We start from the raw sequence: 57671 nt of genomic DNA on the forward strand, positions 1-57671 counted from the left end.
AAGCATAGCGGGCTATGTGACGAATAAAAAGAGGAAAACAGACCGGAAAGAAACTTGGGAAGAAGCTGGAGAAAAACTTTTTTGAAGAAAATTTAAACAGGCTATAAATCGTAGCGTTTCCTTTTTTGAATCAGATAGAGGGGGATTTTGTTCGGATGGGCAAAAAAAGTGTGCCAATACTAAAATCGGTTATGGTTTTAGTATTGACACATGCTTCTTATTGTTAGTCCGGACTCTCCGCTTAGAGCGCAGCCAACTCTATCACTTTTTCCACTGCCGCATTCAGCCCGTCGGGGTTCTTACCGCCCGCTGTGGCAAAGTGGGGCTGACCGCCGCCGCCGCCTTGTATCAGGTTGGCAGCTTCTTTCACGAGGTTGCCGGCTTTCAGACCATCGGCTACCAGATTGTCGCTCAGCATCACTGTCAGCATCGGTTTCCCTTCGAATACAGTTCCTGCAACGAAGAAGAGGTTCTCTGTGATTTCCCCGCGCAGTTGGAAAGCGATATTCTTAACCGCTTCGGCAGGTATCATGGCTGCACACAGTTTGATGACTTTCACGCCGTTCACATCCTGAACGCTCTGCAAAAGTTTCTCTTTCAACCGTGCTTCCTTCTCTTTCATGAAGTCTTCCACTTGTTTCTTCAAACCGGCGTTTTCTTCGATATACTTACGGATGGCACCGAGCAAATCGGGAGCGTTGTTGAAGAGCGCCTTCAAATCGCGCATTGTATCTTGGAACGCATCGAGCATTGCTTCTACGCGTGCTCCGGTATAGGCTTCGATACGGCGGACACCGGCAGCAACGGAACTTTCGGATACAATCTTTATCATTCCGATGTTTCCGGTAGCGGCTACATGCGTACCACCACAGAACTCAATGGACGAACCGAACTGGATAACACGTACGTGGTCGCCGTACTTTTCGCCGAACAAGGCGATGGCACCCAGTTCCTTGGCTTCTTCGATAGGAATGTTACGGTATTCCTGCAGAGGAATATTGGCACGTATCTTAGCGTTTACGATGTGTTCTACCTGGCGGATTTGCTCGTCCGTCACTTTCTGGAAGTGAGAGAAGTCGAAACGTAAGGAATCCGGACCGACCAAAGAACCTTTCTGTTCCACATGGTCGCCCAATACTTCGCGCAAGGCTGCATCCAGCAAGTGAGTGGCGGAGTGGTTGGCGGCACAAGCGGCACGTTTATCTGTGTCTACACAAGCCATGAGTGGAGCTTCCGGATGTGCGGGAAGCTTTTTGGTGATATGGATAGGAAGGTTGTTTTCTTTCTTTGTATCAACAACTTCAATCGTTTCAAATTCATTCACCAGTACACCGGTGTCACCTACTTGGCCGCCGCTTTCGGCATAGAACGGGGTTTTGTCCAGTACAATCTGATACAATGTCTGGTTCTTCTGCTTTATCTGGCGATAGCGCAGGATGGAGGTTTCGTATTCTGTGTAGTCGTAACCTACAAATTCGGTAGTACCTTCTTGCAGCACAACCCAGTCTCCGGTTTCAACGGCGGCAGCGTTGCGTGCACGTTGTTTCTGTTGTTGCATTTCGGCATCAAACTCCTTGATGTCGGCTGTCATGCCGTTTTCGCGGAGGATAAGTTCCGTGAGGTCGAGCGGGAAGCCGAAGGTATCGTAAAGCGTAAAGGCATCTTTGCCGCTGATTTCGGTCTTGCCGGCTGCTTTGGCATCTGCCATTGTCTTGTCCAATAAGCGTATACCTGTTTCCAGCGTACGAAGGAAAGAATCTTCTTCTTCTTTGATTACTTTGGCTATCAGCTCTTTCTGTGCGTTCAGTTCGGGATATGCACCGCCCATGTTTTCAATCAGTACGGGCAACAACTTGTACATGAATGCCTGCTTCTGTCCGAGGAACGTGTAACCGTAGCGCACTGCACGGCGGAGGATACGGCGGATTACGTAACCGGCTTTGGCATTGCTCGGCAGCTGGCCGTCGGTGATGGAAAAGGCAATCGTGCGGATGTGGTCGGCAATGACGCGCATGGCGATATCCTGTTGCTCGTTTTGTCCGTACGTAGCCCCTGTCATGTCGCCGATGGCTTTCAGTATCGGTTGGAATACATCGGTGTCATAGTTGGAAGTCTTGCCTTGCAGTGTGCGTACCAGACGCTCAAATCCCATGCCTGTATCAATTACTTTGGCAGGAAGCCCTTCAAGGCTGCCGTCTGCCTTGCGGTTGAATTGCATGAATACGAGGTTCCAGATTTCAATCACCTGCGGGTGGTCTTTGTTCACCAACTGCGAACCGGGCACTTTGGCTTTTTCTTCTTCCGAACGCGAATCCACGTGTATTTCGGAGCACGGTCCACACGGTCCCGTATCACCCATTTCCCAGAAGTTGTCGTGTTTGTTTCCGTTCAGGATATGGTCTTTCGGCAGGAACTGTTCCCAGTAGGAAGCGGCTTCGTTGTCACGTTCCAAACCCTCTTCGGAGCTGCCTTCGAATACGGTTGCATAGAGGTCTTTCGGGTCCAGTTTCAGTACATCTACCAGATATTCCCATGCCCAGGAGATGGCTTCTTTCTTGAAGTAGTCGCCAAACGACCAGTTGCCCAACATCTCGAACATCGTGTGGTGATAGGTGTCGTGGCCCACTTCTTCCAGGTCATTGTGCTTTCCGCTGACGCGAAGGCATTTCTGCGAGTCTGCCACTCTTTTATATTTTGCTGGGTGATTACCCAAAATGATATCTTTAAACTGGTTCATACCCGCGTTGGTAAACATCAGCGTGGGGTCGTCCTTAATCACCATAGGAGCCGAAGGCACAATCTGGTGACCTTTACTTTCGAAGAAACTCTTGAATGAATCTCTGATTTCGTTTGCAGTCAACATATATTTCTATTTTTGATTTCAGATTTCAAATCCCGGATTCATGATTTCAGGTTTATGATTGCTTGGGGAATAAAGTTCTCTGTACGACAGATGTATTGTCCGTCATTCTCCGTTCTTATAAATCATAAATCTGACATCATAACTCCTGTAAATCTTATAATTCTTGAAAAAACTGTGCAAAGATAGCTTGTTTTTCGTATTTTTGCCGCATTGATAATGAAATATTTACTTCCGATGCGCAAAGTTTACTACATTTATAATCAGCGGACACAGACTTATGACCGAATTTATCCTACCATGCGGCAACGGGCGTTGGGCATATTGCGCCGCTTGTTTTTTGGCATGGGGCTGGGGGCAGGCAGCTTTATCATATTGTTGCTGGTTTTCGGTTCGCCGTCCGAAAAAGAGTTGCGGAAAGAAAACAGCCGGCTCCAAGCGCAGTATAACGTCCTTTCGCGCAGGATGGATGAGGCTTTGGGAGTATTGCAGGATGTGCAGCAGCGCGATGACAACCTGTATCGCGTAATTTTCCAGGCAGACCCCGTTCCGTCCGCCATTCGCAAGGCGGGCTATGGCGGCACCAACCGTTACGAACACCTGATGGATATGGCAAATTCCGATTTGGTGGTGAACACCACGCAAAAGATGGACATGCTTACGAAGCAGCTTTATATCCAGTCCCGCTCGTTCGATGATGTGGTGGAGATGTGTAAGAGTCATGATGAAATGTTACGTTGTATACCTGCCATCCAACCGATTTCCAATAAAGACTTACGCCAGACCGCTTCCGGCTACGGAACACGTATAGACCCTATTTACGGAACTCCCAAGTTTCATGCCGGCATGGACTTCTCGGCGCATCCCGGAACGGATGTGTATGCCACCGGCGACGGCACAGTGGTTAAAATGGGGTGGGAAACAGGCTATGGCAATATCATTATTGTCGATCACGGCTTCGGCTATCAGACGTGGTATGCCCACTTACGCGATTTCCGTACGAAGCCGGGCAAGAAGGTGGTGCGTGGCGAAGTGATTGGCGGCGTAGGGAGTACGGGAAAAAGTACAGGTCCGCACTTGCATTATGAAGTACACGTAAAGGGGCAGGTAGTGAATCCCGTCAATTATTACTTTATGGACCTCAGTGCCGAGGACTACGACCGCATGATACAGTTGGCGGCTAATCATGGGAAGGTGCTGGATTGATATACAATAACAGCACCTGTTATCTTCCCTTCCACTATTATTTGTATTTCAAAAGAGTATTCTATGCTGAACACCGATAAAGAACTGAAACTGTATTACTCCATTAGCGAGGTTGCCGGGATGTTTGACGTCAACGAATCGCTGCTTCGCTTTTGGGAGAAGGAATTTCCGCAACTTAACCCCAAGAAAGGGGGGAGGGGGATACGCCAATACCGTAAGGAAGACATTGAGACGGTGAAGTTGATTTATCACCTCGTCAAGGAGCGCGGAATGACACTGCCCGGCGCACGCCAGCGCATGAAAGACAATAAGGAAAATACGCTCCGGAATTTTGAAATCGTAGAGCGGCTGAAAAGTATCCGTGAAGAACTTGTCGGCATGAAAGAGGCGCTCGACGCTTTTACGTACAAGGATGTAGAGGCGTTGAAAGAGAACCTTGTCAAAGAGAGGTCCTGACGGAATCACTCCTCGACTCTCGTCACCCGCTTGATGTTCTGTATCTGTTTTAAATTGTTGCAGATGCAGCGTACATCGTCCACATCGTGTACGTAGAGCTGTATCTTCCCTTCAAAAATACCATCGGTTGTTTCAATTGTCAACTTACGGATATTCACGTTCAGCTGGCGGGAAATGACCTGTGTCACTTCGTTCAGCAGTCCCATGCAGTCGATACCTTTCAGGTAGATTGTCACAAGGAACGACAACTCCTTGTGGGTGTCCCATTCCGTTGCGATGATGCGGTTGCCGTAGCTGCTCTTGAGACGTGCGGCTACCGGACATTGGCGCTTGTGGATGATTATCCGGTTCTGCTCGTCTATATATCCCAGCACGTCATCGCCGGGGATGGGGTGGCAGCAATCCGCCATGATGTAGTTCTTCTGGATAGCCTCTTCCGTAAGTTTCAATATCTGTTTGGTATTGATTTTCTCTTGCGGGGCTTTCTCTTCGGGCTGTTGTTCTTTGTTGTCTTTGTTGCCGAAGGAGAAGGTAAGGAATTTCTTCCAGTTCGTAGCCTGTTTCTCTTTGAAGGCATTTCTGTCTGCATCGCCCAATACAAGTTTCTTGCTACCCACGGCAACGAACAACTCGTCGCGGGTGTGGAAGTTGTGCAGGCGGGTAAGCTTGTCCAGCGCTCCGTCATCCATGCGGATGTCTTCATTCTTGAAGAAGTCGGCAAGGATTATTTCACCTTCTTTTTGGTTCGCCTTTGCTTCCTTGCGCAAGATGGACGCAATCTTGGCGCGGGCGCGGGCGGTGGTGGCGTATGTTCCCCATTCCGGTTGCACGCGCTGCGACTTGGATGTCAGGATTTCCACCTGGTCGCCGCTCTGCAGCTTATGGCTGAGAGGGACGAGTTTGTGATTGACCTTGGCGCCGATGCAGTGGCTGCCGATGTCTGTGTGCAGTGAAAAGGCGAAGTCCAGTGCCGTAGCGTTTTGCGGCATGGTTTTGATTTCGCCTTTCGGGGTAAACACAAAGATTTCCGAAGCAAACAGGTTCAGTTTGATAGTATCCAGAAAATCAATGGCATCCGGCTGGGGGTCGTCGAGTATTTCCTTGATGGTACGCAGCCATTTGTCCAGCTCGCCTTCATCTTCGCTGCCGCCGCCTTCTTTGTATTTCCAATGGGCGGCAAATCCTTGTTCGGCAACGTCGTTCATGCGCTCGCTGCGGATTTGGACTTCAATCCATTGCCCGTTGTTGCCCATGAGGGTGACGTGCAGTGCCTGATAACCGTTGGCTTTCGGATGGCTCACCCAGTCGCGCAGGCGGTCGGGATGCGGTTTGTATATCTTGGATACGGATACGTATATGTCGAAGCAGTCGTTCAGCTCTTCCTCCATATTGCGGGGCTCGAAGATGATACGTACGGCCAGCAGGTCGTAGATTTCCTCGAACGGCACATGCTTGGTCTGCATCTTGTTCCAGATGGAATAGATGGATTTGATGCGGGCGAGAATGCGGTATTTCAATCCCATCTTATCCAGTTGGGCGCGTATCGGAGCGGTGAACTCTTTGAAAAGCCTGTCGCGTTCTGTTGCCGTTGCCGCAAGTTTTCCCTCTATTTCACGGTATTCTTCCGGATGCTCGTACCGGAAACTCAGGTTTTCCAGTTCCGTCTTTATCTTGTACAGCCCTAAGCGGTTGGCAAGCGGTGCATAGATATACAGTGTCTCGCCGGCTATCTTGTACTGCTTGTTGGGCAGCATGGAGCCAAGTGTGCGCATATTGTGCAGCCGGTCCGCTATCTTTATGAGGATAACGCGGATGTCGTCGGACATGGTAAGCAGCAGTTTCTTGAAATTCTCCGCCTGTGCCGAGGCGCGGTCGCCGAAGATGCCGCCCGAGATTTTAGTCAGCCCGTCGACGATTTGGGCGATTTTAGGACCGAAGATGTTTTCAATATCCTCGACAGTGTAGTCGGTATCTTCCACCACGTCGTGCAACAGGGCGGAACAGATGGAAGTGGAGCCTAAGCCGATTTCATTGCACACAATCTTCGCAACGGCGATAGGGTGCATGATGTATGGTTCGCCCGAACGGCGTTTGATGCCTTTATGTGCCTGATTGGCAAAATTGAAGGCTTTGGTGATTATTTCGACACGCTTGCGGTGCTTGGTTGCCAAATAGTCGTTCAACAGTTCCTGGAATGCCTGTTCGATCATTTCTTCTTCGGCTTTTTCTTTCTCCTTCTGGCTTACATTGTCTTCCATATGCACTGTTCTCCTTTTTTCTTCACTTTTTGCAAAAATAAGCAATTTTCAACACCGTACAAGTATTTGTGTTCTTATTTGTAAATCTTCAGGCTCTTTCCCGCATTGATTTTTGTATTTCTCATCCCGTTCCAACTTTGTATCTGGCTGACGGTGACGCCATATTTGCGGGCGATGATCGATAAGGTCTCGCCGTTGCGTATTTTATGGTAGGTGACGTTGCCTTGCGGAGCGCTTTTCCCTTTGCCGGTGCGCGCCACGCTGCGGGTATCCGCCACAGATACGGTTTTGCGGTTTTTAAACAGCTCTGCACTGCGATGGGCATAAATCGTGTCCTGGTTGTCGATAAAAGCGCTGATGTGTTTTATCGGCAGACGGAGAGTCTGGGGTTTGCTGTCTCCCGGAATGATACTCTTCTTGTATTGGGGGTTCAGGCTCTTGATTTCGTCCATGCCGATGCCGCAAACATCTGCGATTTGCTCGAAGTGCAGGTTGCGGTTCACCTGTATGGTGTCCGTGGCATCCGGGATGTTGGTCTCCATCGGGCAGATGTTGTGCTTGCAGTAATAGGTCATTACGTAGTTGGCGGCTATAAAGGCAGGAACGTATCCCCGCGTCTCTTTGGGCAGATAGTTGTATATTTCCCAATAGTCCGTTTTGCCGCCTGCGCGGCGGATTGCCTTGTTGACTGTTCCGGGACCGCAATTGTAGGCGGCAATCACCAGGTTCCAGTCCTGGTAGATGGCATACATGTCTTTCAGGTAACGTGCGGCGGCCCAGGTCGCTTTGATGGGATCGCGGCGCTCGTCCACAAGGCTGTTGCTCTCCAACCCGTATATCTTGCCTGTCTTCAGCATGAACTGCCATAATCCGGATGCCCCTGCGCGCGACACTGCCGAAGGATTGAGCGCCGACTCGATAATGGGCAGGTACTTCAACTCCAGCGGCAGCCCGTATGTGTCGAGGGCTTCTTCAAATATGGGCATGTAGAAGTTGCAGGCGCTCAGCATGAAAGCCACCTGGTTGCGAAGACGTCCGGCATACATGTCGATGAATTTGCGCACAATTTCGTTGTAGGGCATCTCCATGACGGCGGGTATGCGTGAAAGCCGGTCGATATACACCGAGTCGCTGAATTCCGGATTGACGGTAGAGGTGCTGCAATCCTTGCCTAAGTCTATATAGTTCCTGGCTTTCCAGTCGTTGAGCAGGCTGTCTACAGGGTAGGTCATGCTCTTGGGCAGGTCGATGACTTCTCGGCGTTCTGTCCCGTTATTGCGGATGATGACATCTACGCTCTCCTGGGCATGCGCTTGCGGAGCTGCAAGCAATATGCCGGACAACAGTGAGGTACCTATGATTATCTTTTTCATATACGTAAGTTTTTTTGTCATGGGTAAAATCGGTTTAATCGGTTCTTAAAATCGGAAACTGCATTGCACCCCTACCGAACGGCGTGACGAGTTGCTTGTCCGGCTGTCGATAACGGTCGGCTCCACTCTCATGCTGAGGTCGGGGGTGATGTCGAAATTAGACAACTCGGCATCCACATACGCGTCGACAACAGACAGCAGATATACCCCGATGAAAGCAAAGATGCTCAAATCCCTGTACCTGCGATAGGTGTCTTTCCGCTTGCGTAGCAGTTCTTTCAGTTGGGTCTCGGAAATCGTGTATCCGGGCGGTAGCAGGTCGGTGATGCTGCTGGATTGCATATTGCCGTTCATGGCGTCCTTGTATGCGGTGGAGTAGTCCTTATACATCTTGCCGTTCCAGGTCAAGGCGTATGCGCATCCGGCAAAGCCGCCGTAGAATATGGGCAGTTTCCAATACTTCCGGTTGTAGATTTGCCCGCCGCCGGGAATGACGAGCGCCAGCCAGGTTGCCTTCGTGGGGTTAGGAATCCATACATTGGGGGAAATCTCTCTTTTGAGGGTGTCTGCCGGCACTTCCGCCCCGTCCAAGTCAGGCGCGGAGGTCATTTCCAATAACTTTCTCTTGTTCTCCGCCGCAATGCTGTCCGCAATGGCGGCACTGTCTGCCGCGGCAACGGCTTGCGGCAATATAAGCGCTTCCGTAGCCTTCCGTCCCGTGCTGTCGGGCTGTGTACGGACAGCCTGGCGTATGGCGCCGAGTGAGTCCGCCTGCAGCCTGTGTGTTCTTTTGGTGGCGGCACGCGGGCGGTTCTGCCCATACATAGCAATCCCTGCCGCCTGCATAAAGCAAAACAGCAGGGCGATACTGATTGGATATATTCTTCTGTTCTTTGCCATTTATTTTTTCAGCGTATCAAGGATACCGATGATACGTTCCAACTCTTCTTCGTTACTGAACGGTATACTGATTTTTCCTTTTCCTTTTTCGGAACACGTCAACTGCACTTTGGTGTTGAAGAAACCGGAAAGCTGTTGCTTCAGCATATTGAACTCCTCGGGCAGTTTGGCGCGTTTGGGGGCAATCTTGCGACCGCCGCTTTTCACGGTTTCCCCTTCGCTCAGGGATTTCACGATTTCCTCCACTTTGCGTACGGAATATCCCTGCTCCAGTATCTCCTCGAAAACCTTCACTTGCAGTTTGGGGTCGCCCAGCGTAACCAATGCGCGGGCATGCCCCATGTCTATCTGCTTGTTTTGCAACCCCATCTGGATGGGGGCGGGCAGCTTGAGCAGGCGCAGGTAGTTGGCAATGGTGGTACGTTTCTTCCCGATGCGTTCGCTGAGACGTTCCTGAGTCAGTCCGTATTGTTCCAGCAGGTGCTGGTAGGCAAGGGCTATTTCCACGGAATTCAGGTCTTCGCGTTGTATGTTTTCGATGAGAGCCATTTCCATCACATTCTCGTCATCGGCAGTGCGGATGTAGGCGGGGATGCTTGTCAGTCCCGCCATCTGCGAGGCGCGGAAGCGGCGTTCGCCGGCAATAATCTGGTATTCGTCGTCGGACAGCTTACGCAGGGTGACAGGCTGGATGATACCAATCTCTGCAATAGAATCGGCAAGCTCCTGCAGCGCTGTCCGGTCGAACTCGCGGCGGGGCTGATTGGGGTTGACGGCAATCTTCGACAATTCTATTTCATTGATAGAGGAAGAGCCTTCGGTCTGCACCTCGTCCATAGAGAGCAGGGCGTCCAGCCCACGTCCTAATGCATTTCTTTTCTGTACCATCTGTTTGTTGACTATTTTACGGTTTACTATGTTGTAGGTTTATGATTTTGCCATGCGGGGCAATCCTTATCCTCTCTTTTCGTTGCGCCCGATTACCTCTTTGGCAAGCGCGATGTGGTTCTTGGCACCGGTGGAGTCGGCATCATACAGGATGGTGGGAAGCCCGTAGCTGGGTGCCTCGCTCAGTTTCACGTTGCGCTGGATAACGGTGCTGAACACCAGTTCCTGGAAGTGGCGTTTCACCTCGTCGTATATCTGGTTCGCCTGCCGCAGGCGCGAATCATACATCGTCAGCAGGAAACCCTCGATTTCGAGTGCGGGGTTCAGCTTGGACTTGATGATTTTGATGGTGTTCAGCAGTTTGCTGATACCCTCCAGCGCGAAATATTCCGCCTGTACGGGGATGATGACCGAGTCGGCCGCCGTCAGCGCGTTGATTGTAATCAGTCCCAATGACGGCGAGCAGTCTATCAAGATATAGTCAAACTCCTCCTTGAGCGGAGCAAGCACTTCTTTCAGTATTTTTTCCCTGTTTTTCAGGTTGAGCATCTCTATCTCGGCGCCTACCAGGTTGATATGGGAAGAGATTACTTTCAGCGTGTCAATCTCGGTGTCATGAATGGCATCGCGTACGTCAGTGCGGTCTATAATACATTCATAGATAGTACAATCCGCCTGCTTGATGTCCACGCCCAGCCCCGACGAGGCATTTGCCTGCGGGTCTGCGTCTACAACGAGCACTCTCTTTTCGAGTGTGGCAAGAGAAGCCGCGAGGTTTATGGTTGTTGTCGTTTTTCCTACACCACCTTTTTGATTGGCCAAAGCAATTATTTTTCCCATAATTTCAGTGTTTATTGGCAGCGAAATAAGTGATAATTCCGAATAGCACCTACTAAAAAAGAGAAAGATTGCAAAAACGGTTGAAAAGTCGCCTGTTTTGTTAATAACTCCCGGGCGTTTATTCCGGCTTTTGCCATGAAGATACGCCAAGGTATCCTTTCTCCGTATCGGCTGGCAAATATACGTATTTATCTTGAAATGAAGCGGTTTTTTTATGTCACCTTGCGTAAGATTAAGATTTATAAAGTGATTGTGGCGGATTTGTAAAACGGTTGTGTTCCCGTCACAACAGCGCCGATACGAACTTCCATATGAAGTATCCGCACAGGCTGCATTTCAGCACCGTGCCGAACAGGAAACCCAGCAGCGAGCCCAATCCGGACTTCAGTGCCCGGCGGGTCTCTCCGCCGCCCATGAGTTCGCCGATGAATGCGCCGAGGAAAGGACCGAGGATGATGCCCCACGGCATGAAGAACAGCCCGATGACGGTTCCTACGAAGCATCCGCGCGTTCCCCAGCGGGTGCCGCCGATGTACTTGCTGCCCAGCATGGGGACGAAATAGTCGAGCACTTGCACGATGACGACAACCAGCAGCCACAGCAACAATTCGGTGCCGGAATATTGCACCTTGTCGGTAAGATGCAGCAGCAATAAGCCTGCATAGGCTACGGGCGGTCCGGGCATCACGGGCAGGAAACAGCCTATCAGTCCGGCTATCAGGCAAAGGATGCCCATTATAATAAGAATGAAGTCTGGCATATCTTTGGGGAATATGGTTTCAAAACGATTTTCTTCGTGGCGTTTCACTTCCGGTGAAAGCCCTATCCGGGTGCAATATAATGCTTTTTCTGCAAATGGCAAAACCCAGTGTCCTGAAGCGGGGGTACAGCTTTTTCATTTGCAGGAGTTAAAGGGGGGATTAGGAGTTATCTCCCTTCGGGAGAGGAGTTAAAAGCCGGCAGTTGCCCCAGGGAACACGACCGGAGAGACCGCGCAAACAGACAGGTGCAAACAGACAGGCGGAAGCGGACTAACGGAAACGGATCAACGGAAACGGAGCGATGAAGAACAAACGGATAAGAACAGCCCGGCGAAATATTCCCGCCGGATGCTTATTATCAGCGATATACGAGTGCCAACCGTTTTCTGCATGGTGGAACTCTATTCCCAGTTAACTGGAAACGCATTCCCACCGAATTGGAACTACGTTCCCAATTAACTGGGAACATCTGGGGAAAAAGAAGCTGGCAGTTACGGGGTTTTCATTTACGGGATTTATCAGGAGTCAGAGGAAGAAGGGGGTAACTCCTCCGGCTCCTGTAAATGAAAGAGCCGTGACCTCTGCCAAATATTATCCATGCCCCGCACTGATATATGGTTCTCTTTTGCTAAATTTGTAGCAAATTTAAGAAGCATGGAATATCAGAGACCTTTAATATTGATTTCCAACGACGACGGTGTCGTTGCGAAAGGAATCGGCGAGTTAATCAAGTTTCTCCGTCCGCTGGGCGAGATAGTGGTCATGGCGCCCGATGCGCCACGCTCGGGCAGTGCATGCGCGCTGACCGTGACAGAGCCTATCCGCTATCAGCTGGTGCGCAAGGATGTGGGGCTGACGGTCTACAAATGTTCGGGCACGCCTGCCGACTGCATCAAACTGGCTTTTCATACGGTGCTCGACCGCAAGCCCGACCTCGTGGTGGGCGGCATCAATCATGGCGACAACTCTTCTGTCAATGTGCACTATTCCGGCACGATGGGTGTCGTCATCGAGGGTTGCCTGAAGGGTGTCCCCGCTATCGGCTTTTCGTTGTGCAGCCACGAGCCGGATGCGGACTTCGAACCGGCAGGCGGCTATATCCGCGAGATAGCCCGCCGGGTGTTGGAGAAAGGGTTGCCGCCACTCACTTGCCTGAATGTCAACTTCCCCGATACGAAAGAGCTGAAAGGGGTGAAAATCTGCGAACAGGCAAAAGGGCAGTGGGTCAACGAGTGGGAGAACTTTGCCCACAGAGGTGGTGCGCATTATTACTGGCTGACCGGAGAGTTTGAAGCATCGGAGGAAGGGAATGAAAAGAGCGACCGCCGGGCGCTTGACGATGGCTATGTGGCAATTACCCCGACCACGGTAGATGTCACCGCGTATGGCCTGATAGATGAATTAAAGACTTGGTTCCCAATTCCTAATTCCTAATTCTCAATTCCCAATTCCCAATAAATATGAAGTATTATCTGATTGTCGGCGAGGCATCCGGCGACCTGCACGCATCGCACCTGATGAGCGCCTTGAAGGCGGAAGACCCGCAAGCGGAGTTCCGCTTCTTCGGCGGCGACCTGATGGCGGCTGTAGGCGGGACGTTGGTGAAGCATTATAAAGAACTGGCATACATGGGTTTTGTGCCTGTGTTGTTGCATCTGCGCACTATTTTTGCTAATATGAAGCGGTGCAAGGAAGACATTGCAGGCTGGAAACCCGATGTGCTTATCCTGGTGGACTATCCGGGATTCAATCTGAATATAGCCCGGTTTGTCCATGCCCGTACGCAAATCCCGGTGTATTATTATATCTCTCCCAAGATATGGGCGTGGAAGGAGTATCGCATCAAGAATATCAAGCGGGATGTGGACGAGTTGTTTTCCATCCTTCCGTTTGAAGTGGAGTTCTTTGAGGGCAAGCACCGTTATCCCATACATTATGTGGGTAATCCTACGATGGACGAGGTTAGCGCATTTCAGGCTGCCTGTTCGGAAACGTGGGATGAGTTCCGGCAGGCTAACGGGCTTTCCGCAAAGCCTGTCATCGCCCTGTTGGCGGGCAGCCGCAAGCAGGAAATCAAGGACAATTTGCCGGACATGATTCGGGCGGCTGCTGCATTCCCCGATTACCAGCTGGTGCTCGCGGGGGCGCCGGGCATTGCTCCGGAGTATTACGAGGGGTATCTGGGCGGTTCGGATGTGAAGATAATCTTCAACCGTACTTTCTCCTTGCTCAGGCATGCGGATGCGGCGCTGGTTACTTCGGGCACTGCAACGCTGGAGACGGCACTCTTCCGGGTGCCGCAGGCGGTGTGCTATCATACGCCGATAGGAAAGGTCATCGCTTTCCTGAAGCGGCATGTGCTGAAGGTGAAGTACATCTCGTTGGTCAACCTGATTGCCGATCGCGAAGTCGTGAAGGAGCTGGTTGCCGACACCATGACGGTGGAGCGGATACGGGCGGAGCTTCAACGCATCCTGCATGATGAGGCATACCGCCGGCAGATGCTCGACGGCTACGAATACATGGCATCCCGCCTGGGCGAGCCGGGAGCGCCTGCGTGTGCGGCACGCAAGATGGTAGCTTTGCTTAAAGAGCGTTTTAAAAAGTAGGATGATATTTAATTTCTTGTTAAAAGCGATAAGGCCGGTGCAGTAAATGCCCGGCTTTTGTATTTTCTATACAGAAACAAACGAAAGAACTTTAAGTATGAAAAAGCTACATTGGTTATTTATGGCGGTATGTTTGGCAGTGGTGCCTTTGCTGCAATCTTGTGATGATAAAGACGGGTATTCGGTGGGTGATTTCACTCCGCCGCTGTGGGCTACGGTGCGCGTCACCGGAAACGCCTTTTATCTGGACTGTGATGTTTGGGGGACGCTTTGGCCTGTGAATACGGATTTGGGGTGGTACGAACCGGTCGACGGGCAGCGTGTGATTACTGTGTTCAATCCTTTGTCCGATGGCTTTCAGGGTTACGACCATGCCGTGAAACTGCTGCGCCTGCAAGAGGTGCTGACCAAAGAGGTGGAGACACTGACCCCCGAGACCGAGGAGGAGTTTGGCGACGACCCTGTTTCGATTTTTAAAGGGGACATCGGCATCAGCGGCGGATATATGAATGTCATTTTCCTGCAGGACCTGCCTGCCAAGACGAAGCATCGCATCAGCCTTGTGCGCCCGCAGGATGATGCGGAACTGTACGGGGAAGACGGTTACATACATCTGGAACTCCGTTACAATGCCTATGATGATTTGACGGGGCGGCACAGCTTCGGCGCGGTGTCCTACAATCTGAACAGCCTTGACGTGACGGACGAAACGAAAGGCATCAAGCTGAAGATTAATTCGGAAGTGAACGGTGAGGTGGAATTGACGTTCGACCTTGTGGTGTCCGATGATAGTGACAAGAATATGCAGGAACTTGACCTGTCGAAGATGCAGTTGAAGTAAAGGGTCGCTATGCCGTATGCATAAAAGAGGCTGTATCAAGATGGAATAGCCCCGTCGGAATATCCCGGTTTATGAGAAAGAGGAACATTTACGGAATGCCCCTCTTTATACGCGACTGACGCGGACAACACGGATTGGATGAAGAAAAATCTGCGTTGTCCGCGTCATTCGCGTTTAAACAATGTTCTGATATATGGGTTTGTTCAATGTTTCCTTGTCAAATCATCGTCACGGCATACAGATAGACCACTGCTGCGGGAATTGCCATTAGCGCACTGTCGAAACGGTCCAGCATCCCGCCATGTCCCGGAAGGATATTGCCGGAGTCTTTAATGCCCAGTTGGCGCTTCATCAGCGATTCGGTCAGGTCGCCCCAAGTGCCGAAGATGACTACGACGACTGCCAGTCCCGCCCATTGCCACGTCGTTATGAACGGGAAGAAACGGGCGAATGCAAAGGACGATGCAATGGAGAATACCGCTCCGCCTATGCTGCCTTCCCAGGATTTCTTGGGGGAAATCCGCTCGAACAGGCGGTGCTTGCCTATCAAAGAGCCTACGCAATAGGCACCCGTATCGCTCAGCCAGATAAATACGAAGATGGAAAGCGGCAGGATGGGGTTGTAGGACACACTGCTTGTCTCCGGCGAGTTCTGGAAGGCAAGCACATTCAGCAGCGCGAAAGGCAGTGCCACGTACAACTGGCTCAGCATGGTGTATGCCCAGTTGCCGATGGGGTTTGCCTTTTTCAGATACAGCTCCGTAATCATCAGATAGAGTAACAGCCCCAAGTAGGGGAGAAACACGCGCGCATCGATGGCGGATGTGCAAAAGCCCATGAGTGCAAGGAACAGGTAGGCTCCGCCCAAAGCGGTAATGGTTTTGTTGATGCCGACCTCGCCGCCCTTGTTTACCAGGTGGGCGAATTCATGCACGCTCAATGCGCCGATGATGGTGAACAGGATGCCGAATGAGAGGGGGCTGTAAAGAATACAGCCCACCAGTACGGCTACAAATAGTGCACCTGTGATAGCACGTTGTATGAAATTATTCTTCAAGGTCTTTTCGTTTTAATGATTGGATTCGGTTGTATCGGAAGCTTCCGCGTTATTGGTCGATACAGTGTCTTTGGCAACTTCCGTGTTATGCTCCCCTTCTTCTTTCACCTCTTTTTCCGCCTCCTGTGCCTTGACGGCTTCTTTTTCTTCGGCCTCTTTCAGCTCATTGGAGATTTTGCCGGCGCTGATGATTTCTTCGGAACGGGAAGCCCACGGGCGTTTGCCGAAAATCTCTTCCACATCTTCCGCAAAAATCACTTCCTTGTCTATCAGCAGTTGTGCCAGTTTGTTGTGGTTGTCCTTGTTGTCGGAGAGTATCTGCTTGGCACGTTCGTACTGCTCGTTTATCATGCGCTTCACTTCCTCGTCAATCAGTTCGGCGGTTTTCTCGCTGTACGGACGGTTGAAGGAGTATTCGTCGTTGTTGTAATAGCAGAGGTTCGGCAGTTTGTCGCTCATGCCCAAGTAGGCAATCATGCCGTATGCCTGCTTGGTGACACGTTCAAGGTCATTCATCGCGCCGGTCGAGATTTTTCCGATAAACAAATCCTCTGCGGCGCGTCCGCCCAAGGTGGCGCACATTTCGTCCAGCATCTGCTCTTTGGTGGTAATCTGGCGCTCTTCGGGCAGATACCAGGCGGCACCCAGCGCACGTCCGCGCGGAACGATTGTTACCTTAATCAGCGGGTTGGCATGCTCCAGCAGCCATGAGATACTGGCATGTCCCGCTTCGTGTATGGCGATGGAGCGGCGCTCCTCTTCCGTCGTGATTTTGGTTTTCTTCTCCAGACCGCCTACGATACGGTCCACCGCATCCAGGAAGTCTTGTTTTTCTACGAACTTCTTCCCGTGGCGGGCGGCAATCAGGGCGGCTTCGTTGCAGACATTGGCGATGTCGGCTCCGGAGAAGCCCGGGGTCTGGCGTGCCAATAATTCCACGTCTACCGTATTGTCTATCTTGATGGGGCGCAGGTGCACGCCGAAGACTTCTTTGCGTTCGTTCAGGTCCGGCAAGTCCACGTGTATCTGGCGGTCGAAGCGTCCGGCGCGCAGCAATGCTTTATCCAGAACGTCTACACGGTTGGTTGCGGCAAGGATAATGACACCGCTGTTGGAGCCGAAACCGTCCATTTCGGTCAGTAGCTGGTTCAGGGTGTTTTCGCGTTCGTCGTTGCCACCCATAGCGGCGGCTTTGGCACGTGCGCGTCCCACTGCGTCGATTTCGTCGATGAATACAATGCAAGGCGCTTTCTCTTTCGCCTGGCGGAACAGGTCGCGGACGCGGGAAGCGCCTACGCCGACAAACATTTCCACAAAGTCGGAACCTGCCAGCGAGAAGAAGGGTACGTTGGCTTCTCCCGCCACCGCCTTTGCCAGCAACGTCTTACCGGTTCCCGGAGGACCTACGAGCAATGCTCCCTTGGGTATCTTGCCGCCCAGGTCTGTATATTTTTGCGGCTCTTTCAGGAACTCTACGATTTCCTCTACCTCCTGTTTGGCTCCTGCAAGCCCTGCCACATCCTTGAAGGTTATTTTCACCGGAGAGTTCTTTTCGAACAGCTGTGCCTTGGATTTGCCTACGTTGAAGATGCCGCTGCCGCCACCCATGCCGCCGCCACCGCTCCAGCGGCGGGACAGGAATATCCAAAAGCCTATAAGGAATGCGAACGGCAATATCTGCCAGAGGATTGCGCCGAAGTAGTTGCGCTTCTTTTCGTAGTTGATGGAGCCGTCAAAGCGTGTCTCGTCCTTCTCTTTCTGCAGGAAGTCGCCCAGGCTCTCGCGCGAGGGGGCTTCCGTTGTAATCAAGGGGTTCTTGCCTACGCGGCCGGAGTCCGCTTTGAATACATCGGGCACGTATTGCGGCTTGACGTATGCCTCTACGGAGTTGTCGTCATAACCGGTCACCTTGCTTATGTAGCCGTTGCGCACATACTCCTGAAATTCATCGTAAGGGATGCTTTTGTTGGCGGCGCCGTCTTCGTTGGCGAGGTACAGTCCCAACAGCATCATGGCTATAATCATATACAACCAGTTCAGGTTGAACTTGGGCATATTGGTTTTAGCAGGTTTTTTATTGGTATTATTGTCCATAAGTCTAAATTAATCGAGGTCGGGGATTTGAGTTAGTTTGGCGTCTGCCCATAGGTGCTCCAGGTTATAGAACTCACGGGCCTCCGGCAGGAAAACGTGAACCAGTACGTCAGAGTAGTCCATGGCTACCCATTCGGCGCTACGCAAACCGTCTACGGCAACGGGCTTGCAGTTCGCTCCTTTGCGGGTGAAGTCTTTTACGGAGTCCACAATGGCGTTTACTTGGCTTGGAGAGTTTCCCTGGCAGATAACGAAATAGTTACATATTGTATCGTCTATTTGGGTAAGGTCTGCTATGACGATTTTTTTCCCTTTTTTATCTTGAATACCTTCTGTTATTTGTTGGATTAGTTTCTTTGCTTCGTTCATTACACATTATTATTAAACAGGTGACAAATATACGTTGATTTATCATATCAAACACGCAAAAGGGGAAAAGTCTTTGGTTTTTTGTTTTTTTTTAGGTATATAATTCTTTCTGTAGAGGTGTCTTATCAGATTTTTAGGAAAAAAATAGCCGAAATTGTTTTGAATTATGGAAAACTTTGTATCTTTGCAGCGCAAAACAGAAATGCAATGCTCTATTGGGCTATGGTGTAATGGTAACACTACAGATTCTGGTCCTGTCATTCCTGGTTCGAATCCAGGTAGCCCAACTAAGAACAGCCGATTTAAGTCAAAAACCTTCTAAAACCGCGAGTTTTGGGAGGTTTTTTGTTGCTTTCCGGCCATGTCCGAAAATTTCGGTGCAGGCATTCCGTGGTCAAAGCGGTGGTAATTGTCATGATTGCTTCAGTTGCACTTATTGTCATTGTCGGCGTAGTCTATTTCCATTGCGAGAATAAGAAAACACATCAGGCATGAGTCTGGCATTGAAGCGAGCACCTTGCGGGAACATTACGCTTGGCGGAAAGAAAAAAATAAAAAAAGAACCCGAAGCAGCGGTGCGGTGACCGGGCTTCGGGTTCTTTTTTACTCTTTCTTGTCAATCGTTATTCCTGGCTTTTGATGTTCTCGTCCACCACCTTTATCTTTTCTTTCACGAGTTCGATATCAGCTTTCAGCTTTTCCACTTTGCGGTTGATTTCCGTCAGCAGGCTGTTGCCTTTTTTGGAAGCCGCTGTCAGGAAGCCGAGGTTGTTTTCGTATGTCTGCAACTCGTTCTTCATATTGTCGTAGGCGCGTGCCAGCTTTTCACGTTCCCGGTAAAGCGCTTGCGGGCTACCTTCCTGGATGGAGCTGATAGACGATTTGAAGTTGCTCAATTTCTTGTTGGAAGCGCTGATGTTGAAGCGTTCAAACAGTTTGTCTATCCGGCTGTGGTATTGTTTGTATACCTTGTCTTTCTCTTTGAACGGCACATGCCCTATGCCGTTCCACTCTTTCATGAGTTCGCGAACCGACTGGGTGGCTTCCTCCACTTCCATCGCTTCGTCAATCGCAGCCAGCTTTTCGATGATGGCTTTCTTCTTTTCCAGGTTCTCCTGTTCGACTGAGCGTTGTGAAGAGGTCGCCTTGTTCTTCTGTTCGAAGAAGTAGTCGCATGCCGAAATGAATCGTTTCCATACGGCGTCCGAATGTTTCTTGGCAACCGGACCCACCGTTTTCCACTCTTTCTGGAGTTTGCTCAGCGCTTCTGCTGTTGCCTTCCAGTCGGTGCTGTCTTTCAGCGCTTCCGCTTTCTCGCACAAGGCGCGTTTCTTTTCCAGGTTTTCGTTCATGCCCTCTTTCAGCGCCTTGAAGAACTCGCCTTTCTTCTGGAAGAAATCATCGCAGGCTTTGCGGAAGCGTTCGAATATTTTCACGTTCATCTTTTGCGGGGCAAAGCCGATGGTTTTCCATTTGTTTTGCAGGGCGATGATTTCCTGTGTCTTGTTCTCCCAGGCGGTGAAGTTGGCGAGTTCGCCGTAGTCGATGGCTTCGATGATTTCGCAAATCACCGTTTTCTGGTCGAGATTGTGTTGCTCGCTCTCTTTCAGTGCTTCGAAGTGTTGCTGGTGGCGGCGGTTCACGGCAGTGGAGGCTGTCTTGAAGCGCGTCCATATCTCTTCGCGCAGCTCTTTGGCAACCGGACCCGTATCGCGGAACTCCTGGTGCAGCTTCTGCAATTGGTGGAAGGCGGAAACCACATCCGGTTCGGTTGCCAGTTTTTCGGCGGCTTCGCACAGGTGGTTCTTTATCTCAAGGTTCTTCTTGAAGTCATATTCGCGGAACTCGCTGTTCAGCTTCAGGAGGTCGTAGAATTTTTCAACGTACAACTGGTAGTTCTTCCACAGCTCGTTGACCTTGGCTTGCGGCACAAATGTCACCTCGTTCCATTGCTGCTGCAATTTCTTGAACTCCGTATAGTTCTTGTTGGCATCTTCCGGCGACTCTACCAGTTCTTTCAGCTCCTCGATGATGGAGAGCTTGATTTGCAGGTTGAGTTCCTTCTGCTTCTCTTGCTCTGCATTGAGTGCGCTTCTTTTCTCTTTGATGACGGACATGGTATTTTTGAATTCATCTTCCAAAGCATCGGCTTGTGGAACAAACTCTTCAATAGTTCCTCCATTTTCAACAAATTGCTTCCTTGCGGCTTCTTGTTCCGAGTTGTGTAGCTTGTAGAAAGCCTGTTTCAAACCGTCTATCTCCGATTTTGCCACATTCTCCACGTCTGCCATAATCTCTTTGAGTTTATGCAGGATTTCCTCTTTGGTAAGCTTTTGGACCGGTTCCGCCGGCTTTTCAGTCAAGTTTCCCTCAGCAGGAGTCTCTGTTGCTGCCGGTTCGGAAACCTCTGCTGTTCTCTTGTCTTCTTCTAATTCCACCGGTTTGTCGGGGAGATTAGTGTCATGAGTGTCCGTCATTTGTATTTACTTTTTATAAACGGGATACCCCGTTCGGGTTACATTAGGCTACAAATTAATGAAATAAAATGATTACTTCATACTTTTTTTGTCTCTTTTTTGTTTTCGGCATGCTCTTTCCTTCTCCTTTCGTGAAAGGCTAAGCCAGCAGCACCGTAATCCCCATATACATCATCATGCCGATAATGTCGTTGGTGATGGATATGAACGGGCCTGTGGCGATGGCGGGGTCCACTTTCAGCTTTTCGAGGGTCATGGGAACCAGCGTGCCGAATATGGAGGCGAACATGACGACGGCAAACAGGCTGATGGATACCGAATAAGTGACCGTTGCCGTGCCGCCGAACCGCACGAAGTTGTATATGTATACCAGCAGGGATATGATAGTGGCATTGATTGCCGCCACTACGGCTTCTTTGGCAACCTGCTTGAACGTGTCTTTGGCGTCCAGCGAGCTGTTGGCAAGTCCCTGCACGATGATTGCCGATGATTGGGTTCCTACGTTTCCGCCCGTACCGCCGATCAGCGGGATGTACAGCGCCATTTCGGGATGGGCGGCGAAGGTCGCGTCAAAATTGCCCAGTATCATGGAGTTGCCGATGCCGCCCAGCATGCCGATAAGCAGCCAGGGCAGGCGTGCTGACGTCTGGCGCATGACGTTATCGTCCGTTTCCACGTCTTGCGACAGACCGGATGCCAGCTGGTAATCGCGTTCCGACTGCTCGCGCACCTCGTCCATGACGTCGTCTACCGTAATCTGCCCTACCAGGCGCCCTATGCTGTCTACGACGGGAACCGCCACCAAGTCATATTTCTCGATAATCTGCACCACCTCGTCCGTGGGCGTGTCCACATGGACCGAAATGGGATCCTTCCTCATCACGTGCTTCACTTTGGAGACGGAAGGCGAGGTAATCATCTTCTTCAGCGGGAACACGCCCTGCAGGCGCTCGTCGTCGTCGATGACGTACACGTAATAGATTTCGTCCAGCTGCTCCGCCTGCAGGCGCATTTCCTTCAGGCATTCCGGCATACTCCAGTTCTCGTTGACGGTCACCATTTCCGTGCCCATCAAGCCGCCGGCGGTGTCTTCGTCATACTTCAACAGGTCCACGATGTCTCCCGCCTGCTCTATGTCCTCGATGTGCGAGAGCACTTCCTCCTTTTTCTCCTCGTCGAGGTCGCGCATCAGGTCCACGGCGTCGTCCGTGTCCATGTAGTCCACAAACCGTTTGGCGATGGTTTCCGAGGGCAGGAGCTCCAGAAATTCCTTCCGGACATCCTCGTCCATTTCCACCAGCACGTCGGCGGCTGTCTCGTTGTCGAGGAGACGGTACACGAAGCGCGCCTCTTCCGGCGCCAGGTCATTGCACAACTCGGCGATATCCGCCGGATGCAGGTCGATAAGAAGCGCCTTGACGTTTTCCGCATCTTTTTGGTCTATAAAGCTTTTGACTCTATCTATGTATTCTTCGTCCATTTCCATGACTCATCGTATGTTGGTTTGTTTGCTCCTTCCCTTCCTTGTCCGTCCGTTTCCCGGTCTCTCTGTGCCTTCGTTCACTCCTCCTTCTTTGCCATCCCCTTCAACGCCGCTTCCACCCGGTTGGTCAGCGCTATGAACTGCTGCACGGACAGTTGTTCGGGTCGTTTGTCGAAGAGGGCGTCTTCCGTCAGCGGGCACTCTTTGCCCAATATCGGCTTTATGGAGTTGCGCAGGGTCTTCCGGCGCTGGTTGAAGGTGGTTTTCACCACCTGCCTGAACAGTTTTTCATCGCATCCCAGCTGCTGCGTGTCGTTGCGAGTCATGCGGATGACGGCGCTTTTCACCTTGGGGGGCGGGTTGAATACATGCTCGCTCACGGTGAAGAGGTATTCCACGCGATACCACGCCTGTATCAGCACACTCAGGATGCCGTACGTCTTGCTGCCCGGACCGGCGGCGATGCGCTCGGCAACTTCCTTCTGAATCATGCCCGTGCAGCAGGGGATAAGCTCCTTGTTGTCCAGCATCTTGAAGAATATCTGGCTGGATATGTTGTACGGGTAGTTGCCCGTCAGCACGAAAGGCTGCCCGCCGAAAAGGCGCTGCAGGTTCATCTTCAGGAAATCGTCCTCTATGATGTTCTCCTCCAATTGCGGGTAGGCTTCCCGCAGGTATGCCACCGATTCGTAGTCCACCTCCACGACTTTTACCGTGCGCTCTTTGGGCAGGAGGAACTGCGTCAGCACACCCATGCCCGGTCCCACTTCCAGTACCGGAAGCCCGGGGCAGGCGTCTACGGTGTCGGCAATGTCCTGCGCCACTTTCAGGTCCTTCAGGAAGTGCTGGCCGAGAAACTTTTTAGGTTTAACTAATCTCATGTATCAACTAAATCGTTACTTTTGCGGTTCAAAGGTAATCCTTTTCGGCGAATTATTGAAAGTACAAACCGCAAATTACGATGTATGCCGGACGAATTTTAAGGGAAAACGATGGATAAGATACTGAAAAAGACATTGAAAATCGTATTGCCCATCCTTCTGGGTGGTTTTATCTTGTATTGGGTATACCGTGATTTCGACTTTGGGCGTGCCGCGCAAGTGCTTCTGCACGGCACCGACTGGGGGTGGATGCTGGCATCGCTGTTCGTTGGCGTGATGAGCCATGTGTTTCGCGGATGGCGCTGGCGGCAGACGCTGGAGCCGTTGGGGGCTTATCCGAAGCGGAGCGACTGCGTGGACGCCATCTTCATCTCGTACGCCGCCAACCTGGTGCTGCCCCGCGTGGGCGAGGTGTCGCGTTGCGGCGTGCTGGCAAAGTACGATGACGTCTCGTTCTCCAAATCCCTGGGCACGGTGGTCACCGAGCGGCTGCTCGACACCTTTTGCATCCTCTTGCTTGCGGGGCTGGCTTTCGGGTGGCAGATGCCCGTGTTTCTCCGTTTTTTTCAGGAGACCGGAACGAAAATACCTTCGCTGGCGCACCTGCTGGGCTCTCCCTGGTTCTATGTCTCCCTGTTCTGCGTCGTCGGCATATCGGTGCTGGCGTACTACCTGATGCGGATGCTCTCTTTCTTCGAGAAGGTGAAAGGCGTCGTGCTGAATATATGCGAGGGGGTGATGTCGCTTCGCGATGTGAGGAACATCCCTTTGTTCGTCCTTTATACCTTACTTATATGGGCATGCTATTTCTATCATTTCTACCTCACTTTCCACTGCTTCTCCTTTGCGGAACACCTCGATGCCCGGGCTGCGCTGGTGATGTTTGTAGGCGGCACGTTTGCCGTGATAGTTCCCACGCCCAACGGGGCGGGACCGTGGCATTTTGCCGTTATCACCATGATGATGCTTTATGGCGTGAACGCCACGGACGCGGGTGTCTTCGCGCTGATTGTGCACGGCATCCAGACGCTGCTGGTCGTGATGCTCGGCATTTATGGCGGGCTGCACGTCTCGCTGGCAAACCGCACGTCTCGTTGATGGACCGCATCCTCTCGTCGGAGAACCGCATCTTCTCGTCGGAGAACCGCATGAAATGAGTTGGCTGCCGCCCTTCCTCGCTGCGGAAGCGGCGCGTTGCTGCCGCCTGTCCCGACATTTTGACAATCTGTATTTTCCAACGCCTTAGAATCGTTTGTTTCCGTCCCAAGGTGCGGTTGGCGGGAAAAAACGAAACGGGAAACGGTTATCTTGCACACATACAGCCCGATAGCGAAATGCTTACAAACCAACCGGTCGGGAAAAGCGGCGGAAAACGCCGCCATCGGGCTTCTCTGCCGGTAGGCATTGACACCTGTCGCGATAGGCAATAGTGTTTCTCGTGATAGACGGTAGCGTCCCTCGCGATAGACAGTAGTGTTCCTCGCGATAAACAGTAGTGTCTGACGCGATAGACATTGGCATCTGTCGGCAGAAACGCCTGCATCCGACTGCCGTAACGCCTGCATCCCGCCACCGCAACACCCCGGACCTGCATAAACAGTGCATATCCATCGGAAAAAGGAGCATATTCATGCACGCCCTATGCAATGCTTTTCTATTTCGGAAGAGAGCGGGAAGGACACAAGACAGGAAAAAGGCGGATTTCCTGTCTTTTTGATACCACGGCTTTGGGGTTACGGCTCTTTTATTTACGGAGGTTACGGTTCTTTCATTTACCGGGGGTACGCTTCTTTTATTTACAGGGTCGTGGCTCTTTCATTTGCAGGAGTGGAAGGGGTGTCGGGAGTTATAGGGGCTAAAAGGAGTTATCAGCCGCCCGGTCGGCTTGGTAGTCAAAGCCGATACTTCTATAACAATGCCATACACAAGCGTATCGGCTCTAATTCCTCTAATTCCTTTAACTCCTCTAACTCCCTTGACTCCTTTAATTTCTTTAACTCCTCTAACTCCTTTAACTTCTCCTGGCGAAGCGACACGAAAGGATACTCCTCTAACTCCTTTTTTCCCCCTCTAACTCCCCCGAATGCAAAAGCCGTGTGCCTGTAAACGAAAAAAGCCGTGGACTTTTATGCGTTATTCGGAATAAATGATTATTTTTGTGTGAAAGTGAACCATGTATGAGAAACACGATTAAATCCTCGATAGCCGCCGCTGCATTGCTGGCGTTGTCGGTTTGCGCAGATGCACAGTCTTTCCGCCAGGTGTTGAAGTCCCCTGCCGGCACAATCAGGTCGGAATGGGCAACAGGTGCCGACGGCAACCGGGTGCTGAACTACTACAACGAAGATTATTGCGACTATTACCTGCACAGGATAAGCGACGACGCTTATCGGCTGAAACCCGGCAAGACAGCCATTGTCAAGAAGGGGGCGGAGTACATCAATGCTTTCAACGGGCCCGCTACGTATAGTTATTACCGCGGATACTTCCCGAGAGACTTCAACATCCATACGCCCTACGCGCTTCCGGTGAAGAACGGCACGCGCACCGCGTGGAGGGCAGACAGGCGCGAGTCCGTCAGGACCTTGCAGTTCCGCATGGAGCCGGGCGATACCGTCTACGCCACCCGTGGCGGAACGGCGTGCAGCACGGTGCATCCCAACCTGTTGCTGGTGTGCCATGCCGACCAGACTTTTGCCGCCTACCTCACCCTGAAGGAGAACTTCGTCTTGCCCGGCGAGGCGGTGCGCACGGGGCAGCCCGTGGGGATAGCTGGTTCGGTAGGTGTGGCCATCTCCTTCTTCTTCCTCGACAAGAACAAGTTCAACGGGCACGAAGCGGTAGGGTATGCCTATTCGCACTTTACGCCGGTGTTCCGTACCACGGAAGGCGACGTGAAGCCGGTGGAGAGGAAAATGTACGGCGCCCTTGTCGACGACGGGCTTATCATGCTGGACATGAACAAGCGCGAACAGAAGAAATACCTGAAAAACAAGCAATGACATGAGACTTTCATTATTCGTCTGCTGGATGTATGCCTTCTGCTGCGCGGCAGTGGCGCAGGGTTTGCAGATACGCTATGCCGGCGACCCTCTGCCGGAAAAAGATAAGGCATGGATAGAGCGTTTCCTTGCCTGCGAGATAGAGTTTTATGCACGCTTTGGGCTGCGCGACACCACCGGTTTGCAACTGACCGTGTTCGAGAAGCGGCAGGATGCCTGGAACTATCTGGACAGCCTGAAAATCCCGTTGTCATCCTTAAACACTTCCGGGATGTACATTCCGCGCAGGAGGGAGGTGGTCATCCTGGGGCGTGAGAAACAGCAGGAGCAGGTTTTGAAGTTCATCGTCCACGAGTTGGCGCACCACCTGAGCCGCCGGACCGTGAAGTGGATGCCGGGATGGCTGAGCGAAGGCTTGTCCGAGTATTTCGAGCATTGCCGGCTGGGGAAGAAAGGGCTTAAGCATACGTTCGGCGACTATGAACTGGGGCGGATACGGACCATGTATATGCTGGGCGAGGTGGACCTGAAACCGTTCGTGGACAATGCCGACGGCGATTTCCGCCGGAAGCTGCATACCGATGAGTCGTATGCCTATATCCTGTCGCATGCGTTGGTCGCCTTCGGGCTTGAAGTAGCCGAAAAGGAGTTCATGGAAAACCTGATAGCTATGCTGAACAAGCGGGGACCGGCTGTGCGCTGTTCGCAACTGATAGACGAGGCATACCCCGGAGGTTTCGTGCGGTTTGAGCGGGACTTTGCCGAATTTTACAATTCCCGTTAGGACGATATTGAAAAATAACACGTATATTTGCGAAAACAACTTTTATAATTATGAGTACAATCTTACAGTTGGCTCCACAGAATGTGTGGAAGCATTTCTATTCGCTGACTCAGATACCCCGTCCGTCAGGACACATGGAGAGAATAACTGAGTTCCTGATAAACTTCGGTAAGGAGTTGGGGCTGGAATCGTTTGCCGATGAGGCGGGCAATGTCATCATCCGTAAGCCTGCCACTCCGGGCATGGAAAACCGTAAAGGGGTTATCCTGCAGGTACACATGGACATGGTGCCGCAGAAGAACAACGATACCGTGCACGATTTTGCCACAGACCCTATCCGGACATACATCGACGGCGACTGGGTGAAGGCGGAGGGCACTACGCTGGGCGCGGACAACGGCTTGGGCGTGGCGGCCATCATGGCTGTGCTTGAGGCGAAAGACCTGAAACACGGTCCGCTGGAAGCGTTGATTACCAAAGACGAGGAAACGGGCATGTACGGTGCGTTCGGGTTGAAGCCGGGCACGCTGGACGGTGAAATCCTGCTGAACCTCGACTCGGAAGATGAGGGGGAACTCTATATCGGCTGTGCCGGCGGCATCGACATCACGGCAACGCTGGAATATAAGGAAGAGGCGCCTGCCGCCGACTTCGTGGCACGCCGGATTACGTTGAAGGGCTTGCGTGGTGGACACTCCGGACTGGAAATCAATCAGGGACGCGGCAATGCCAATAAGTTGCTTGCGCGCGTGGTGCACGATTTGCTGATGGAGTTCGACTGCCAGTTGGCAAGCTTCGAAGGCGGCAATATGCGCAATGCCATCCCGCGCGAGGCGCATGCCGTGCTGGTGTTCAATCCCGAAGATATCGAAGGATTGGAAGAGTATATCAAGGAGTATGAAGCACAAATCAACGAGGAATATGCTTCGATTGAAGAAGGAATTACCTTGCAGGCGGAAACAGTGGATTTGCCCGCAGCCGTTGTTCCCGAGGAGATTCAGGACAATATGATCAGTGTACTGATGGCTTGCCAGAACGGTGTGATGCGTATGATTCCTACCGTTCCCGACACGGTGGAGACCTCTTCCAACCTTGCCATTGTGACGATTGGAAGCGGCAAGGCGGATGTCCGCATATTGGCACGCAGCTCTTGCGACACGATGAAGGATTTCCTGGCAGACAGCCTGACGGCATGTTTCTCCATGGCGGGTATGAAGGTCGAGTTGAGTGGTGGCTACTCCGGCTGGCAGCCTAATGTGGATTCTCCCATCCTGCATGCCATGACGTTGTCTTATAAGCAGCAATTCGGCGTGGAGCCGGCCGTGAAGGTAATCCATGCGGGGCTGGAGTGCGGAATTATCGGTGCCAACTGCCCGGGGCTTGATATGATTTCTTTCGGTCCTACTTTGCGCTCGCCGCATTCGCCCGATGAACGTGCGTACATTCCGTCCGTGACGAAGTTCTACGACTTCCTGGTTGCGACGCTGGAGCAGACTCCGGAAAAATAATCTCTTCTATATATAAAAGTAATCTTTTCCATATATAAAGGTAATTTCCTCTATATATAAAAGCAATCTCTTCTATATATAATAATGTGAAAGCAGGGTGCCGGTGCGCCCTGCTTTTTTTGTTGCTGCCGCTCTTCCCGCTTCGGGCGGCAGGGATTGCCGGGTGCTGCCCCGCTTTGCCCTCTCTTGCCCCTGTGGTCTGGCAGAAAATTGATGTAGGTCAAGAAATATGCTGTAAAACATGTTTTTTAGGGCAAAAATGCTTCCGTTCTTGAACAAAGGCTCTATTTTTGTGTTGTAAAACATATAAATGATTAGGATAACAGGTTATTTTTAAGGATAACAAGATTGATTTAGGAGGATAACAAAATGAAAAAGTTGAGAAAATTGTTCAGACATTTCGGCGAGGCCGATAAGAACATCTGGGGTTATGTAATGCTTTGAGCATGCAGCCCCATTGCAAGAGCCTGTTTAAATCTTCTTCAAGATTAAAGCAGGCACTAAGAGAGAGAGATTGTTTTTTTAAGTATCAGTTTAATTTTTAAGGTTATGAAAAGAAAGATTATGAATTCATTCAGACGTATTCTCGCAGAGGTAGGTCGTAATGAGATGTTGATGATGGGATATACCATCAAGAAGTAAGAAAGAGAAGTTTTCAGGGTATTAGTTCAGAGTCAGTTTGAATTTTCTTCAGAAAGTATTTTTCAGCTTCTTTTGAGCCTCTTTCCGGTCTGTTTTTCCTCTTTTTATTCGTTGCATAGCCCGCTATGCTCCTCATGAAAATAGAAAAACATCCTCGGAAAGAATTCTCGAAACAATGCCGGACAAAATTTAAACAGGCTCTTAATTGTTTAAGATTATGGGAAAAAAGATTGTAACTTCCTTTAAAAGCATTCTTGCCAAAGCCGGTGAGAATTGGATTGAGGCAATGAAGTATTATAACTACCCGAGATAAGGGTGGCAATTGGTAAAAGACGGAAGGGTACATCGCATTCGGGCGGTGTACCCTTTTTGCTTGTCCGGCGGCACTTTGTCCGGCGTCACGGCTTTTTCATTTGCAGGAGTTGGAGGAGTTAAAAGGAGGCATCGCTCTCCGAGCTGAGGAGCCAAAGCCGATACTTCTGTAACAATGCCATACACAAGCGTATCGGCTCCAACTCCTTTAACGAACTCCTGACGAAGCGATGCGAAGGGATAACTCCTCTAACTCCCCTAAATGTAAAAGCCGTAATCGGCATATAATTCTCTTTGATTTCGCTAACTGCCGCTAACTCCCGATAGCTCCCGTAGATGAAGCCGTGATGTTTTTTCTATATTTTTCTGAAAATCCGATACAATGTAGCTGTTAATTTGTTATTTTTGTTTTTAGCCCCCGATGGCTTGGGGGTACAGATGCTTTCCCATAAAAACAAAAACCAATAATAATAAGAATGGCTATGAAGAAATTCCAAAGATTTTGCACTTTGTTTCTGCCGATGCTCGTGATGTGCTTTTCTACCTTGTACGCCCAGTCCTACAACAGCCTGTGGCGGCAGGTGGAGCAAGCCGAAAAGAAAGGTTTGCCGCAGACCGTAGTGAAGCTGGCGGAAGAAATCTGCCGTAAGGCAGAGCGGGAGAAGAACGCCCCGCAGTTGCTCAAGGCATACTTCTGCCGGGACGCCTATCAGGAAAAGTTGACGCCGGACAGCCTCTACACCCACCTGCCGAACCTGGAGCGTTGGGCAAAAGAGGAGCAGGACACGGTGAGCAGGGCTATCCTGCACTCCCTGCTTGCCCGCAAGTATGCGGATTATATGCGTTACAATTGGAAAACACTCTCGCAAGCTCCGGCTTTGGACATGGACGAGGCTCCTGCCGATATCCGTGAGTGGAGCTACAACCTTTTCGCTGCCAAGATAGACGGGCACTGCCTTGCTTCGTTGCGCGACGCCCGCCGTTTGCTCGAAGTCTCTTCCCGGGAGTACGCGCCTTTTGTGGTGCAAAAGGACGGAAGCCGTTTCTACGGGCACGATATGTATCACCTGCTGGCACGCCGGGCGATAAATACCTATCTTCCGCTGCATGACGGCAGGATAGATTCGTTGCGCCGTGTACGCATCGACGGCATCTATAGGAACATGATTGACGCTTACCGGCACCGTGCCGGAGCGGAAGACGCCGTGGTGCTGGCAACGCTCGATTATTGGAATTGGAAGAAAGACGAAGGCGTAAGCAGGGAACCGGACGCTACTTATATGGAGCGGAAAGCGCAGTTCGACAAGGAATATCTCGAGGCGTTGGACGGTCTGATACGTGAGTACGGCGCACGCGAAATCTGTGCGGAAGTCTACATCTGCAAGGCAAACCGGCTTCACGACATGGGGGAAACCCGTGCGGACGAGGTTTTGCAGGTGTGCGATGAGGGAGTGAGACGCTATCCTGCCTGTAAGCGCGCCAATGAATTGCGCAACATACGGGAAAGGCTCCTGCTTCCTTACCTGGGTGTTGATGTCGGGGAGAGTGTTTATCCCGGCGATTCGCTGAGGCTGAGCATGAGCTATCGCAACCTGAAAGGCTATACGCTGAACCTGTATCGCACGGATTTGCCCGAGGTGCCCTGGATGGATGCCGAAATAGACAAGGCTTTCTACCGGAAGCATGCCCGTAAATTGTCCTCAACCCATTTCGACCTTGACTATCCGGCTGATAAAGACGGAAAGCCCGCAAACGTAGGGAGCATTGTGCGGCATAAGGTTATGAAAATAAGCGGTGTTGATAGCACAGGTGTCTATATCTTGCAAGTTGTGCCGGATGCTGCGGAAGCCCATACGGCAGAGCAGTTTCTTGTTTCCACCCGCTTCAAGGTGCTGACGCTGTCGTTGCCGGATGACAATATGGAACTGGTCGTGGTAGACGGCCGTAGCGGACACCCCGTTCCCGATGCGGAGGTCTGTTTCTACTCCACTTACAGAGAAAATGAACGTAGTTTGGTGCAAAACGTCGTTACTGATGCCGATGGCAAAGCCGTTGTGAAGTTGAATAAGTTTATCAGCAGTTATGCGGTACGCAAGGGGACGGATATCGCCATGACGCCCCAACGGGTTTATTGGGATAACTATTACGAACGCGGCGATTCGCGTCCGAAAGAGCGTGTCACCCTGTTGACAGACCGCTCCGTGTATCGTCCCGGTCAGACCGTCTACGTCAAAGGCATTTCTTACTTGCAGAAAGCCGACAAGGCGCACGTCCTGGCAAGAAAGGAGTACCGGGTCCGCCTGCTGGATGTGAACAGGAAAGAGCTGCTGCGGAAAACAGTCACTGCCAACGAATTCGGCTCTTTCACCACGGAACTGCCGCTGCCCGCCGCCTGCCTGAAAGGCAGCTATACGGTGGAGGTGGAAGACAAGGCTTCCGTCTCCGTGCGGGTGGAGGAGTATAAGCGCCCCACTTTCGAGATTATCTTTAATCCCGTGAAACAGGCTTACTCCCTGGGAGATACGGTGGTGGTCACCGGAAAAGTCAAGGCATACAACGGCATGGCGGTTCAGGATGTGCCGTTGGCATACACCGTTATCCGCTATCCCTATAATATATATGTGGACGGAGACCTCGTGCCGTTCTCTTCGGACACGGTAAGGCTGGATGCGGAAGGCAACTTCTCCATTCCTGTTTTCCTGAAGCCGGGCAATGTTTCGGATGATATACGCTGGGACCGGCTCGCTTATCATGTGGAAGCGACGGTGACCGATGAGGCAGGCGAAACGCAAACCGAACGGTATAAACTGTATGCCGGCCGTCGGGCATGCTTCTTTAGTGTGACCGGCATGGACGGGCCTTTGTGCAAGGAAAATGCCATCACGGCGGAACTGATAGTGACGAACGGCAACGATGAGACGTTGCCCGTAAAGGGAACATGCCGCCTGTACTCCGTCATCGATGCCAAAACGAAAAGGATGTCGGACAGCCCCGTTTATGAGGGCACCTTCATGTCGGGCGAGACGAAAGACTTCGCTGTATGGAAGCAGTTGCCGTCGGGAGAGTACCGCCTTGTCCTGTCAGCATCGGGCGATGACGGCAGGAAAACCGGCGACGACGGCAAGAAAACCGGTAGTGGTAAAGATACGATAGACATTGTGTTGTTCTCCTTGGCAGACCCGCGTCCGGTTGTGTTCTCGGAGACTTTCCTTTATAAAAAGAACGTGGAGTTCGATGCCGGTCATCCGGCAGAGTTCTATTTCGGTACCTCCGTGAAAGATGCCTACGTCCTGGTGGACGTCTTCGGAAGCAAAGGCAGGCTGGAGAGCGGCGCGATATTGTTGAGCGACTCGATTGTCCGTATGGAATATCCTTATCGGGAGGAGTATGGAGAGGGCGTTTCCGTACAGTTCACCTTTGTAAAGAACGGCGAGCGGTCCGGCTGTCGGGTGGAGCTGCGGAAACGCTTGCCCCGGCGGACGCTGGATATGAAGTGGGAAGTCTTTCGCGACCGCCTGCGTCCGGGGCAGGAGGAAGAGTGGAAGCTGGTGGTCAAGACCCCGCAAGGCCATCCTGCCGCAGCCGAGGTGCTGGCAATGATGTACGATGCTTCATTGGACAGGATTTGTAAGCACAACCAGTCGTTGGGTGTGTATTACTACCCGTATATTCCGCATTACAACTGGCATCTTGGCTACAACGCCACACGGCATTGTGCCCCTCACTTCCCCATGAAGTCGTGGGAAGTGCCCGTTTGGCGGTTCGATCATCTTTGGTCTTCTTACTATAATGGAGTGGACGAAGCCCTGTATGGCAGGCCCAGAGCCACTCTGACCGGGTCTGTAAATGGAATGATGGTAAAGAGGTCGGCGGCTGCCAAAGGGGGTCAGATAGAATATGTCTCGATGGCGGATGAAGAAGAGCCGGAAGAACATAGCCTGTACGAGACGATAATACCCCCGCCCTCGGAGCAGATATTGCCGCCTATGGCGGAACTGCGTACCGACTTTTCCGAAACGGCTTTCTTCTACCCGCAGTTGCGCACCAACGCGCAGGGAGAGGTGGCTTTCTCCTTCACCATGCCGCAAAGCCTGACGCGCTGGAATTTCCGCGGCTATTCCCACACCAAGGAGATGATGACGGGGATGCTCCATGCCACTGCCGTCACCGCCAAGGAGTTTATGCTCACTCCGAACATGCCGCGCTTTGTGCGGGTAGGCGATAAGACGCAGATTGCCGCCGGCATCGCCAACCTGTCGGACAAAGCCGTGAAAGGCACAGCCGTGTTCACCCTCTTCGACCCGATGACGGAGAAGGTTATCTCCGTGCAACGCCGTAAATTCTCGGTGGAAGCCGGAAAGAGGGCGACGGTCGTTTTCCCGTTCGATGTAACGGACCGTTGCGACCTGCTTGGCGTCCGCATGGTGGCGGACGGCGGCGCATTCAGCGACGGCGAGCAGCACCTGTTGCCTGTGCTGGGCAACAAAGAGTACATCACCGAGGCGATTGCCATGCCCGTGCGTGGCGAGGAGGCCCGCACTTTCTCCTTGGAAAGGCTGTTCAACGGCAACAGCCGCACGGCAACCGACCGCCGCCTGACAGTGGAGTTCACAGGCAATCCGGCATGGTATGCCGTGCAAGCCCTGCCCGCCCTGAGCCAATCCGTTGCGGATAATGCAATTTCACGCGCTGCCGCCTTCTATGCCAACAGCCTGGCAGGCCATATCGCCGATAGCCGGCCGCGCATCAAGGCGGTGTTCGACAACTGGCGTTCGTCGGGCGGCACCAAAGAGACTTTCCTCAGCCAACTGGAGAAGAACCAGGATGTGAAGAATATCCTCTTGGACAACTCCCCCTGGCTGCTCGAAGCTACCACCGAGGCGGAACGGCACCAGCGCATCGCCACCTTGTTCGATGTAAATCAATTGAATTACCGTAATATGGAATCCCTGCTCAAACTGAAAGAGTTGCAGGGCGAAGACGGTGCTTGGAGCTGGTTCGGTGGCATGTCCGGCAGCCGTTACGTCACAAGCTATGTCACAAGGCTGCTTGTCCGCCTGTCCCTGCTCACGGGCAAGGCGTTGCCGGAAGAGGCGGAGGCGATGAAAGGCAAGGCATTCGGCTATCTCAACAAGCAAGCATTCGAAGAATACCGTCTCCTTCGCAAGGCGGAGAAGAACGGAGCCAAGGTTGCCGGCGTGTCGGGTGCCGCTATGGACTATCTGTATTTGGTGACCCTCGCTTCGGAAAAGCTTTCCGGTGAGTATGCAAAGGCATTCGATTATTTTCTTGGCAAGTTGGGGCATAACCCTGCGAACGGCACGATGGTTGGCAAGGCGCAGACCGCCGCTATCTTGCAGAGAGTGGGGCGCAAGGCGGCAGCGGACCAATTGATGGCCTCTGTCAAAGAACATCTGGTGCAGACGGACGAGATGGGAGCGCATTTCGCTTTCCATGACGGTCCGTACAACTGGGGCATGCTTCCGGTGCCCGCCCACGTGGCCGTGATGGAAGCCCTGCGCGAGGCGGGCGGCAACGATGCTTTGGTGGAAGAGATGAAACTCTGGCTGCTGAAACAGAAGCAGGCTACAAGCTGGAACTCTCCGGTTGCCACCGCCGATGCTGTTTACGCCCTGCTGTGCCAAGGCGACAACCTGCTGGAGAGCCAAGGAGATGTCCGCATCACGCTAGGCAGCAAGGTGTTGGAGACCGGTTCTCCGGCACAGGCCGCCATGCCGGGATTGGGCTATGTCAGGGAAACCTTTGCACAAGGCGCTCCCGAACTGAAAGCAACGTCCGTCACCGTAGAGAAGCGGGATGCGGGCATCGCGTGGGGAGCCGTCTATGCGCAATACCTGTCGCCCCTGTCCGATGTGAAGCAGCAGGGCGGCGGGCTGAATATCGAGAAGAGACTCTTCGTAGAGCGTATCTCCGCCAACGGGCAGAAGTCCCTGCAACCCTTGACGGATGCCGGTCCGCTCTCCGTAGGCGATAAGGTCATTGCCCGGCTGACTCTCCGTCTGGACCGCGCCATGGACTTTATCCAGCTGAAAGACCAACGCGGGGCATGCTTCGAACCGATAGGATCGCTTTCCGGCTATCGCTGGAGCAACGGGTTCGGGTTCTACGTGGAAGTGGAAGATACCGGCGCCAACTTCTTCTTCGACCACCTGGGCAAAGGTGTCTATGTATTGGAACACAGCTACCGCGTGGCTCGCGGCGGCACGTACGAAACCGGGCTTGCCACCGTGCAGTGCGCTTATGCACCCGAATATGCTTCGCATACTGCGGGCGGAACGGTTGTAATCCGGTAGGCGGCTTGCATTGCAAGGTTGTCTCATTTAAGGGAGTTGAAGGAGTTATCGGGAATTAAAGGAGTTATATGCCGGTAGTATCGCCATACATCGACAGGGCTATCGGCTTCTGACTCCTCAGCCCGAAGGGTGCTCCTGTAAATGAAAAAGTTGTGTGTGGGACATATAGATGCGTCGCGAGAGACATATAGATGTATCGTGTGGGATATATAGATCCGTCAGGTGGGATATATATGTCCCACACGATACATCTATACATCCCTCGCGACGCCCTTTATTTTTAAACGGTTATCCGTATAACTCCCCGATTGGCATGGCATTGCCGCAGCTTGCATGAAAAAGCCGCGGCAGTGCCATGCTTACAGTTAATAGATTGGCATTGATTTCCTATGTGCATGGCAGTAGGCTAATCGGAGAGTTATGCGGATGATTTTCTCTTTTTATTCGTCACATAGCCCGCACTATGCTCTTCATAAAACAGAAAAACATTCCCAAAGAGAACTCTCAAGATAATACTGAACAAAATTTAAACAGACCCTAAAAAACGGAAAGAAAACCTGTGTATCTCGCTTAAAAACTTTACATTTGCCACAACTAATTTAGAAACAATATAAATGAGACGCAGTTTTATCACTCTATATGCGCTTGCAGCTACGGCGTTGACAGCCGTGGCGCAACCGCGTTTTACCTCCAATACGGAAATGTACGATTTCGGGCAGATTGAATGGAAGCAACCGGCAACGGTGCAATACTCCATTACAAACACCGGAGACCGGCCTTTGGTGCTTACCGGGGTGGAACCGGATTGCGCCTGTTCCGTGGCGCGGTGGACAAAGACACCCATCGCCCCGGGAGCCAAGGGGGTGATTGATGTCACCTTCGATGCCCGTATGCTGGGGCATTTCAATAAATCCGTAGCCGTCTACAGTAATGCCAGCCCCCATCTTGCCTATTTGAAGTTCAATGGCGAAGTGGTGCGCGAGATAAAGGACTTCACCAAAATCCACCCGTACCTCATCGGGCAGATACGCATCGACAAGAACAGTCTCGACTTTCCCGATGTGCAAGCCGGCGAGAAGCCCGTGATGCGCATAGGAGTCGTGAATTTGTCGGACCGTTCGTACGAACCGGTGCTGATGCATCTGCCGCCCTACCTGCAGGCGGAAGCGGAACCCGCTGTCCTGCAAAAAGGCGAGAAGGGTGTCGTCACCGTCACGTTGGACTCCGAACGGTTGACAGGCTTCGGGCTGACGCAGGCCTCTGTCTACCTGTCGCGCTTTGCCGGAGACAAGGTGGGGGATGAAAACGAGATACCCGTTTCCGCCATTCTGCTGCCGGACTTCTCGGGCATGACCGAAGCGGAAAAGGCGAATGCGCCCGCTCTCAGCCTTTCTGCCAAGAACATTGATATGAGCGCCGTGCTGGCAAAGAAGCCGAAGGCTCGCCAGGATATCATTATAACGAATACCGGCCGCTCTCCTTTGCAAATCAGCAAACTCCAGGTGTTCCACCCCGCTGTGGGTGCCAGCCTGAAGAAGGGCATGCTGCAACCGGGCGAGAGCACCCGCCTGCGCGTGACGGTGGTGAAGCACAACATCGGGAAGAAACGCCGCCATCTGCGTCTGCTGATGATTACGAACGACCCTATGCAGCCGAAAGTGGAAATCAATATCAAAGCTGAATGAATGGGGATTTGGATTTCAGATTTATGATTTCAGATTTTAGAACTTTGAAATCATAAATCTGAACTTTGAATTCTGAAATCTAAAATCTGAAATCATGGAACATCCTGAAAATAGCGCGGAATACAAAGGACTGGTTGTCAATGCAGGCATTGAACAGCCTTCGTCCGTCAATCCTTATCTGAAGCGGAAGCCGAAAAAGCGCCAGCTCTCCGTTGCGGAGTACGTAGAGGGCATTGTAAAAGGCGATGTCACGGTCTTAAGCCGTGCGGTGACGTTGGTGGAAAGCCTGAAGCCCGAACATCAGGCGGTGGCACAGGAGGTGATAGAAAAGTGCCTGCCATACTCCGGCAACTCTGTCCGCATAGGCATCAGCGGTGTGCCCGGAGCCGGCAAGAGTACGTCTATCGACGTATTCGGGCTGCACGTATTGGAGAAGCACGGCGGCAAACTGGCGGTGCTTGCCATCGACCCCAGCAGCGAGCGTAGCAAAGGCAGCATCCTGGGCGACAAGACCCGTATGGAGAAACTCTCCGTCCATCCCAAATCCTTTATCCGCCCCAGCCCTTCGGCGGGTTCGTTGGGCGGCGTGGCACGCAAGACGCGTGAAACAATCGTGCTTTGCGAGGCAGCCGGCTTCGACAAGATATTCGTAGAGACGGTGGGCGTGGGGCAGAGCGAGACGGCGGTGCATTCCATGGTAGATTTCTTCCTGCTTATCCAGCTTGCCGGTACGGGCGACGAGCTGCAAGGCATCAAGCGCGGCATCATGGAGATGGCGGACGGCATTGTCATCAACAAGGCGGACGGCGACAACCTGGAGCGTGCCCGGCTGGCTGCCACCCAGTTCCGCAACGCGCTGCATCTTTTCCCCGCCCCGGAGAGCGGCTGGACGCCGCAGGTGCTGACCTATTCCGGCTTCTACAACCTCGGCGTGCAGGAGGTGTGGGACATGGTGTACAAGTACGTCGACTTCGTGAAAGACAACGGCTACTTTGAGTATCGCCGCAACGAGCAGAGCAAGTACTGGATGTACGAGACCATCAATGAGCAGCTTCGCGACAGCTTCTACCAGAACCCCGAGATTGAAGCGATGCTTGCCGGCAAGGAAAGGCAAGTCCTGGAAGGCAACCTCACTTCCTTTGTCGCTGCCAAGAGCTTGCTGGACACTTATTTTGCGGGACTGAAAAAATAGTGCCCTCTTGCTCACGGCTTTTGCATTTAAAGGAGTTATTACTTCGTTAGGAGTTAAAGAAGTTAGAGAAGTTAAAGCCGATACTCTTGTGTATGAGAGGCGCTTGACCGTTCCCCGACCGAACCGGAACAGTTCCGCCGGGCGATGCATTTTCTCTTCCGTTTGTCAAGAAAAAGCTACACTTCCTTTCCCTCTCTCTCGAAGTCCTTGCGCGATTTGCTTTGCGTGACGATGTACACGCCGAGAAACACCAGTGCGATGGCAATCCCTTTCTCAAGATTGAACGTAGCCATGCCGATGACGACCGTAACGACGGACGCCACGATTGGCTGCATATAGTTGTACATGCTCACCACCGTGGGGCGCAACAGCCGTTGTGCCGTCATGATGCAGATATATGCCAGGAAACTGCCGCCCACCACCACGTAGCCTATCTGCCACAGTGCCGGGGCGGAGACCTCTTCCCAACGGATTGCCGCCACATCGTGGTAGGAGAAAGGAATGTAGCACATGGAGGCATAGACAAACATCCATTTGTTCAGCGTGATGGGCGAGTACTTCTGCGACAACCCTTTGAACACGGTGAGGTAGATGGAGAAACTGACCTGCGCGATGAGACACAGCAGGTCGCCTACGATACTGCCGTTGCTGCCCTTGCCGGTGCCTTGGCTGCTCATAATCAGTATCAACGCGCCCATTGCCCCCACGAAGATGCCCAGTACCTTCTTGTTGGTGACGGGCTCTTTCAGGTAGACAGCCGCTACAATCATGGTGACGATGGGCAGGGTTGTGGTGACGATAGAAGCGTCGATGGGGGAAGTCATGGACAGCCCGAAGATAAAGATTCCCTGGTTGAACACCAGCGCAAAAAGTGCGGCAAAGAATATCTTCAGCATATCCCGGTGGTCTACCTGCTCGCGTTTGCAGCACAGCGAGAGCAGCCAGAAACAGCCCGCCGCACCCACCATGCGGAAAGTGGTGACGGACAAGGGAGAAAATTCCGCCAATGCGGATTTGCCGATAGGAGCCATCAGCCCCCACAGGATGTTGGCGGTCAGGGCAAACAGATGCCCTTGCAGGTTCTTGTTCATAGTGCGAAAATACAGGTATTGATGGTTAGACAATATATCGAATAAGGTTTCAGGGCGCTGATTTCCGGTCGTCCTGTTTCCTGTTCGGTATAAACTCCATTGATTGTCGTGAAAAACGCCGCAAAGGTAACTAAATTCCCAATCTCTTTCTTTATATTTGTGACACGAATATATAGAGACACACTATGGAAGTACAAGCCAATTACATCAAACGCATCGAGATATACGGATTGTGGCATCGGTACGACATCGCCTGGGAGCTGCGCTCCGATGTCAACATACTTTCCGGCATCAACGGAGTAGGGAAGACCACCATCCTGAACCGCTCGGTGGGCTATCTGGAACAGACCACTGGCGAGGTGAAGAGTGACGAGAAGAACGGCGTACGCATCTTTTTCGATAATCCCGAAGCTACTTTCATCCCTTACGATGTAATCCGCAGCTACGACCGTCCCCTCGTCATGGGCGACTTCACCGCCCGCATGGCAGATCCCAACGTCAAGTCCGAACTGGACTGGCAACTCTATCTGCTTCAGCGCCGCTACCTCGACTACCAGGTGAACATCGGCAACAAGATGATTGAGCTGCTGAGCGGCGACGAGGAGCAGCGCAGCCTTGCCCCGATGCTGTCCGTGCCGAAACGGAAGTTTCAGGACATGGTTGACGAACTGTTCGGCTATACCCGCAAGAAGATAGACCGCAAGAGCAACGACATCGCCTTCTTCCAGGACGGCGAACGTCTCTTGCCCCATAAACTCTCGTCCGGCGAGAAACAGATGCTCGTAATCCTGCTGACGGTCCTTGTGCGCGATGGCGACCGCTGCGTGCTCTTCATGGACGAGCCGGAAGCTTCCCTGCACATCGAATGGCAGCAGAAGCTTATCGGCATGATACGCCAGCTCAACCCGAACGTGCAGCTCATCCTCACCACCCATTCGCCCGCCGTAATCATGGAAGGCTGGCTCGATGCGGTGACCGAAGTGGAAGATATCTCAACCGCCATCCCCTGCCCCCCAAAAAAAGAATAATTCAAAATTCACAATTCAAAATTCCTTTTCCCCTTCTCTTCTCCCGTGGCAACAACCCTACGACATAACCTGACTTCCGCCTACCTGGACGCCGCCCGTAAATTCTCCTCGCAGAAAAGGCGCAGGCGCATTGTGGCGTATGTGGAAAGCTATGACGATATCGCCTTCTGGCGTACTCTCCTGGCCGAGTTTGAAAATGAGGAGCGCTATTTCCAGGTGATGCTTCCCTCCGCCACCTCGTTGGCGAAGGGCAAGAAGATGGTGCTGATGAACACGCTCAATACCGCAGAGCTGGGGCGTAGCCTGATAGCCTGTGTGGACAGTGATTACGACTTCCTGTTGCAGGGCGCCACCGATGTGTCGCGGAAGATAAACCGCAACCCTTACATTTTCCAGACCTACGGATACGCCATCGAGAACTTCCATTGCTTTGCCGAAAGCCTTCATGAGGTGTGCGTGCAGGCAACGCTGAACGACCGCTCCGTCCTCGACTTCCCCGCTTTCCTGAAGCGCTATTCGCAAATCGCCTATCCGCTGTTCCTGTGGAACGTGTGGTTCTACCGCCTGCACGACACGCACACATTCCCCATGTACGATTTCCACTCCTGCGTCCGTTTGCGTGAGGTGAACCTGCGGCATCCCGACGGTGCTTTGGACGCCATGCAGCGTGCGGTGTCCGCCAAGCTGTCCGAACTGGAAACCCGCTTTCCGCAGCACATCGAGCATGTGGACCGGCTGGGAGAGGAGTTGCGGAAGTTGGGGCTGATGCCCGACAACACTTATCTGTATATGCAGGGGCATCACATCATGGATTGCGTGGTGCTGAAGTTGCTGATACCCGTCTGCACGTTGCTTCGCCGCGAGCGCGAGCAGGAGATTAAACGCCTGGCAGGGCACGACGAGCAGTTGCGCAACGAGCTGACGGGTTATGAGAACAGCCAGATTGACGTAGGCGTCATGCTGAGGAAAAACAGCGGCTACAAGAACCTCTATCTTTATCAATGGCTGAGGGAGGATATACGGGAGTTTCTTGAGAGGGAGAGGCTCTGACGCTCTTTGCCTGAAAGGAAAACGCGGCACTCTCCTCTACACTTTATGGAACAGTGTCATGCCTTACACTCCGCTGAAAGCACTGAATCCGCCGTCGATAGGCAGCAGTGCGCCTGTAACGAAGCTGGCGGCATCGCTGCACAGGAACTGTACGGCTCCGTTCAGCTCGTTGATGTCGCCGAAGCGCTTCATCGGGGTCTTTGCCAATACCTTCTTGCTGCGGTCGGTCAGTGAGCCGTCCGGGTTGATGAGCACGGCGCGGTTCTGGTCGCCGATGAAGAAGCCCGGGGCAATGGCGTTGACACGGATGCCGTCGCCGTATTTCAGCGCCAGTTCGCTTGCCAGCCACTGCGTGAAGTTGGCAACGGCGGTCTTGGCTGCCGAGTAGCCCGGAACGCGGGTGATGGCACTGTAAGCCGCCATCGACGATACGTTGACGATACATCCCTTGCCCTGCTTTGCCATCACTTTGCTGAATACCAAAGAGGGATAGACGGTGCCGTTCATGTTCAGGTTGGTCACCTTTTCCCAGCAGGCGATGTCCATGTCGTAGAAGTGCTGGTCGGGAGCCAGCGTGGCGCCCGGCATGTTTCCGCCGGCAATGTTCAGCAGGATGTCGATGCGTCCCCACTTTGCCACGATGTCGTCGGCAAGCTGCTCAAGGCTGGCGATGTCCAGCACGTTGCCCACGATGCCGATAACGTCTTCACCATATTCCTTCAGTTCTTCCACACGCTTGTCCAGCTGTTCCTGGCGGATGTCTACCGCCACCACTTTGGCGCCTTGCTGCATGAAACTCTTGGCAATGCTGCCGCCCAGCACACCACCTGCTCCGGTGATGACCGCTACTTTACCTGCAATACTGAATTGTTCGTTCATAGTTTTCTTTCTCCTTTCTTGCTTATTTATTAGAGTTTATATACGGTTCCCCAATTCATCCTGTACCACCGCCATCATGCCTTCCACCTGTGCCAGTGCCAGCATGCGTCCGTGGAACGAATAGCCGGGATTATATCCCTTGTCCTCGTCGCCCAGCATCATCCGTCCGTGGTCCACGCGCATCGGCAGGGCGGGGTTCTCCTTCTCGAAGATGCGGATAAGGTCGATGAGGTGCCCGCGTCCCGTCAGGTGCGAACTCTCTATGAAGTTTCCGCCCGGCATGGCTGCGGTGCTGCGCAGGTGCACGAAGTGGGTGCGCGAGGCGAACCGGCGGGCAAGCTCGCGGGTGTCGTTATGCTCTCCCGCGCTGAGCGAGCCGGCGCAGAAGGTCAGCCCGTTGTGCGGATTGTCCACGGCATGAAGGAACCATGCGATGTCCTCTTCGTTGGTGACGATGCGCGGCAGTCCCAATACCTGGAAAGGCGGGTCGTCGGGGTGCACGCATAGGTTCACGCCATACTCCTCGCACACCGGCATCACGGCGGCAAGGAAATGGCGCATGTTTTCGCGCAGCGCGTCGCGGTCGATGCCCTTGTACAGTGCCAGCAGGCGCTTGAAGATGCTTACCGGGTTCTTGTCCCCCTCCTTGATGTTGCCGTTCACGAAGCCCTGCGTCTTTACGATAATCGTGTCGATGAGGTTCTCTTTCTCGGCTTCGGTGATGGTCTTGTCCAGCTCCGCCACCTTGGCAAGCTCTTCTGCCGAATAGTCCTGTTCCGCTCCCTCGCGTTGCAGGATGCGCAGGTCGAAATAGGCGAAGCGTATCCGGTCGAAGTAGAGCGACGAGGTGCCGTCCGCCCAAGGGTGTTGCAGGTCGGTGCGTATCCAGTCGATGACGGGCATGAAGTTGTAGCACACGGTCTTTATGCCGCACTTGCCCAGGTTGGCAAGGCTCACCTTGTAGTTCTCTATCAGTTGTTCCCGTTCCGGTCCGGCATACTTGATTGCCTCGCACACGGGCAGGCTCTCCACGACCGACCATCGCAAGCCGTGCGACTCGATGTAACGCTTCAGGTCGCCGATAGCCTCTTCGGTCCATACTTCGCCGTTGGGCACATCGTGCAGGGCGGTGACTATGCCTTCCACGCCGATTTGCCGGAGCATATCGAGCGTTATCTTGTCTTTCTTGCCAAACCATCTCCAGGTCTTTTCCATACTTCTTTCGTATTAATGATTTAAAATGATTGTTTACCGCAAAGATAGCCACTAAAACGCTTCGCATGTGAACGGATATTTGCAGGATGTTTGCGGATATTTGCATATATCGGGCAGTTCTGCCGGTCATGCACGGCTTTTTCATTTGCGGGAGTAGCCGGTCTGAAGTGTCATGCCACAGTGCCGGCGGAAAGGGCGGCGGGAGTTTCTTTTGTTCCCAACAAGCTGGGAATTTGTTCCACACTTGTTGGAACTGCCTTCCCAAAGGGTTGGGAAATCGTTCCCGGCTTGCCGGGAACACTTGGAGTCCTTTACATAGTCCGCTATGCTTCTCATGAAAACTGAAAAACATCCTTGCTAAGAAACTCTCACGGCTTTTTCATTTACAGGAATTAAGAGGAGTCATCACTTCGCATCGCTTCATTAGGAGTTAAGGGAGTTAGAGGAGTTAGAGCCGATACTCTTGTGTATTACATCGTTGCAGAGGTATCGGTTTTAACTTCTAACCCGGTTTGGCGGCTGATAACTCCCTTTAACTCCTCTAACTCCTGTAAATGAAAAAGCCGTGAAGAACCCTCAAAATAATGCCGGATAAAATTTAAACAGGCTCTTATTATTCGTATCTTTGGGCGGCGGGCAGGCAGATGTGCGCCGCACCCGCATCAGGCAGCGTTATGAGACAGTTAATAAACGAACAACTTCAGATTTCGGAGTCCAACCCGATAAAGGCGCGTCGCTACGACTACGACCGCTTCTCCTATCCCTGGCACTTCCACAGCCAGTACGAGATAATCTATGTGGAGAAAAGCGGCGGGCTTTGCTTCGTGGGCGACTGCATCGAGCGCTTCTCCGAGGGGGATGTGGTGCTGCTTGGTCCCAACCTGCCCCATTACATGCGGAGCGACGATGCTTATCAGGGCGGCAATCCCCTGTTGCGGGTGCAGGGCACCATCATCCAGTTCGAGGAGAACTTCATGCAATACTCTTTCGACCGCTATCCGCAGTTCCGCCAGATACGGCTGCTGCTGGAGGAAGCCAAGCGGGGGGTACTCTTCCGTGCCGCTGCCGAAGCCGGCGACACGGTGCGCCGCCTGCTGTCCGCCTTTCCCGGACTGAAGGGCTTCTGCCAGCTGACCGGATTGCTGGAACTGCTGCAGGCGATGGCGGTGTCTGCCCCGAAGAAACTACTGGCAAGCCCCTGCTACTACGAAAAGTTTCCCACGGCGGGCAACAAGCGGATTGATAAGATTATCTCTTTCATCAACAGCAATTACACCCGTCCCCTCAGGCTTGACGAGATGGCGGAAATGGCGAATATGAACAGCAGCGCCTTCTGCCGTTTCTTCAAGGAAGCTACGGAGAAGACCTTCCTGCAATATGTGGCGGACATGCGCATAGGCTACGCGTGCAAGCTGCTCGCCATCGGCGACATGGAGGTGGCGCAGATAGCCGTGGAGTGCGGGTTCGATGCCATTTCGCACTTCAACCGCACCTTCAAGCAACTGACGGGGATGACGCCTACGCAGTACAGGAGCCAGATCATGAAATAGCTTACATCCCGAACGCAACCTTCCCGATTGCCTGGTACACCCCGCCGGCTATGCTCAGCAGCACGATGCCCAGCGTGCAGACGGCAAGTCCGGCACGTGTGTAATTGTCGCTGCGGAAAGCGGGGATAGGTTCATCGCTCTTGTTGATGTACATTGCCTTTACCACCTTCAGGTAGTAGTAGAGCGACAGCACCGTGTTGACCAGCGCGATGAACACCAGCAGGTGGAAACCACTTTGGAATGCCGCCGCAAAGATGAAGAACTTCGAGAAGAAGCCCGCGAACGGCGGGATGCCTGCCAGCGAGAACAAGGAGAGCGTCAACAGGAAAGCCACTTTGGGATTGGTGGCATACAGTCCGTTGTAGTCTTCCAGCGTGAACTTGTGGGCGCGCAACGCCACTATCGTGATGACGGTGAAGACGGCAAGGTTGGCAAACAGGTAAATCAGCACATAATACACCAGCGATGTCATGCCCAGCGACGTCCCGCTGATGACACCCAGCATGATGTATCCCGCCTGCGAAATGCTGGAGAACGCCATCAGCCGTTTCAGGTTCTCCTGGCGCAGCGCAAAGAGGTTGGCAAGCGTGATGGAGGCGATGATGACCCAGTAGAGCGTTTCCTGCCATTGTGCCGCCATCGGTGCGAACACCTTGTAGAGGATGGTCATCAGCACGAACGCCGCAGCGCCTTTGGATATGACGCTCAGATAGGCGGTTACCGTGCTCGGGGCGCCTTCGTAAACGTCTGCCGTCCACAGGTGGAAGGGCACCAGCGAGATTTTAAATCCCATGCCCGAGAAGAAGAATACGAACGCCATGACCTGCAACGGGTTGCCGTCCAGATGTGCCGGGATGTCGGCAAAGTAGAGCGTGCCTGCCGTGCCGTATATCAGCGAAATGCCGTAGAGCAGCAGCCCGCTGGAGAAGAGTGCGGTAAGGATGTACTTGGCACCCGCTTCGGCAGAGTGGTGGCGGTACTTATCGAACGCCACCAGCGCCGCCATCGGGATGCTGGCTGTCTCCAGCCCGATGAAGAACATCAGGAAGTGACCGGCGGAAATCATCAGATACATGCCTAAGAGCGTGGAGAGCGTCAGCACGTAGAACTCGCCCTGCTTGATTGCCGTATCGGGAAGACGCATCCACTCGTGCGCCATCAGGAAGACGATGAGCGTGCCCACGCTGAGAATGGACTTGACGATGCTCTGTATCGGCTGGTTGTGGTACATGCCGCCGAAAGCGTCGGCTGCCTCGCCGGGGACAATGGTGATGAACGTATGGATGATGAGCAGGGCGATGGGCAGCATGGTGTTCAGCACCGGCTTGCCGTCATTCTTATGCGCGTCCGGACTCATGAAGAGGTCGGCTACGAACAGGATAACGATAACGGCTATCAGCGACAGCTCTTCTTTCATTAGGAGAAATTGGGAGTAATCCATGGGTGTGAATTATGAATTGTGAATTTTGAATTATGGGTTATTGGAAGAGGGTGGTTATGGGGAGGACGCTCTCTCCGATCATGTTGCTTATCCACAGCGGGGCGATGCCCAGGCATGCCACGCAGGCGATAAGGATGATGACGGCGGTGCGCTCGTCCCAGGTGGCGTCGGTCAGCGCCAGGTGGTGCTTGTCGGTGCATGTGCCGTAGAGGATTTTGCCCACAAGGCGGAGAATGTAGACTGCGGTAATCACGATGCTTGTGCAGGCAATGACGGTCCATGCGCGGTGGAAGGTGTCGGGATGCTGGAAAGCGCCGTTGAAGATGGTCATTTCGGCAACGAAACCGCTGAGCCCCGGCAGCCCGAGGTTGGCAAGTCCGGCAATGACGTAAGACACCGCCAGGAAAGGCATGACCTTCATCAGCCCGCTAAGCTCGCGCACGTCCCGCGTGTGTGTCCGTCCGTAAATCATGCCGATAAGGGCGAAGAACAGGGCGGTCATCAGCCCGTGCGACAGCATCTGCAACACCGCGCCCGTGCAGGCGGTGCGGTTCATCATCAGGATGGCAAAAAGCACCAGTCCGCAGTGCGACACGGAGGAGTAGGCGTTGATGTATTTCAAGTCGGTCTGCACGCAGGCGGAGAGCGCGCCGTACACTACGGAAATGCCCGTCAGCACGAGGAATATCCAGCCAAGCTCCTGTGCGGCTTCGGGCATCAGGTACATGGCGATGCGGAAACATCCGTATCCGCCCAGTTTCATCAGTACGCCGGCATGCAGCATGGATACGGCAGTCGGTGCGGATGCGTGGCCGTCGGGGCTCCAGGTGTGGAAGGGGAACAGCGCGCCCAGCACGCCGAAGCCGAGGAAGGTGAGCGGGAACCAGATGCGTTGCTGCTCGACGGGGATGCTGTGCAGCCGGGCTATCTCCAACAGGTTCATGGTGGTGGCGCCGCTGCCGAAGTAGATGCCCAGGATGCCGATGAGCAGGAAAGCGGAGCCGCCCATCAGCATCAGCGTCAGCTTCATGGCGGCGTACTCCTTGCGTCCCGAACCCCATACGCCAATCAGCAGGTACATCGGGATGAGCGCCACCTCGTAGAACATGAACATGGTGAACAGGTCGGTGGAGATAAAGAAACCGAATACGCCCATCGACAGCAGGGTGAACCACAGGAAATACTCTTTGGTGAGCGGTTGCAGGCGCCAGGAGGCGAACGTTCCCGTAAAGACGATGATGGCGGAGAGCAGCAGCATGGCTACCGAAATGCCGTCTACGCCTACGGAGTAGTGGATGTTGAGCGCCGGATACCAGGCGGTGTCCGCACGGAACAGCATTTCGTCCGCGGCTCCGCCCTGGCGGGCTTGCAGGTAGGCGACGGTCAGCCCCACGGCGGCAACGAGCAATGCCGATGCGCCGGTCACCATCACCGCACGTATCTGCGCGATGTTGCGGCTGAGCCAAAGCCCCAATAGCATCAGCAGGGGAATGAATACAAATATGGATAAGAAGTTCATGATGATTTCAGATTTATGATTTCAGATTTCAGAATTATCAATTGTCAACTACTAATTGTGAATTACTAACTGTCAGCTACTAACTGTCATTTATCAACTGTCAGCTGTTGACTGTCATTTACCAACTATCGACTATTAACTATCAACTGTTAAGTAGCAGCAGTATCAGCACCAGCGTACCCAGCAGGAATACGAACGTGTATTGCTGGATGCGTCCGCTTTGCAGCCCGCGTATCTCGTCGCTGGCGGCGTTGGCACCCCAGGCAAGGAAATCGAAGAAGCCGTCCACCACATGACGGTCCCACCACGCGATGGGGCGGCTGATGCAACCGAAGATGATGCGGTGGGTGATGAACTGGTAGGCTTCATCGAGGTAGAACCGGTGATAGGCGGCAGTCCACAAACCGTTGAAACGGCGGGCAAGCGCATCGGCAACCGGTTGTTTCTCGCCCTTATACATGTAAGTGGCACACGCTATGGAGACCACGGCAACGGCAATGCTTGTACCGGCAACGCCCCAATCGAGGTGGATGGCGTATGCCTCGCCGTTGGAACTGACGAAGTGTCCGAAGGGAATAAATCCGGCAACCACCGTCACTGCGGCAAGGAACATCAGGGGGAGGGTCATTGCCAACGGGCTTTCGTGGGGCGTGTGGCTGTGGCGGCTCTCACCGTCCGCCAGCTTCGCTTCGCTTCCCCAGAAGATGCCGTAATACAACCGGAACATGTAGAAAGCGGTCATTGCGGCAATCACTGTCATAATCCAGCCCATCGCGGGGCTGAACCGGAAGCATGCCGTCAGTATCTCGTCTTTGGAGAAGAAGCCCGAGAACGGGGGGATGCCGGCAATGGCAAGGCAGGCTATCAGGAAAGTGATGTGCGTGACCGGCATGTACTTGCGCAGCCCGCCCATGGCGGACATTTCGTTGCTGTGTACCGCATGGATGATGCTGCCCGCACCGAGAAACAGCAGCGCCTTGAACATGGCGTGCGTAAACAGGTGGAACATGCCTGCCATATAGCCCAATCCGCCTTCGTGCGGGTCGGTGGAAGTGCATACGCCGAGCGCCACCATCATAAAGCCTATCTGCGAAATGGTGGAGAAGGCAAGCACGCGCTTGATGTCGCTCTGCACGCACGCCACAGCGGCGGCATAGAGTGCGGTGAACGCGCCTACGTATGCCACGAGGTGCAGCACTTGGGGGGCATAGCCGATGAACAGCGGAAACATGCGCGCCACCAGATATACGCCTGCCACCACCATTGTGGCGGCATGAATCAGTGCGCTGACCGGCGTAGGACCTTCCATGGCATCGGGCAGCCAGATGTGCAGCGGGAACATGGCGCTCTTGCCCGCACCGCCGATGAACATCAGTCCCAACGCCAACGGAATCATGGCGGCACCGCCTTTCAGCAGCGCCATTTCATCGGGCTGGAAGGTATACGTTCCGGCGTAGTAGCCATAGACCAGGATACCTATCAGGAAGCCCAGGTCGGCAAAGCGGGTCACGATAAACGCTTTCTTGCTGGCGGCGATTGCCGCGGGTTTCGTGTAGTAGAAACCAATCAGCAGGTAGGAAGAGACGCCCACCAACTCCCAGAACAGGTACATCTGGAAGATGTTGGTTGCCACCACCAGCCCGAGCATGGACATCGTGAAGAGCGAGAGGAAAGCATAATAGCGTTGGAAGCCGCGCTCACCTTTCATGTAGCCGAAGGAGTAGAGGTGCACCATGAATGAAACGGTGCTGATGACAATGAGCATCATCACCGATATGGGGTCGAGCAAGATGCCCAAATCGATGCTGAGCGACGGCGTGAAAGGTAACCATGTGCAGTTGTAGGGCATCAGCACGGCATACGTGCCGTCTGCCTGCCGGGGTGCGGTGAAATATTGTATGGCGGTGAGGTAGGAGAGCATCGCCACTACACCCAGCGCAGCCGTACCGATAAGTCCGGCGGTGCGGTGCGACATCCATTTGCCGCCCAGTCCCAGCACAAGGAACGAGAGCAAAGGAAGAAGAAGGATTAGAATCGTATATTCCATATTATTACCATTTGAGTTCGTCCAGCTTGTTTACCTGGATGGAACGTATGTTACGATAGATGTTGATCATGATGGCGATTGCCACCGCTGTTTCGGCTGCCGAGATAGCAATGGAGAACAGGGAGAAGAAATAACCTTCCAGTCCGCCGGGAAACAGAAAACGGTTGAATACCGCGAAGTTGATGTCCGTGGCGTTCAGTATCAACTCGATTGAAATCAATATCGCCAACGTGTTGCGGCGGGTAAAGAACCCGTAGATGCCGGCGAAAAACATGATAGCAGAGACTATCAGGTAGTATTCCATGTGAATCATGTGGAGAAGAAGTTTTAAATTTCAGATTTCAGATTTTAGATTTCAAACTTTAGAACCTTATAATTTTAGATTTCTGGAGTTCAGATTTCAGATTTCAACTTTCAACTTTCGACTTTTGACTTTCGACTTTCGACTTTCGACTTTATGATGCCGTACATATATTCTATTATTCAATATGTACTCTATGTGGCTGTTATATACAGCCGGTTCACACAGCGTAGCCAAATCAGAAATCTAAAATCTGAACTCTGAAATCCTGAAACTCTTCATCGTTTACGTGCTATTAACAGTCCGCCTACGATGCATGCCAGCAACAGGATGCTGACGGCTTCGAAAGGCAGCAGGTATCCGTATTTGTCGCCGCTCAGCATGTGGTGCCCGATGGTCTTGATGTTGACTTCGAGGGGCTCTACATCGGTGGTGGCGATGAATTTATGTTTCAGGGTTATGAACAGTACGATGACGGCCCCTGCTATGGTGGTGCCCAGTCCGGCAAGGAACTTGCTGCGTTTCAGTTTTCCTGCCATGTCGCCTTCGCCGCTGGTGAGCAGGATGGAGAACACGTAGAGCACGACGATGCCCCCTGCATACACCATAATCTGCACGGAACCGAGGAAAGTGTATCCCAGCAGGAAGTAGATGCCTGCCGTGCCGAACAGTACGAACAGCAGGTAGGTGGCGGAGCGTACCATGCGCTGGGTGGTTACCGTCAGTATGGAGAAGACGGTGATGAAAGCCGCAAGGAAGTAAAATACTATTGTTTCAAGATTAAATTCCATGTTGTTGATTGCTGTTGGTTATAAGTGATTGGTTACTTGACCGCTTCGGGCTGCGGAGCGGCGGGTTTCTTCTTCTCTTCTACACGGCTGCCCGGACGGTTCAGGGTCAACACCAGTTTGCTGCGGTCGAACACGGCATGCTCGAAGTTACGGTCGAAGGTGATGGCTCCGTGCGGACAGGCGTTGACGCAAAGCTGGCAGAACATGCACGAGCCGAGGTCGTATTCGTACGTGGCAAGTATTTTCTTTTTCTTGCCGTCTTCCGTTTCTATCGTCCGGCTTGTCACCTTGATGGTGTCGTTGGGGCAAGCCGTCTGGCACAGACCGCAGGCAATGCAGTGATGCTCGTTCTGCCCGTTGTGGGGCATTGCCAGCGTGCCCCGGAAGCGTTCGGAGAGTATCAGCGTCTTCCGGTTTTCGGGATACTGTTCGGTGGTTTTCTTCCGGCAGAAAACGGCCATCGTGGTTTTCATGCCCGTCAGCAGGGATGCGATGCCGTGTACAAGGCTGCCTATGTAAGAGTTGTTGTCTTTCATTGCTTTTGTCTTTATTGAGTTTATCCGTAGGAAAGTCCTGTTCCGGTGCTGTGCCGGATTTAGAAATGCAGTTCCAATACTACGGTCAATACCATTAAAATCAGGTTCACCATGCTGATGGGGACCAGGTATTTCCATTCGAGGTTCAGAATCTGGTCGATGCGCAGGCGGGGGAATGTCCACTTTATCCACATCAGCAGGAATACCACGAAGAATGCCTTGCCGAAGAACCACACAAAACCCGGAATGTAGTCCATTGCCGCGTTGAAGCCGTCCAGCCCGGCAATGTGCAGCGGCATCCAGCCACCCAGGAAGATGGTGGAGGCTATGCCTGCCACGATGAACAGGTTCAGGAACTCCGCCAGGTAGAAGAAACCGAAACCCATGCCGGAGTATTCCGTATGGTAACCCGCTGTCAGCTCGCTTTCCGCCTCGGGCAGGTCGAACGGGCCGCGGTTGGTCTCCGCATTGCCTGCAATCAGGTAGATGATGAAAGCTATCGCGGCGGGGATGTGTCCTTTGAAGATGAACCATCCGTCGGCTTGCGCGGCTACGATTTCGGAGAACTGCATCGTGCCCATCAGCACCACCATTGTCAGGATGCTCAGTCCGCAGGATAGTTCGTAGCTGATGATTTGCGCGCCGCTCCGCATGGCTCCGATAAGCGAGAACTTGTTGTTGGAGCTCCAGCCGGCAAGCAGGATGCCTACCACGCCGATGCTCGAAGCGGCAAGCAGGAAGAAGACGCCCACATTGAAGTCCAGCACTTCCAGCCCCTTGCTGACGGGCAGGCAGGCAAATGTGAGGAACGAGGCGATAATGACCATGAAGGGCGCCAGGTTATAGAGAAGCCTGTCGGAGAATTTCAGGTCGATGATTTCCTTGGTCAGCATCTTAATGACGTCGCAGGGCACTTGGAGCAATCCCCATTTTCCTACGCGCATCGGGCCGAGGCGGCATTGGAAGAAAGCGCATATCTTGCGCTCCATGTAGATAAGGATGATGGCAAGCACCGCATACATCAGGATGATGCATACGCCTATCGCCACACATTCGAGAAACACCGCCAACCCTTCCGGCATGAGAGAGGTCAGCAGCCGGTGAATCCAATTGGTTACTATACTAAAGTCAAACATAATCTTGTTTTTAATGTGTTAATGCACATTCATCTGCACATAATTGGTCATTATCTGTCGATATCCGGCACTACGTAGTCCAAGGTTCCGCCGATGGCGATAAGGTCGGCAATCTTTGCGCCGCGGCATATCGTGTCTACGGTAGACACCAGCGGAAGCCCCGTGCTGCGGAAGTGCAGGCGGTAGGGCGTTTTGTCGCCACGGCTTTCAAGGAACACGCCGAACTCGCCGCGGCTGCCTTCTACGGCGGCGTAGTAGCTGCCTTCGGGCACGCGGATAATCGGTTTCGTCTTCTCTTGGTATGCGCCTTCGGGGATGTTGTCTATCAGCTGCTCGATGATTTTCAGGCTTTCCATGATTTCATCCATACGGATGAGGTAGCGTGCCCAGGAGTCGCCCTCGTTGCGTACAATCTCTTTGAAGTCCGTCTTGCCATATACGCCGTAAGGCATGCGCTTGCGCACATCGCACGCCCAGCCGCTGGCACGGCCTGTGCCGCCGGTGGCGCCGAAAGCTATGGCGTCTTCGCGTGACAGGATGCCTACGCCCTTCAGGCGTTGCTGCGCGATGATGTTTCCCGTAAACACATCGTGATATTCGTGCAGGATGCCGCGCAGGTAGGGAATGAATGCTTTTACTTTCTTCTGGAAGTCGGGAGCGATGTCGGCTTGCACGCCGCCAATCGTGTTGTAGTTCATGATGAGCCGTCCGCCGCAAGTCCCTTCAAAGATATCCAGGATTTTCTCGCGGTCGCGGAAGCCGTAGAAGAATGCGGTCAGCGCGCCGAGGTCCATTGCCAGGCAGGAGTAGAAAAGCAGGTGGGAGTCTATGCGTTGCAGCTCGTCCATGATGGTGCGGATGTACTGCACGCGCTCGCTCACCTCTATGCCCATGGCCTTTTCGATGCACATGCACAGGGCATGGCGGTTCTGGTGGGCGCCCAGATAGTCCAGCCGGTCGGTCAGCGCCAGCGTCTGCGGGTATGTCAGGCTTTCGCACATCTTCTCGATGCCCCGGTGGATATATCCGCAATTGGCATCGATTTTCTCGATGGTCTCGCCTTCCAGCGATACGCGGAAGCGCATTACGCCGTGGGTTGCGGGGTGTTGCGGTCCGATGTTCACCACATATTCATCGTCGCCGAAGAGTTGCGACTCTTTGTTCCTTACCGTTCCGTCCGGGTTGAGTTTCAACTCGGTAGTGGTGTCGATGGTCTCCTCATTGTCCATGCGCAGCGGGTTCTGTGCTTCCGGGTCGTCGTCTTTGCGCAGCGGGTGGCCCACCCAGTCGTTGCGCAGGTAGAGGCGTCGCATGTCGGGATGCCCGATGAAAACCACGCCGTAGAAGTCGAATACTTCACGCTCCAGGAAGTCGGCGGCTTTCCAGATATCGCACACGGAGGGGATTTCGGGGTGTTCGCGGTCGAGGGTGGCGGTACGTACCGCAATCCGCCTGCCGGTGACCGTAGACTCCAGCTGATAGACCGCGCCAAGCCCGCGGGGAGTATCGGGAGTGTCTTTGTCGGCGTCAGGTTCGCCCCAGTCCATGCCGGTAAGGCATTCCAGGAAGTCCATCTGTTCTTCTTGCCGCAGGCGCAGCATTTCGTCGTGCAAGGCTGCGGGTTCTATATATCTTATTTCCATAATTTATAGCGTTTGATGGGGGTGGCGGGTGCCGGTCACTCGTCACCGTTTTTCTCTTCTTTTCGGTTTACTCCACCAAAGTATTTCTCTATTTTTACTTTGCGTTGCAACTGCATCATTCCGTAGTAGAATGCTTCGGGGCGGGGAGGACATCCCGGGATGTATACGTCTACCGGCAAAATCTTGTCCACTCCGTTGACAACGTGATAGGATTTCTTGAACGGACCGCCGCTGACGGCGCAACCGCCTACGGCTACCACATACTTGGGGTCCGCCATCTGGTCGTACAGGCGCTTCAGCACCGGTGCCATCTTGTTGGTGATTGTTCCGCACACCATAATCATGTCTGCCTGGCGCGGACTGGCGCGGGCTACTTCGAACCCGAAGCGCGCCATGTCATAACGCGCCGCGCCGAGGGCCATGAATTCGATACCGCAACAGCTTGTTGCAAACGTAAGCGGCCACAGCGAGTTGCTGCGTCCCCAGTTGACGAAATCGTCCAGAACGCCGAGAGCCACATTGGCGCCTTCGGCGTTAAGCTCCCGGACCAGTTTCTCCAACGTCTCGTTGTCTGTAAACTCCTCATAAGGGATGGATTTTATGTTGGGTTTCTTCGTTACTTCCATTCCAAAGCTCCTTTCCTCCAGGCGTATGCAAGGCCCAGAATCAATATGACAAGGAAAAACAAAATGCTGAAAAGCCCGGCTGCCCCGAACTCGCGTGTGATGACTGCCCACGGAAACAGGAATACCGTCTCCACCTCGAACATCAGAAACAGGATGGCAAACAGATAGTAGCCTACCCGGAACTGCATCCATGATTTGCCGCGCGTGGGGATGCCACATTCGTACGGCTCCATCTTCTGTGTGTTGTACGAACGGGGAGCTATCGCATTGGACAATGCGATGACGATGCCCACGAACGCAATTGCCGTCAACAGGACGACTACTAACAACGTAAAGTTCATAAATCCGATAAGATTTTAGATAAGTATATATTTACAATCAGTTTATAAGATAATTAATCATCAGTACTTATATAAATATAGGCGCACTGCAACAAATGCGGTGATAAAGTGGCAGGATGTGTCGCTTTCGGGGTGCAAAGATATAACAACTCTCTCTCAAGCTGCTATCTCCACATGACAAAAAAAGGTAGTTTTTACACTTTTTATACTTAAGAGCCTGTCCCGAGTTATGCGGACAATCATTCGCGATTTTCTTCGGAAAGGCTCTTGTCCGCCTCACGTTTTTTTCATTTAAACACTGCACTCCCCGTGTCGGCTTCCGGTTCCGGGCACGAAAGGCGATAGCTTCCTCTGACTCCTCCTGATTCAAACTTCCGGCTTATGGCTCTAACCGCGACCGGTCGCGCGTCAGTTCCGCTTCCAGAACTCAGGGGTGAACAGGAGCAGGACGGTGAACAGCTCCAGGCGTCCCAGCAGCATGAGGAATGCCAACAGCCACTTTGCTGCATCGGGCAGGGCGTTCCATGAGTATGCCGGTCCCGTCTCACCCAGTCCGGGACCCATATTGCTGATGCTGGATATGACACAGCCCACAGACTCTTTGGTTCCTATCCCCATTTCCATCATTATCAATATGCTGACGATGCTGATAATGGCGTATAAGAAAAAGAATGCCAGCACGGTGGAGACGATGGAAGGGGATATCACCTGTTTGTTTACGCGCACCGGCAATACGGCGTTGGGGTGGAGGATATGTTTGAACTCGTTGCGCGATACTTTGGCAAGGATAACCATCCGGATACATTTTATTCCGCCGGTGGTGCTGCCCGCGCATGCCCCCATCAGCATCACCACGGTCAGCAATCCCCAAAGCATGGGCGTCCACAGCATGTAGTCGTCTGTGGCAAAACCGGTGGAGGTGTGCAGGGATATGACCTGGAACAACGCTTTACGGAAAGCCTCTTCCACACCCACCGCACTGGTATGATAGAGGATAACGGTGATGATGGCGGTAAAGCCGGCTACCGACCAGAAATACCATTTCAACTCGGCATTGTCGATAATCTTTTTGAATTTCCGGTTGACGAAGAACAGTAGCAGCGTAAAGTTGATGCCGGAAATGAACATGAACAGCGAGATAACGTATTCTATGTAAGGGGAATTGTAGTGCGCTATGCTCGCCTGTTTGGTAGAGAACCCTCCGGTTCCCGTAGTGGCAAAGGCATGGCATATACTATCGAACCAGTTCATGCCGCCCAGCATCAGCAGGGCTACAAGGATAAGCGTAAGTCCGGTATAGATGCTCCATATCCATTTGGCTGTGATGCCGATGCGCGGGTGCACCTTGTCGTGTGTGGGACCGCTTGCCTCGGCGGCAAACACCTGCAGCCCGCTCACCCCGAAGATGGGCAGCACCGCGATGGTAAACAGGATAATCCCCAGTCCGCCTATCCATTGCGTCATGTTGCGCCAAAACAGCAGTCCGGGAGGCAATGTCTCTATGTTGTCCAGTATGGTGGCTCCTGTGCTGGTAAAGCCGGATATGGTTTCGAAGAAAGCATTCGTGATGTCGGGGATGTGCCCGCTAAGATAGAAAGGCAGCATGCCGAAAATAGAGAAAATCACCCACACAAGGCTGACCAGCACATAGCCGTCGCGGCGGGTCAGCTGCTTGTCGCTGCCTT

44 protein-coding genes and 1 tRNA gene (1 of these 45 running past the window's edge) are annotated in these 57671 nt (G+C 52.9%); 17 read left to right on the plus strand and 28 right to left on the minus strand.

Annotated features, from left to right (window positions below; all coding sequences use genetic code 11):
* Nucleotides 1-241: 241 nt before the first annotated feature.
* A complete protein-coding gene (alaS, locus tag QZ327_RS03990; protein WP_294617325.1) occupies nt 242-2863 on the minus strand; it encodes an alanine--tRNA ligase in 2622 nt (873 codons plus the stop codon).
* A 234-nt stretch (nt 2864-3097) separates the two neighbouring features.
* Here alaS and QZ327_RS03995 point away from each other — a divergent pair, with 234 nt between their 5' ends.
* Together QZ327_RS03995 and QZ327_RS04000 are read left to right on the plus strand one after the other, a co-directional pair.
* Nucleotides 3098-4066, plus strand: coding sequence for a peptidoglycan DD-metalloendopeptidase family protein (locus tag QZ327_RS03995; RefSeq protein ID WP_294617415.1), 969 nt, complete (start codon nt 3098-3100; stop codon nt 4064-4066).
* A gap of 63 nt (nt 4067-4129) precedes the next feature.
* Nucleotides 4130-4522 (plus strand): MerR family transcriptional regulator, encoded by a 393-nt coding sequence (locus QZ327_RS04000; RefSeq protein ID WP_294617327.1) that lies wholly within the window; start codon nt 4130-4132, stop codon nt 4520-4522.
* Nucleotides 4523-4527: 5 nt separating this feature from the next.
* Here the strand turns inward: QZ327_RS04000 and QZ327_RS04005 are convergent, their stop codons facing one another.
* The 5 genes from QZ327_RS04005 to QZ327_RS04025 all read right to left on the minus strand — a co-directional run bounded on the left by QZ327_RS04005 (nt 4528) and on the right by QZ327_RS04025 (nt 10781).
* Complete coding sequence (locus QZ327_RS04005; protein WP_294617328.1) at nt 4528-6780, minus strand: RelA/SpoT family protein; 2253 nt, start codon at nt 6778-6780, stop codon at nt 4528-4530.
* Between the two features lie 74 nt (nt 6781-6854).
* Nucleotides 6855-8174 carry a lytic transglycosylase domain-containing protein gene (locus QZ327_RS04010; RefSeq protein WP_294617330.1) on the minus strand — a complete coding sequence of 440 codons (1320 nt, stop codon included), beginning with the start codon at nt 8172-8174 and terminating at the stop codon, nt 6855-6857.
* A 24-nt stretch (nt 8175-8198) separates the two neighbouring features.
* The gene (locus tag QZ327_RS04015; protein ID WP_294617332.1) at nt 8199-9053 is read right to left on the minus strand and encodes a DUF5683 domain-containing protein; all 855 of its coding nucleotides are present in this window, start codon (nt 9051-9053) and stop codon (nt 8199-8201) included.
* Nucleotides 9054-9941 carry a ParB/RepB/Spo0J family partition protein gene (locus tag QZ327_RS04020; RefSeq protein WP_294617334.1) on the minus strand — a complete coding sequence of 296 codons (888 nt, stop codon included), beginning with the start codon at nt 9939-9941 and terminating at the stop codon, nt 9054-9056.
* A gap of 66 nt (nt 9942-10007) precedes the next feature.
* On the minus strand, nt 10008-10781 hold the full coding sequence (locus QZ327_RS04025; RefSeq protein WP_294617336.1) for an AAA family ATPase: 774 nt from the start codon (nt 10779-10781) through the stop codon (nt 10008-10010).
* Nucleotides 10782-10916: 135 nt separating this feature from the next.
* Here QZ327_RS04025 and QZ327_RS04030 point away from each other — a divergent pair, with 135 nt between their 5' ends.
* Nucleotides 10917-11048, plus strand: coding sequence for a hypothetical protein (locus QZ327_RS04030; RefSeq protein ID WP_294617338.1), 132 nt, complete (start codon nt 10917-10919; stop codon nt 11046-11048).
* A gap of 16 nt (nt 11049-11064) precedes the next feature.
* Here QZ327_RS04030 and QZ327_RS04035 read toward each other — a convergent pair whose 3' ends face one another.
* Nucleotides 11065-11541, minus strand: a complete 477-nt coding sequence (locus QZ327_RS04035) for a DUF456 domain-containing protein (RefSeq protein WP_294617339.1) — start codon at nt 11539-11541, stop codon at nt 11065-11067.
* A 655-nt stretch (nt 11542-12196) separates the two neighbouring features.
* Here QZ327_RS04035 and surE point away from each other — a divergent pair.
* The 3 genes from surE to QZ327_RS04050 all read left to right on the plus strand — a co-directional run bounded on the left by surE (nt 12197) and on the right by QZ327_RS04050 (nt 14992).
* A complete protein-coding gene (gene surE / locus QZ327_RS04040; RefSeq protein WP_294617341.1) occupies nt 12197-12976 on the plus strand; it encodes a 5'/3'-nucleotidase SurE in 780 nt (259 codons plus the stop codon).
* A 26-nt stretch (nt 12977-13002) separates the two neighbouring features.
* Entirely contained in the window at nt 13003-14151 is a 1149-nt protein-coding gene (gene lpxB, locus QZ327_RS04045; protein ID WP_294617343.1) for a lipid-A-disaccharide synthase, read from the plus strand.
* A 97-nt stretch (nt 14152-14248) separates the two neighbouring features.
* Nucleotides 14249-14992 (plus strand): NigD-like protein, encoded by a 744-nt coding sequence (locus QZ327_RS04050; protein ID WP_294617345.1) that lies wholly within the window; start codon nt 14249-14251, stop codon nt 14990-14992.
* Between the two features lie 217 nt (nt 14993-15209).
* Here QZ327_RS04050 and QZ327_RS04055 read toward each other — a convergent pair whose 3' ends face one another.
* Genes QZ327_RS04055 through rsfS form a run of 3 tightly spaced genes read right to left on the minus strand, consistent with a single transcriptional unit; the run spans nt 15210 to nt 18512 of the window.
* A complete protein-coding gene (locus QZ327_RS04055) occupies nt 15210-16049 on the minus strand; it encodes a phosphatidate cytidylyltransferase (protein ID WP_294617347.1) in 840 nt (279 codons plus the stop codon).
* A gap of 12 nt (nt 16050-16061) precedes the next feature.
* Nucleotides 16062-18143 carry an ATP-dependent zinc metalloprotease FtsH gene (gene ftsH / locus QZ327_RS04060; protein ID WP_294617349.1) on the minus strand — a complete coding sequence of 694 codons (2082 nt, stop codon included), beginning with the start codon at nt 18141-18143 and terminating at the stop codon, nt 16062-16064.
* Between the two features lie 9 nt (nt 18144-18152).
* Nucleotides 18153-18512 (minus strand): ribosome silencing factor, encoded by a 360-nt coding sequence (gene rsfS, locus QZ327_RS04065; protein WP_294617351.1) that lies wholly within the window; start codon nt 18510-18512, stop codon nt 18153-18155.
* Nucleotides 18513-18728: 216 nt separating this feature from the next.
* On the opposite strand from rsfS, the gene QZ327_RS04070 reads away from it, so the two are divergent.
* Nucleotides 18729-18799 (plus strand) — tRNA-Gln (locus QZ327_RS04070).
* Between the two features lie 336 nt (nt 18800-19135).
* Here QZ327_RS04070 and QZ327_RS04075 read toward each other — a convergent pair.
* The 3 genes from QZ327_RS04075 to rsmA all read right to left on the minus strand — a co-directional run bounded on the left by QZ327_RS04075 (nt 19136) and on the right by rsmA (nt 23353).
* Nucleotides 19136-20989: a DUF349 domain-containing protein gene (locus QZ327_RS04075; protein ID WP_294617353.1), complete on the minus strand. Its 1854-nt coding sequence runs from the start codon at nt 20987-20989 to the stop codon at nt 19136-19138.
* A 139-nt stretch (nt 20990-21128) separates the two neighbouring features.
* Nucleotides 21129-22469 carry a magnesium transporter gene (gene mgtE, locus QZ327_RS04080; protein WP_294617417.1) on the minus strand — a complete coding sequence of 447 codons (1341 nt, stop codon included), beginning with the start codon at nt 22467-22469 and terminating at the stop codon, nt 21129-21131.
* 80 nt (nt 22470-22549) lie between these two features.
* Nucleotides 22550-23353 (minus strand): 16S rRNA (adenine(1518)-N(6)/adenine(1519)-N(6))-dimethyltransferase RsmA, encoded by an 804-nt coding sequence (gene rsmA, locus QZ327_RS04085; RefSeq protein WP_294617355.1) that lies wholly within the window; start codon nt 23351-23353, stop codon nt 22550-22552.
* A 111-nt stretch (nt 23354-23464) separates the two neighbouring features.
* Here rsmA and QZ327_RS04090 point away from each other — a divergent pair, with 111 nt between their 5' ends.
* Nucleotides 23465-24451 carry a lysylphosphatidylglycerol synthase transmembrane domain-containing protein gene (locus QZ327_RS04090; protein WP_294617357.1) on the plus strand — a complete coding sequence of 329 codons (987 nt, stop codon included), beginning with the start codon at nt 23465-23467 and terminating at the stop codon, nt 24449-24451.
* Here QZ327_RS04090 and QZ327_RS04095 read toward each other — a convergent pair.
* Nucleotides 24406-24918 carry a hypothetical protein gene (locus QZ327_RS04095; protein WP_294617358.1) on the minus strand — a complete coding sequence of 171 codons (513 nt, stop codon included), beginning with the start codon at nt 24916-24918 and terminating at the stop codon, nt 24406-24408. The genes QZ327_RS04090 and QZ327_RS04095 overlap by 46 nt on opposite strands.
* Nucleotides 24919-25530: 612 nt before the next feature.
* On the opposite strand from QZ327_RS04095, the gene QZ327_RS04100 reads away from it, so the two are divergent.
* From QZ327_RS04100 to meaB, 6 genes are all read left to right on the plus strand, one after another.
* Nucleotides 25531-26355, plus strand: a complete 825-nt coding sequence (locus tag QZ327_RS04100) for a M23 family peptidase (protein WP_294617360.1) — start codon at nt 25531-25533, stop codon at nt 26353-26355.
* Nucleotide 26356: 1 nt separating this feature from the next.
* Nucleotides 26357-27139, plus strand: a complete 783-nt coding sequence (locus tag QZ327_RS04105) for a hypothetical protein (protein WP_294617362.1) — start codon at nt 26357-26359, stop codon at nt 27137-27139.
* A 50-nt stretch (nt 27140-27189) separates the two neighbouring features.
* Nucleotides 27190-28647 carry an aminoacyl-histidine dipeptidase gene (locus tag QZ327_RS04110; RefSeq protein WP_294617363.1) on the plus strand — a complete coding sequence of 486 codons (1458 nt, stop codon included), beginning with the start codon at nt 27190-27192 and terminating at the stop codon, nt 28645-28647.
* Between the two features lie 1436 nt (nt 28648-30083).
* On the plus strand, nt 30084-35915 hold the full coding sequence (locus tag QZ327_RS04115) for an alpha-2-macroglobulin family protein (protein ID WP_294617365.1): 5832 nt from the start codon (nt 30084-30086) through the stop codon (nt 35913-35915).
* A gap of 614 nt (nt 35916-36529) precedes the next feature.
* Nucleotides 36530-37600 carry a DUF1573 domain-containing protein gene (locus QZ327_RS04120; protein WP_294617367.1) on the plus strand — a complete coding sequence of 357 codons (1071 nt, stop codon included), beginning with the start codon at nt 36530-36532 and terminating at the stop codon, nt 37598-37600.
* A 94-nt stretch (nt 37601-37694) separates the two neighbouring features.
* Nucleotides 37695-38792 (plus strand): methylmalonyl Co-A mutase-associated GTPase MeaB, encoded by a 1098-nt coding sequence (meaB, locus tag QZ327_RS04125; protein ID WP_294617368.1) that lies wholly within the window; start codon nt 37695-37697, stop codon nt 38790-38792.
* Between the two features lie 176 nt (nt 38793-38968).
* Here the strand turns inward: meaB and QZ327_RS04130 are convergent, their stop codons facing one another.
* Nucleotides 38969-39883: a DMT family transporter gene (locus QZ327_RS04130; RefSeq protein ID WP_294617370.1), complete on the minus strand. Its 915-nt coding sequence runs from the start codon at nt 39881-39883 to the stop codon at nt 38969-38971.
* A 185-nt stretch (nt 39884-40068) separates the two neighbouring features.
* Here QZ327_RS04130 and QZ327_RS04135 point away from each other — a divergent pair, with 185 nt between their 5' ends.
* Nucleotides 40069-40911 carry an AAA family ATPase gene (locus tag QZ327_RS04135; protein ID WP_294617372.1) on the plus strand — a complete coding sequence of 281 codons (843 nt, stop codon included), beginning with the start codon at nt 40069-40071 and terminating at the stop codon, nt 40909-40911.
* Nucleotides 40912-40956: 45 nt separating this feature from the next.
* A complete protein-coding gene (locus QZ327_RS04140; protein ID WP_294617374.1) occupies nt 40957-41961 on the plus strand; it encodes a DUF4435 domain-containing protein in 1005 nt (334 codons plus the stop codon).
* Between the two features lie 63 nt (nt 41962-42024).
* Here QZ327_RS04140 and QZ327_RS04145 read toward each other — a convergent pair whose 3' ends face one another.
* Together QZ327_RS04145 and uxuA are read right to left on the minus strand one after the other, a co-directional pair.
* Complete coding sequence (locus QZ327_RS04145; protein WP_294617375.1) at nt 42025-42840, minus strand: SDR family oxidoreductase; 816 nt, start codon at nt 42838-42840, stop codon at nt 42025-42027.
* Nucleotides 42841-42876: 36 nt separating this feature from the next.
* Entirely contained in the window at nt 42877-44055 is a 1179-nt protein-coding gene (gene uxuA, locus QZ327_RS04150) for a mannonate dehydratase (RefSeq protein ID WP_294617378.1), read from the minus strand.
* 674 nt (nt 44056-44729) lie between these two features.
* Between uxuA and QZ327_RS04155 the strand changes: the two genes are divergently transcribed.
* On the plus strand, nt 44730-45605 hold the full coding sequence (locus tag QZ327_RS04155; RefSeq protein ID WP_294617380.1) for an AraC family transcriptional regulator: 876 nt from the start codon (nt 44730-44732) through the stop codon (nt 45603-45605).
* A 1-nt stretch (nt 45606) separates the two neighbouring features.
* On the opposite strand, the gene QZ327_RS04160 is transcribed toward QZ327_RS04155, so the two are convergent.
* The 11 genes from QZ327_RS04160 to QZ327_RS04210 form a co-directional block, all read right to left on the minus strand.
* Entirely contained in the window at nt 45607-47046 is a 1440-nt protein-coding gene (locus QZ327_RS04160) for an NADH-quinone oxidoreductase subunit N (protein WP_294617381.1), read from the minus strand.
* 37 nt (nt 47047-47083) lie between these two features.
* Nucleotides 47084-48565, minus strand: coding sequence for a NuoM family protein (locus tag QZ327_RS04165; RefSeq protein WP_294617383.1), 1482 nt, complete (start codon nt 48563-48565; stop codon nt 47084-47086).
* 142 nt (nt 48566-48707) lie between these two features.
* Complete coding sequence (nuoL, locus tag QZ327_RS04170) at nt 48708-50612, minus strand: NADH-quinone oxidoreductase subunit L (protein ID WP_294617385.1); 1905 nt, start codon at nt 50610-50612, stop codon at nt 48708-48710.
* Between the two features lie 4 nt (nt 50613-50616).
* Nucleotides 50617-50925: an NADH-quinone oxidoreductase subunit NuoK gene (nuoK, locus tag QZ327_RS04175; RefSeq protein WP_004289123.1), complete on the minus strand. Its 309-nt coding sequence runs from the start codon at nt 50923-50925 to the stop codon at nt 50617-50619.
* 266 nt (nt 50926-51191) lie between these two features.
* Entirely contained in the window at nt 51192-51704 is a 513-nt protein-coding gene (locus tag QZ327_RS04180) for an NADH-quinone oxidoreductase subunit J (protein ID WP_294617390.1), read from the minus strand.
* A gap of 32 nt (nt 51705-51736) precedes the next feature.
* The gene (locus QZ327_RS04185; RefSeq protein WP_294617391.1) at nt 51737-52240 is read right to left on the minus strand and encodes a 4Fe-4S binding protein; all 504 of its coding nucleotides are present in this window, start codon (nt 52238-52240) and stop codon (nt 51737-51739) included.
* A 59-nt stretch (nt 52241-52299) separates the two neighbouring features.
* On the minus strand, nt 52300-53376 hold the full coding sequence (nuoH, locus tag QZ327_RS04190) for an NADH-quinone oxidoreductase subunit NuoH (protein WP_294617393.1): 1077 nt from the start codon (nt 53374-53376) through the stop codon (nt 52300-52302).
* Between the two features lie 50 nt (nt 53377-53426).
* The gene (locus QZ327_RS04195) at nt 53427-55022 is read right to left on the minus strand and encodes an NADH-quinone oxidoreductase subunit D (RefSeq protein WP_294617419.1); all 1596 of its coding nucleotides are present in this window, start codon (nt 55020-55022) and stop codon (nt 53427-53429) included.
* 32 nt (nt 55023-55054) lie between these two features.
* Complete coding sequence (locus tag QZ327_RS04200) at nt 55055-55645, minus strand: NADH-quinone oxidoreductase subunit B (RefSeq protein ID WP_294617395.1); 591 nt, start codon at nt 55643-55645, stop codon at nt 55055-55057.
* Entirely contained in the window at nt 55636-55986 is a 351-nt protein-coding gene (locus QZ327_RS04205) for an NADH-quinone oxidoreductase subunit A (protein WP_294617396.1), read from the minus strand. The genes QZ327_RS04200 and QZ327_RS04205 overlap by 10 nt, the downstream gene beginning before the upstream one ends.
* A 408-nt stretch (nt 55987-56394) precedes the next feature.
* Nucleotides 56395-57671 carry the 3' portion of a TrkH family potassium uptake protein gene (locus QZ327_RS04210; protein ID WP_294617398.1) on the minus strand. Its footprint extends 175 nt past the window's final position, so 1277 of the gene's 1452 nt are visible here — the last part of the coding sequence; its start codon lies beyond the right edge, outside the window; it ends in the stop codon at nt 56395-56397.

Source organism: uncultured Bacteroides sp., from assembly GCF_910578895.1.
Classification (GTDB): Bacteria; Bacteroidota; Bacteroidia; order Bacteroidales; family Bacteroidaceae; genus Bacteroides.

Excerpts from the sequence above, each read along its gene's own strand:
- lpxB (WP_294617343.1), top strand. The coding sequence starts at position 13,003 with ATGAAGTATTATCTGATTGTCGGCGAGGCATCCGGCGACCTGCACGCA.
- QZ327_RS04005 (WP_294617328.1), bottom strand. The coding sequence starts at position 6,780 with ATGGAAGACAATGTAAGCCAGAAGGAGAAAGAAAAAGCCGAAGAAGAA.
- QZ327_RS04095 (WP_294617358.1), bottom strand. The coding sequence starts at position 24,918 with ATGCAGGCGTTACGGCAGTCGGATGCAGGCGTTTCTGCCGACAGATGC.
- QZ327_RS04010 (WP_294617330.1), bottom strand. The coding sequence starts at position 8,174 with ATGACAAAAAAACTTACGTATATGAAAAAGATAATCATAGGTACCTCA.
- surE (WP_294617341.1), top strand. The coding sequence starts at position 12,197 with ATGGAATATCAGAGACCTTTAATATTGATTTCCAACGACGACGGTGTC.
- QZ327_RS04075 (WP_294617353.1), bottom strand. The coding sequence starts at position 20,989 with ATGACGGACACTCATGACACTAATCTCCCCGACAAACCGGTGGAATTA.
- QZ327_RS04165 (WP_294617383.1), bottom strand. The coding sequence starts at position 48,565 with ATGAACTTCTTATCCATATTTGTATTCATTCCCCTGCTGATGCTATTG.
- alaS (WP_294617325.1), bottom strand. The coding sequence starts at position 2,863 with ATGTTGACTGCAAACGAAATCAGAGATTCATTCAAGAGTTTCTTCGAA.
- QZ327_RS04160 (WP_294617381.1), bottom strand. The coding sequence starts at position 47,046 with ATGGATTACTCCCAATTTCTCCTAATGAAAGAAGAGCTGTCGCTGATA.
- QZ327_RS04025 (WP_294617336.1), bottom strand. The coding sequence starts at position 10,781 with ATGGGAAAAATAATTGCTTTGGCCAATCAAAAAGGTGGTGTAGGAAAA.
- QZ327_RS04090 (WP_294617357.1), top strand. The coding sequence starts at position 23,465 with ATGGATAAGATACTGAAAAAGACATTGAAAATCGTATTGCCCATCCTT.
- QZ327_RS04020 (WP_294617334.1), bottom strand. The coding sequence starts at position 9,941 with ATGGTACAGAAAAGAAATGCATTAGGACGTGGGCTGGACGCCCTGCTC.
- uxuA (WP_294617378.1), bottom strand. The coding sequence starts at position 44,055 with ATGGAAAAGACCTGGAGATGGTTTGGCAAGAAAGACAAGATAACGCTC.
- QZ327_RS04135 (WP_294617372.1), top strand. The coding sequence starts at position 40,069 with ATGGAAGTACAAGCCAATTACATCAAACGCATCGAGATATACGGATTG.
- QZ327_RS04100 (WP_294617360.1), top strand. The coding sequence starts at position 25,531 with ATGAGAAACACGATTAAATCCTCGATAGCCGCCGCTGCATTGCTGGCG.
- QZ327_RS04185 (WP_294617391.1), bottom strand. The coding sequence starts at position 52,240 with ATGAAAGACAACAACTCTTACATAGGCAGCCTTGTACACGGCATCGCA.
- QZ327_RS04030 (WP_294617338.1), top strand. The coding sequence starts at position 10,917 with ATGAAGATACGCCAAGGTATCCTTTCTCCGTATCGGCTGGCAAATATA.
- QZ327_RS04050 (WP_294617345.1), top strand. The coding sequence starts at position 14,249 with ATGAAAAAGCTACATTGGTTATTTATGGCGGTATGTTTGGCAGTGGTG.
- QZ327_RS04130 (WP_294617370.1), bottom strand. The coding sequence starts at position 39,883 with ATGAACAAGAACCTGCAAGGGCATCTGTTTGCCCTGACCGCCAACATC.
- QZ327_RS04110 (WP_294617363.1), top strand. The coding sequence starts at position 27,190 with ATGAGTACAATCTTACAGTTGGCTCCACAGAATGTGTGGAAGCATTTC.
- QZ327_RS04000 (WP_294617327.1), top strand. The coding sequence starts at position 4,130 with ATGCTGAACACCGATAAAGAACTGAAACTGTATTACTCCATTAGCGAG.
- QZ327_RS04180 (WP_294617390.1), bottom strand. The coding sequence starts at position 51,704 with ATGGAATTTAATCTTGAAACAATAGTATTTTACTTCCTTGCGGCTTTC.
- rsfS (WP_294617351.1), bottom strand. The coding sequence starts at position 18,512 with ATGAACGAAGCAAAGAAACTAATCCAACAAATAACAGAAGGTATTCAA.
- nuoL (WP_294617385.1), bottom strand. The coding sequence starts at position 50,612 with ATGGAATATACGATTCTAATCCTTCTTCTTCCTTTGCTCTCGTTCCTT.
- mgtE (WP_294617417.1), bottom strand. The coding sequence starts at position 22,469 with ATGGACGAAGAATACATAGATAGAGTCAAAAGCTTTATAGACCAAAAA.
- nuoK (WP_004289123.1), bottom strand. The coding sequence starts at position 50,925 with ATGATTCACATGGAATACTACCTGATAGTCTCTGCTATCATGTTTTTC.
- ftsH (WP_294617349.1), bottom strand. The coding sequence starts at position 18,143 with ATGGACAATAATACCAATAAAAAACCTGCTAAAACCAATATGCCCAAG.
- meaB (WP_294617368.1), top strand. The coding sequence starts at position 37,695 with ATGGAACATCCTGAAAATAGCGCGGAATACAAAGGACTGGTTGTCAAT.
- QZ327_RS04035 (WP_294617339.1), bottom strand. The coding sequence starts at position 11,541 with ATGCCAGACTTCATTCTTATTATAATGGGCATCCTTTGCCTGATAGCC.
- QZ327_RS04105 (WP_294617362.1), top strand. The coding sequence starts at position 26,357 with ATGAGACTTTCATTATTCGTCTGCTGGATGTATGCCTTCTGCTGCGCG.
- QZ327_RS04155 (WP_294617380.1), top strand. The coding sequence starts at position 44,730 with ATGAGACAGTTAATAAACGAACAACTTCAGATTTCGGAGTCCAACCCG.
- QZ327_RS04145 (WP_294617375.1), bottom strand. The coding sequence starts at position 42,840 with ATGAACGAACAATTCAGTATTGCAGGTAAAGTAGCGGTCATCACCGGA.
- QZ327_RS04015 (WP_294617332.1), bottom strand. The coding sequence starts at position 9,053 with ATGGCAAAGAACAGAAGAATATATCCAATCAGTATCGCCCTGCTGTTT.
- QZ327_RS04115 (WP_294617365.1), top strand. The coding sequence starts at position 30,084 with ATGAAGAAATTCCAAAGATTTTGCACTTTGTTTCTGCCGATGCTCGTG.
- QZ327_RS03995 (WP_294617415.1), top strand. The coding sequence starts at position 3,098 with ATGCGCAAAGTTTACTACATTTATAATCAGCGGACACAGACTTATGAC.
- QZ327_RS04205 (WP_294617396.1), bottom strand. The coding sequence starts at position 55,986 with ATGAACTTTACGTTGTTAGTAGTCGTCCTGTTGACGGCAATTGCGTTC.
- QZ327_RS04120 (WP_294617367.1), top strand. The coding sequence starts at position 36,530 with ATGAGACGCAGTTTTATCACTCTATATGCGCTTGCAGCTACGGCGTTG.
- rsmA (WP_294617355.1), bottom strand. The coding sequence starts at position 23,353 with ATGAGATTAGTTAAACCTAAAAAGTTTCTCGGCCAGCACTTCCTGAAG.
- nuoH (WP_294617393.1), bottom strand. The coding sequence starts at position 53,376 with ATGTTTGACTTTAGTATAGTAACCAATTGGATTCACCGGCTGCTGACC.
- QZ327_RS04200 (WP_294617395.1), bottom strand. The coding sequence starts at position 55,645 with ATGGAAGTAACGAAGAAACCCAACATAAAATCCATCCCTTATGAGGAG.